50 protein-coding genes, 15 tRNA genes, 2 rRNA genes, 1 pseudogene and 1 riboswitch are annotated in these 47,625 nt (G+C 39.2%); of the genes and pseudogenes, 50 read left to right on the top strand and 18 right to left on the bottom strand.

Going from position 1 to position 47,625, the window contains the following annotated elements:
- From J7J00_RS25455 to J7J00_RS25370, 18 genes are all read left to right on the top strand, one after another.
- Positions 1-115, top strand: a 23S ribosomal RNA gene (locus tag J7J00_RS25455); the annotation flags it as partial.
- Positions 116-233: 118 nt separating this feature from the next.
- Positions 234-349, top strand: a 5S ribosomal RNA gene (gene rrf / locus J7J00_RS25450).
- A 9-nt stretch (positions 350-358) separates the two neighbouring features.
- Positions 359-433 (top strand) — tRNA-Asn (locus J7J00_RS25445).
- 5 nt (positions 434-438) lie between these two features.
- Positions 439-530 (top strand) — tRNA-Ser (locus tag J7J00_RS25440).
- Between the two features lie 9 nt (positions 531-539).
- Positions 540-614, top strand: a tRNA-Glu gene (locus J7J00_RS25435).
- Between the two features lie 15 nt (positions 615-629).
- Positions 630-705, top strand: a tRNA-Val gene (locus J7J00_RS25430).
- Between the two features lie 103 nt (positions 706-808).
- Positions 809-882, top strand: a tRNA-Met gene (locus tag J7J00_RS25425).
- A gap of 5 nt (positions 883-887) precedes the next feature.
- Positions 888-963: transfer RNA gene (locus tag J7J00_RS25420), tRNA-Asp, on the top strand.
- A gap of 11 nt (positions 964-974) precedes the next feature.
- Positions 975-1,050, top strand: a tRNA-Phe gene (locus tag J7J00_RS25415).
- A 7-nt stretch (positions 1,051-1,057) separates the two neighbouring features.
- Positions 1,058-1,133: transfer RNA gene (locus J7J00_RS25410), tRNA-Thr, on the top strand.
- A 16-nt stretch (positions 1,134-1,149) separates the two neighbouring features.
- Positions 1,150-1,233 (top strand) — tRNA-Tyr (locus J7J00_RS25405).
- A 10-nt stretch (positions 1,234-1,243) separates the two neighbouring features.
- A tRNA-Trp gene (locus J7J00_RS25400) sits at positions 1,244-1,317 on the top strand.
- Positions 1,318-1,334: 17 nt separating this feature from the next.
- Positions 1,335-1,410 (top strand) — tRNA-His (locus J7J00_RS25395).
- Positions 1,411-1,447: 37 nt separating this feature from the next.
- Positions 1,448-1,522: transfer RNA gene (locus tag J7J00_RS25390), tRNA-Gln, on the top strand.
- A gap of 3 nt (positions 1,523-1,525) precedes the next feature.
- Positions 1,526-1,600 (top strand) — tRNA-Gly (locus tag J7J00_RS25385).
- Positions 1,601-1,608: 8 nt separating this feature from the next.
- Positions 1,609-1,682, top strand: a tRNA-Cys gene (locus J7J00_RS25380).
- A gap of 8 nt (positions 1,683-1,690) precedes the next feature.
- Positions 1,691-1,771, top strand: a tRNA-Leu gene (locus J7J00_RS25375).
- 971 nt (positions 1,772-2,742) lie between these two features.
- Entirely contained in the window at positions 2,743-2,919 is a 177-nt protein-coding gene (locus J7J00_RS25370; RefSeq protein ID WP_214795703.1) for a hypothetical protein, read from the top strand.
- Positions 2,920-2,932: 13 nt separating this feature from the next.
- Here the strand turns inward: J7J00_RS25370 and J7J00_RS25365 are convergent, their stop codons facing one another.
- Both J7J00_RS25365 and J7J00_RS25360 read right to left on the bottom strand, forming a co-directional pair.
- Positions 2,933-3,187: a hypothetical protein gene (locus tag J7J00_RS25365; RefSeq protein WP_214795702.1), complete on the bottom strand. Its 255-nt coding sequence runs from the start codon at positions 3,185-3,187 to the stop codon at positions 2,933-2,935.
- A 68-nt stretch (positions 3,188-3,255) separates the two neighbouring features.
- The gene (locus tag J7J00_RS25360) at positions 3,256-3,489 is read right to left on the bottom strand and encodes a hypothetical protein (protein WP_214795700.1); all 234 of its coding nucleotides are present in this window, start codon (positions 3,487-3,489) and stop codon (positions 3,256-3,258) included.
- A 773-nt stretch (positions 3,490-4,262) separates the two neighbouring features.
- Between J7J00_RS25360 and J7J00_RS25350 the strand changes: the two genes are divergently transcribed.
- On the top strand, positions 4,263-4,436 hold the full coding sequence (locus tag J7J00_RS25350) for a hypothetical protein (RefSeq protein ID WP_214795698.1): 174 nt from the start codon (positions 4,263-4,265) through the stop codon (positions 4,434-4,436).
- 710 nt (positions 4,437-5,146) lie between these two features.
- Here J7J00_RS25350 and J7J00_RS25345 read toward each other — a convergent pair.
- Together J7J00_RS25345 and J7J00_RS25340 are read right to left on the bottom strand one after the other, a co-directional pair.
- A complete protein-coding gene (locus tag J7J00_RS25345; RefSeq protein WP_214795696.1) occupies positions 5,147-5,437 on the bottom strand; it encodes a hypothetical protein in 291 nt (96 codons plus the stop codon).
- A 441-nt stretch (positions 5,438-5,878) separates the two neighbouring features.
- The gene (locus J7J00_RS25340; RefSeq protein WP_214795694.1) at positions 5,879-6,082 is read right to left on the bottom strand and encodes a hypothetical protein; all 204 of its coding nucleotides are present in this window, start codon (positions 6,080-6,082) and stop codon (positions 5,879-5,881) included.
- Positions 6,083-6,590: 508 nt separating this feature from the next.
- Between J7J00_RS25340 and glsA the strand changes: the two genes are divergently transcribed.
- Positions 6,591-7,532: a glutaminase A gene (glsA, locus tag J7J00_RS25335; RefSeq protein WP_214795711.1), complete on the top strand. Its 942-nt coding sequence runs from the start codon at positions 6,591-6,593 to the stop codon at positions 7,530-7,532.
- 278 nt (positions 7,533-7,810) lie between these two features.
- Here glsA and J7J00_RS25330 read toward each other — a convergent pair whose 3' ends face one another.
- Together J7J00_RS25330 and J7J00_RS25325 are read right to left on the bottom strand one after the other, a co-directional pair.
- Positions 7,811-8,005: a hypothetical protein gene (locus J7J00_RS25330; protein WP_214795692.1), complete on the bottom strand. Its 195-nt coding sequence runs from the start codon at positions 8,003-8,005 to the stop codon at positions 7,811-7,813.
- Positions 7,996-8,508 carry a tyrosine-type recombinase/integrase gene (locus tag J7J00_RS25325; protein ID WP_214795709.1) on the bottom strand — a complete coding sequence of 171 codons (513 nt, stop codon included), beginning with the start codon at positions 8,506-8,508 and terminating at the stop codon, positions 7,996-7,998. The genes J7J00_RS25330 and J7J00_RS25325 overlap by 10 nt, the downstream gene beginning before the upstream one ends.
- A 380-nt stretch (positions 8,509-8,888) precedes the next feature.
- Between J7J00_RS25325 and J7J00_RS25320 the strand changes: the two genes are divergently transcribed.
- The 3 genes from J7J00_RS25320 (at position 8,889) to clpP (ending at position 10,961) form a co-directional block, all read left to right on the top strand.
- Entirely contained in the window at positions 8,889-9,209 is a 321-nt protein-coding gene (locus J7J00_RS25320) for a hypothetical protein (protein WP_214795690.1), read from the top strand.
- A gap of 426 nt (positions 9,210-9,635) precedes the next feature.
- Positions 9,636-10,343 (top strand): sigma factor, encoded by a 708-nt coding sequence (locus J7J00_RS25315; protein ID WP_214795688.1) that lies wholly within the window; start codon positions 9,636-9,638, stop codon positions 10,341-10,343.
- 30 nt (positions 10,344-10,373) lie between these two features.
- Positions 10,374-10,961 (top strand): ATP-dependent Clp endopeptidase proteolytic subunit ClpP, encoded by a 588-nt coding sequence (clpP, locus tag J7J00_RS25310; protein WP_214795686.1) that lies wholly within the window; start codon positions 10,374-10,376, stop codon positions 10,959-10,961.
- A gap of 117 nt (positions 10,962-11,078) precedes the next feature.
- On the opposite strand, the pseudogene J7J00_RS28410 reads toward clpP, so the two are convergent.
- A pseudogene (locus tag J7J00_RS28410) lies at positions 11,079-11,198 on the bottom strand (alpha/beta hydrolase); the annotation flags it as partial.
- A 166-nt stretch (positions 11,199-11,364) separates the two neighbouring features.
- On the opposite strand from J7J00_RS28410, the gene J7J00_RS25300 reads away from it, so the two are divergent.
- On the top strand, positions 11,365-11,952 hold the full coding sequence (locus tag J7J00_RS25300; protein WP_214795682.1) for a DUF6241 domain-containing protein: 588 nt from the start codon (positions 11,365-11,367) through the stop codon (positions 11,950-11,952).
- A 133-nt stretch (positions 11,953-12,085) separates the two neighbouring features.
- On the opposite strand, the gene J7J00_RS25295 is transcribed toward J7J00_RS25300, so the two are convergent.
- Together J7J00_RS25295 and J7J00_RS25290 are read right to left on the bottom strand one after the other, a co-directional pair.
- Positions 12,086-12,979 (bottom strand): TauD/TfdA dioxygenase family protein, encoded by an 894-nt coding sequence (locus J7J00_RS25295; RefSeq protein ID WP_214795680.1) that lies wholly within the window; start codon positions 12,977-12,979, stop codon positions 12,086-12,088.
- 30 nt (positions 12,980-13,009) lie between these two features.
- Complete coding sequence (locus J7J00_RS25290; protein WP_214795678.1) at positions 13,010-13,999, bottom strand: ABC transporter substrate-binding protein; 990 nt, start codon at positions 13,997-13,999, stop codon at positions 13,010-13,012.
- A gap of 378 nt (positions 14,000-14,377) precedes the next feature.
- Between J7J00_RS25290 and J7J00_RS25285 the strand changes: the two genes are divergently transcribed.
- Positions 14,378-15,148, top strand: a complete 771-nt coding sequence (locus tag J7J00_RS25285) for an ABC transporter ATP-binding protein (protein WP_396020611.1) — start codon at positions 14,378-14,380, stop codon at positions 15,146-15,148.
- Positions 15,149-15,179: 31 nt separating this feature from the next.
- Entirely contained in the window at positions 15,180-16,004 is an 825-nt protein-coding gene (locus J7J00_RS25280) for an ABC transporter permease (protein WP_214795674.1), read from the top strand.
- A 59-nt stretch (positions 16,005-16,063) separates the two neighbouring features.
- Here J7J00_RS25280 and J7J00_RS25275 read toward each other — a convergent pair whose 3' ends face one another.
- Positions 16,064-17,290 carry an ATP-binding protein gene (locus J7J00_RS25275; protein ID WP_214795672.1) on the bottom strand — a complete coding sequence of 409 codons (1,227 nt, stop codon included), beginning with the start codon at positions 17,288-17,290 and terminating at the stop codon, positions 16,064-16,066.
- 656 nt (positions 17,291-17,946) lie between these two features.
- Between J7J00_RS25275 and J7J00_RS25270 the strand changes: the two genes are divergently transcribed.
- From J7J00_RS25270 to J7J00_RS25240, 7 genes are all read left to right on the top strand, one after another.
- Positions 17,947-18,873 (top strand): glycerophosphodiester phosphodiesterase, encoded by a 927-nt coding sequence (locus tag J7J00_RS25270; protein ID WP_214795670.1) that lies wholly within the window; start codon positions 17,947-17,949, stop codon positions 18,871-18,873.
- Between the two features lie 146 nt (positions 18,874-19,019).
- Entirely contained in the window at positions 19,020-20,159 is a 1,140-nt protein-coding gene (locus tag J7J00_RS25265) for a zinc-dependent alcohol dehydrogenase (protein WP_214795668.1), read from the top strand.
- 364 nt (positions 20,160-20,523) lie between these two features.
- On the top strand, positions 20,524-20,976 hold the full coding sequence (locus J7J00_RS25260) for a hypothetical protein (protein ID WP_214795666.1): 453 nt from the start codon (positions 20,524-20,526) through the stop codon (positions 20,974-20,976).
- 231 nt (positions 20,977-21,207) lie between these two features.
- A complete protein-coding gene (locus J7J00_RS25255; protein ID WP_214795664.1) occupies positions 21,208-21,741 on the top strand; it encodes a histidine phosphatase family protein in 534 nt (177 codons plus the stop codon).
- Between the two features lie 169 nt (positions 21,742-21,910).
- A complete protein-coding gene (locus J7J00_RS25250) occupies positions 21,911-22,699 on the top strand; it encodes an HAD family hydrolase (protein WP_214795662.1) in 789 nt (262 codons plus the stop codon).
- Between the two features lie 116 nt (positions 22,700-22,815).
- Positions 22,816-22,930: riboswitch (TPP riboswitch) on the top strand.
- Positions 22,931-23,065: 135 nt separating this feature from the next.
- The gene (gene thiC / locus J7J00_RS25245; protein WP_214795660.1) at positions 23,066-24,847 is read left to right on the top strand and encodes a phosphomethylpyrimidine synthase ThiC; all 1,782 of its coding nucleotides are present in this window, start codon (positions 23,066-23,068) and stop codon (positions 24,845-24,847) included.
- Between the two features lie 22 nt (positions 24,848-24,869).
- Positions 24,870-25,040: a hypothetical protein gene (locus tag J7J00_RS25240; RefSeq protein ID WP_214795658.1), complete on the top strand. Its 171-nt coding sequence runs from the start codon at positions 24,870-24,872 to the stop codon at positions 25,038-25,040.
- Positions 25,041-25,141: 101 nt separating this feature from the next.
- Here the strand turns inward: J7J00_RS25240 and J7J00_RS25235 are convergent, their stop codons facing one another.
- Both J7J00_RS25235 and J7J00_RS25230 read right to left on the bottom strand, forming a co-directional pair.
- Positions 25,142-25,651: a DUF3231 family protein gene (locus J7J00_RS25235; protein ID WP_214795656.1), complete on the bottom strand. Its 510-nt coding sequence runs from the start codon at positions 25,649-25,651 to the stop codon at positions 25,142-25,144.
- A 97-nt stretch (positions 25,652-25,748) separates the two neighbouring features.
- The gene (locus J7J00_RS25230) at positions 25,749-25,892 is read right to left on the bottom strand and encodes a hypothetical protein (protein ID WP_214795654.1); all 144 of its coding nucleotides are present in this window, start codon (positions 25,890-25,892) and stop codon (positions 25,749-25,751) included.
- A 179-nt stretch (positions 25,893-26,071) separates the two neighbouring features.
- Here J7J00_RS25230 and J7J00_RS25225 point away from each other — a divergent pair, with 179 nt between their 5' ends.
- Positions 26,072-26,704, top strand: a complete 633-nt coding sequence (locus J7J00_RS25225; RefSeq protein ID WP_214795652.1) for a spore coat protein — start codon at positions 26,072-26,074, stop codon at positions 26,702-26,704.
- Between the two features lie 57 nt (positions 26,705-26,761).
- On the opposite strand, the gene J7J00_RS25220 is transcribed toward J7J00_RS25225, so the two are convergent.
- The 3 genes from J7J00_RS25220 to J7J00_RS25210 all read right to left on the bottom strand — a co-directional run bounded on the left by J7J00_RS25220 (position 26,762) and on the right by J7J00_RS25210 (position 28,531).
- The gene (locus tag J7J00_RS25220) at positions 26,762-27,127 is read right to left on the bottom strand and encodes a carboxymuconolactone decarboxylase family protein (protein WP_214795650.1); all 366 of its coding nucleotides are present in this window, start codon (positions 27,125-27,127) and stop codon (positions 26,762-26,764) included.
- 113 nt (positions 27,128-27,240) lie between these two features.
- Positions 27,241-28,023 (bottom strand): cytochrome c oxidase assembly protein, encoded by a 783-nt coding sequence (locus J7J00_RS25215; protein WP_214795648.1) that lies wholly within the window; start codon positions 28,021-28,023, stop codon positions 27,241-27,243.
- Positions 28,013-28,531, bottom strand: coding sequence for a DUF2243 domain-containing protein (locus J7J00_RS25210; RefSeq protein ID WP_214795646.1), 519 nt, complete (start codon positions 28,529-28,531; stop codon positions 28,013-28,015). Before J7J00_RS25210 ends, J7J00_RS25215 begins: the two co-directional genes overlap by 11 nt.
- A 296-nt stretch (positions 28,532-28,827) precedes the next feature.
- Here J7J00_RS25210 and J7J00_RS25205 point away from each other — a divergent pair, with 296 nt between their 5' ends.
- From J7J00_RS25205 to J7J00_RS25180, 6 genes are all read left to right on the top strand, one after another.
- A complete protein-coding gene (locus J7J00_RS25205) occupies positions 28,828-29,673 on the top strand; it encodes a manganese catalase (RefSeq protein WP_144528520.1) in 846 nt (281 codons plus the stop codon).
- 463 nt (positions 29,674-30,136) lie between these two features.
- Positions 30,137-30,904, top strand: a complete 768-nt coding sequence (locus J7J00_RS25200; RefSeq protein ID WP_214795644.1) for an arylamine N-acetyltransferase family protein — start codon at positions 30,137-30,139, stop codon at positions 30,902-30,904.
- A 222-nt stretch (positions 30,905-31,126) separates the two neighbouring features.
- Complete coding sequence (locus J7J00_RS25195; protein WP_214795642.1) at positions 31,127-31,756, top strand: hypothetical protein; 630 nt, start codon at positions 31,127-31,129, stop codon at positions 31,754-31,756.
- A 360-nt stretch (positions 31,757-32,116) separates the two neighbouring features.
- The gene (locus tag J7J00_RS25190) at positions 32,117-32,260 is read left to right on the top strand and encodes an anti-repressor SinI family protein (protein WP_142323951.1); all 144 of its coding nucleotides are present in this window, start codon (positions 32,117-32,119) and stop codon (positions 32,258-32,260) included.
- A 181-nt stretch (positions 32,261-32,441) separates the two neighbouring features.
- Complete coding sequence (locus tag J7J00_RS25185) at positions 32,442-33,011, top strand: YdhK family protein (protein ID WP_214795640.1); 570 nt, start codon at positions 32,442-32,444, stop codon at positions 33,009-33,011.
- Between the two features lie 271 nt (positions 33,012-33,282).
- Positions 33,283-33,765 carry a GNAT family N-acetyltransferase gene (locus J7J00_RS25180; RefSeq protein ID WP_214795638.1) on the top strand — a complete coding sequence of 161 codons (483 nt, stop codon included), beginning with the start codon at positions 33,283-33,285 and terminating at the stop codon, positions 33,763-33,765.
- Positions 33,766-34,415: 650 nt separating this feature from the next.
- Here the strand turns inward: J7J00_RS25180 and J7J00_RS25175 are convergent.
- Positions 34,416-35,252, bottom strand: a complete 837-nt coding sequence (locus J7J00_RS25175; protein ID WP_214795636.1) for an RMD1 family protein — start codon at positions 35,250-35,252, stop codon at positions 34,416-34,418.
- Positions 35,253-35,725: 473 nt separating this feature from the next.
- Here J7J00_RS25175 and J7J00_RS25170 point away from each other — a divergent pair, with 473 nt between their 5' ends.
- From J7J00_RS25170 to J7J00_RS25145, 6 genes are all read left to right on the top strand, one after another.
- A complete protein-coding gene (locus J7J00_RS25170) occupies positions 35,726-36,910 on the top strand; it encodes a glycosyltransferase family 4 protein (protein ID WP_214795634.1) in 1,185 nt (394 codons plus the stop codon).
- Between the two features lie 20 nt (positions 36,911-36,930).
- A complete protein-coding gene (locus J7J00_RS25165; protein ID WP_214795632.1) occupies positions 36,931-37,254 on the top strand; it encodes a hypothetical protein in 324 nt (107 codons plus the stop codon).
- A 37-nt stretch (positions 37,255-37,291) separates the two neighbouring features.
- The gene (locus tag J7J00_RS25160; protein WP_214795630.1) at positions 37,292-39,082 is read left to right on the top strand and encodes a glycosyltransferase family protein; all 1,791 of its coding nucleotides are present in this window, start codon (positions 37,292-37,294) and stop codon (positions 39,080-39,082) included.
- A gap of 324 nt (positions 39,083-39,406) precedes the next feature.
- On the top strand, positions 39,407-39,898 hold the full coding sequence (locus J7J00_RS25155) for a PaaI family thioesterase (protein ID WP_098370880.1): 492 nt from the start codon (positions 39,407-39,409) through the stop codon (positions 39,896-39,898).
- Between the two features lie 176 nt (positions 39,899-40,074).
- Complete coding sequence (locus tag J7J00_RS25150; RefSeq protein WP_214743187.1) at positions 40,075-40,530, top strand: LytTR family DNA-binding domain-containing protein; 456 nt, start codon at positions 40,075-40,077, stop codon at positions 40,528-40,530.
- Complete coding sequence (locus J7J00_RS25145; protein WP_214795628.1) at positions 40,530-40,946, top strand: DUF3021 domain-containing protein; 417 nt, start codon at positions 40,530-40,532, stop codon at positions 40,944-40,946. The genes J7J00_RS25150 and J7J00_RS25145 overlap by 1 nt, the downstream gene beginning before the upstream one ends.
- A 120-nt stretch (positions 40,947-41,066) precedes the next feature.
- Here the strand turns inward: J7J00_RS25145 and J7J00_RS25140 are convergent, their stop codons facing one another.
- Together J7J00_RS25140 and J7J00_RS25135 are read right to left on the bottom strand one after the other, a co-directional pair.
- Positions 41,067-41,213: a hypothetical protein gene (locus tag J7J00_RS25140; protein ID WP_214795626.1), complete on the bottom strand. Its 147-nt coding sequence runs from the start codon at positions 41,211-41,213 to the stop codon at positions 41,067-41,069.
- A 90-nt stretch (positions 41,214-41,303) separates the two neighbouring features.
- Positions 41,304-43,373, bottom strand: a complete 2,070-nt coding sequence (locus J7J00_RS25135) for a Na+/H+ antiporter (protein ID WP_214795624.1) — start codon at positions 43,371-43,373, stop codon at positions 41,304-41,306.
- 450 nt (positions 43,374-43,823) lie between these two features.
- Here J7J00_RS25135 and J7J00_RS25130 point away from each other — a divergent pair, with 450 nt between their 5' ends.
- From J7J00_RS25130 to J7J00_RS25115, 4 genes are all read left to right on the top strand, one after another.
- A complete protein-coding gene (locus tag J7J00_RS25130) occupies positions 43,824-45,347 on the top strand; it encodes a spore germination protein (protein WP_214795707.1) in 1,524 nt (507 codons plus the stop codon).
- On the top strand, positions 45,344-46,588 hold the full coding sequence (locus tag J7J00_RS25125) for a Ger(x)C family spore germination protein (protein ID WP_309487246.1): 1,245 nt from the start codon (positions 45,344-45,346) through the stop codon (positions 46,586-46,588). The genes J7J00_RS25130 and J7J00_RS25125 overlap by 4 nt, the downstream gene beginning before the upstream one ends.
- Before the next feature lie 26 nt (positions 46,589-46,614).
- The gene (locus tag J7J00_RS25120) at positions 46,615-46,806 is read left to right on the top strand and encodes a hypothetical protein (protein WP_286201571.1); all 192 of its coding nucleotides are present in this window, start codon (positions 46,615-46,617) and stop codon (positions 46,804-46,806) included.
- Between the two features lie 56 nt (positions 46,807-46,862).
- The coding region (locus J7J00_RS25115; RefSeq protein WP_214795622.1) for a GerAB/ArcD/ProY family transporter at positions 46,863-47,625 on the top strand (763 nt) is incomplete at its 3' end.

Below are 47,625 nucleotides of genomic sequence, written 5' to 3'. Positions count from 1 at the left end.
TTCCCATGGCGCAAGCTAGTAAGATCCCTGAAAGATGATCAGGTTGATAGGTCAGAGGTGGAAGCGTGGCGACATGTGGAGCTGACTGATACTAATAGATCGAGGACTTAACCAACGCTTTAAAAAAATGAAATACCTTCTTATTATCTAGTTTTGAAGGAATGAAAATTTCTTCTTGCATTTTCTCAAAAAGACGTTATAATAATATATGTCTTGAAAAAATGTTAACATTGTTTGGTGACGATAGCGAAGAGGTCACACCCGTTCCCATTCCGAACACGGCAGTTAAGCTCTTCAGCGCCGATGGTAGTTGGGGGTTTCCCCCTGTGAGAGTAGGACGTCGCCAAGCTTTTATTGTTCCGCAGTAGCTCAGTGGTAGAGCATTCGGCTGTTAACCGAACGGTCGTAGGTTCGAGTCCTACCTGCGGAGCCATTATTGGAGAGCTGTCCGAGTGGCCGAAGGAGCACGATTGGAAATCGTGTAGACGGGTAACCCTGTCTCAAGGGTTCAAATCCCTTGCTCTCCGCCATTTATACCTGGCCCGTTGGTCAAGCGGTTAAGACACCGCCCTTTCACGGCGGTAACACGGGTTCGAATCCCGTACGGGTCACCATTTAGACAACATATTGGAGGATTAGCTCAGCTGGGAGAGCATCTGCCTTACAAGCAGAGGGTCGGCGGTTCGATCCCGTCATCCTCCACCATTATTCAATAAGATCAGGTTGTTTCTGTATAAAGGATTGATTATTCAGCCCATTGAAACGCTCAACACGAAAACTTGATTCATAATAGCAACATTATTACCGTCGCGGGGTGGAGCAGTCCGGTAGCTCGTCGGGCTCATAACCCGAAGGTCGCAGGTTCAAATCCTGTCCCCGCAATCTATGGTCCCGTGGTGTAGCGGTTAACATGCCTGCCTGTCACGCAGGAGATCGCGGGTTCGATTCCCGTCGGGACCGCCATTTTATTGTTTGGCTCAGTAGCTCAGTCGGTAGAGCAAAGGACTGAAAATCCTTGTGTCGGCGGTTCGATTCCGTCCTGAGCCACCATAGTAGTGCCGGTGTAGCTCAACTGGTAGAGCAACTGACTTGTAATCAGTAGGTTGGGGGTTCAAGTCCTCTTGCCGGCACCATGTTTCATCCATATGCGGAGGGGTAGCGAAGTGGCTAAACGCGGCGGACTGTAAATCCGCTCCTTCGGGTTCGGCAGTTCGAATCTGCCCCCCTCCACCATCTTTCTTACAGGGGTATAGTTTAAAGGTAGAACAGAGGTCTCCAAAACCTCCAGTGTGGGTTCGAGTCCTACTACCCCTGCCAATTTTAATCTTATAATGGCGGTTGTGGCGAAGTGGTTAACGCACCTGATTGTGGTTCAGGCATTCGTGGGTTCGATTCCCATCAGTCGCCCCATTTTTCAATAAATGTGATATAATGAATACAACGTTAATGGGCTATAGCCAAGCGGTAAGGCAACGGATTTTGATTCCGTCATGCGAAGGTTCGATCCCTTCTAGCCCAGCCATATGCGAAAGTAGTTCAGTGGTAGAATACAACCTTGCCAAGGTTGGGGTCGCGGGTTCGAATCCCGTCTTTCGCTCCAAAAACGTTGGCGGCATAGCCAAGCGGTAAGGCAGAGGTCTGCAAAACCTTTACCACCGGTTCGATTCCGGTTGCCGCCTCCAACATACATGCCGGTGTGGCGGAATTGGCAGACGCGCACGACTCAAAATCGTGTTCCTCTGGAGTGCCGGTTCGACCCCGGCCACCGGTATCATGAAGCAGCCAAGAGTGCTGTTGTATCAAGGTCTTACACTTAATTGTGTAAGACCTTTTTTCATTTCGTTGGTATCACTAGGTTTGTGGCTGAAAAAAATATAAAAGTTTCTTCATTTACTCGTATCACTGGACGTTTTTTATGGTCGTTTCAATAGGATTTATCAGAAATATAAAAAACCGCCCACTGAATCAACTAGGCGGTTTTAATGTGGACATAACTGTCCAAGTTTTCTATTTATTAATTTTTTGCTACTTCTGCAATGCAATAAATAGCAGGGAGAAGAAGCAAAAACCATGAACCCAAAATAATATATAATTTATAAGTACAGCGTTAGTCAATTTCTTAAAGGAATTAACCTACTAAACATGGTGAAGGGGTGGTTACTGAAACTGCAAATAGTTACTCATGATGTACCCCTAAAAAAAATTTTGCGGTGGTTATCTGGAAGGATATTTTTGTGAACAGCACTATTACCAGGTAAAAGCTTTCAATGATTACCAGAAGAAAGCGTATGAGGAATATAATAATAAATAAAGACCCAATCATACATATGTACCCATTCATAAGATATGGAAAAAAGGTGTGTTAGAATATGGGCCGCGATTGGCGTCTAAATGAATTTGGTTTCCGTAATCCTCATCCTCATCATGTTTACCTTTACCATTTTAGTCCTTACCTTTACCATGATAATCCTTATCATGGTAATCCTTACTTTTACCAAGTTAATCCTTACTTTTACCAAGTTAATCCTTATTATTAGACGTAAGAGGTAAAGCCATCTTTTTTAAGGTGGCTTTTTATGTGGATTGGTTTAAAAAGTGGAATTAAGCAAAGAAAGTTATTGCTTGTATTGTCAGAGAAGGTTCCCAAAGGTTGAATGGTTAAAACCTCTTTATAGTTGGACTCAGTTAGGGAAGTGTAGTGGTATAATATGGAAAGTTGATTAACAAAAAGAGGTGCTTTTAATGTCCAAATACCGATTAATACATACTCTTATCGTCATTGCGTTCATGGCATGTTTCATCTATAGCCTCATTGTCAGAACTCCACAGGGATTTATCATAACCTTCTTTGCCGGACTTATAGGGATCGGATTGATGTTGCTGAATTTCGCACTCCATAAATACCCCATGAAAAAATAAGCAGGATTGGCGATTAACTTAACCCTGCTGTCTTGTTTCCGTTATGGAAGGTTTCTTTGTAATAAGAAATAATCTGAATATCAACGCCTGTTTTACTCCTTATTTGGCGTGGGTTAAGTCCTTGTTGTATTAGTTCATCCAGTTTCTTAGCTAATTTCACGCCCTCTTTTTCATGAATTTTAGGATCTTTCTTAGCCTTCTTCCTATAGTCGTTTTTAATAATGCCACCACCCGATTTACAATCATGGGGCTGGACACTGTTTACCAACCATCGAGATTTAGCATAAAACTCTTTTTTACAGTCGCTACAATGGTGGATTAAAACAGCATTCTGATTTAAGAACCTTTCGATAGTCGTAACAGTTCCTTTGTACCTAGCGTCAAGTTGTTGCTGATATGCTTGATTCTCTCCTCATATTTACCTTTGTATAAAATGTGTGCCCTGTACTCTTTAGGAGGTTCATTGGATTCCACTATTACAGGATCAAGCCAAGGTTTAAATACTGTACCTGACGTTTGTTTAACCCTTTTCATTAGTTGACGTTTTAGGCGTTTCTTACTATTTGCCATGTTGTTTTCCCCCTTTTGCGAAGATAAGACCCCTGTTTTCGGGGTTTGAATACTAAGGTAGCCACCCCTTAGTTTGACCCCTTAGAAACTTTGACGCTATTCTTTAATAGATGATTTTCTACTTTTACTAGCATATAGACGCTTGTTATTTCTGTTGGATATTCCCTTGCATGTATCACCGCAATACTGCAAACGGTAATTATCAGTCTTGAATACTCTGTTACAACCTTTGCACTTCTTAGAGGAATAACTAGCACCCTGTTTTAATACGTGCACTTGATAGTTTTCTTGCAGCTGTTCGTCATTCGGTAAAACAGATTCTTCAAAGTAAGGACACCGTAATCCTTTACTAATTGAACCGTTAACTACAGGACATCTATGTTCACCTAAACACCTGTCATTCAGGAAATTAGCACAGTTCTTTTCTGCAAGCTTAGAACATGCACAAAAATATTGAAATCAGTACCAACAAACATATCATTAACTTCCCAACCAGCGTAAAGCTTTTTCCCTTTGCCTGCTTGAATATCTGTTGGATGAATTGCACAGGTAGAATGAATTTTTTTAAAAATAATCAAGATCAGTATATCAGTAATACAAGTTTTTATAGGGAAAAGATACAGGTTTTTATGGTGCGATTATGATGATTGGTAAATGATGAGGCTTATCCTAAAAAAATTTTTTGGCAGGTGTCCTAAAACACGTCTGAACTGCAAGTACTTTTATAGGAAGACAAAAAACTTATATGAAGGACGGATGAAAAAATGCTAAACATGCCAAATCAAGTAAAAGAAATGCCACTTTATAAAGAGTTAACTGTAGGGGAATTAAGTAGGGCAGGAATGAAGAAATATTTTTACGTAAAAGACAGTTACACCATATTCCCAATGGATGGAAAGTTTGCAGTTATTGTTTCAGAATTATATGACGGTGAAAGTTTCCCTTAATTGGATGAATTAAGAATAGCCCAACTATTGAACCTAGTAGGAAAAGATGGATGGAACAAATGTTATTTCAAAGAAGAAGCCAAGAAACAATTTAATAACTAAAAGTAGAAGAGTGTTACTGTTAGTTGCAGTAGCACCTTTTTTTGTCCAAACAAAAGTAGAGGATTCATCCAAAATAGCTATATCCTAGATATTTACAAATTATTTGATGTGAGAAAAGATACATTGCTATTGAAGAAAAATCTGTATATAAAGGTATTATAAAATAAAGATACTGGAACTTTCCGACTCAAAATCGTGTTCCTCTGGAGTGCCGGTTCGACCTCGGCCACCGGTATCACTAATAGCGAAGAATCGCTATTACAAAAAGCTTCACACTTAATTGTGAGAAGCTTTTTTGTGTTTATGACGCACTACAACATATGTACAAATAATGTGCGGGATATTGTGCATTAATTTTTCATCACTAAACAATGAAGGAGAATTGAAACCAGGGAGCATACAATATCGAAATTAAACATTATTAAAGGTGTTAGGACCTTATGTCATACACTTAAATGGTGGGTCAGCATTTCACTTGCAAATTGCAATGTGACATACGTCATTTATTTTATCAGCAATCGCATAGAGTACGTTTGTTCTTACGATTAATAATAAAAACGAATGGATCAAAGAGTATTAACTCTACCATTCGTTTTTTAAAAAATAATTTAGATTTCAATATTCATAGCATTTAGGTCCGCTTCCGTATAACCAGAAGAGGATAGTGCGATTTCAATTTTTTCAGCAGCTTTATAATCAAATAATTTAAATTTAGACATTAAAGCGAAAGCATTTTGATTTTCAATTGCCAAGGCAACAGCTTCCACGTCTTGCAATAACTTCAGGTCTTCAATGTAGAATTGAGCGGTTCTCATTGCTAGATACTCATTCATTGTAGTCGAACTATAGAAAAGACTTGTTAATGTGGCGATTGCGTTAGGAACGAAAATCTTATTCATAATTACCCCTCCACTATTCTTAATATTCTGTCATTAAGTCACTTCTAGTATGAGTCACGATAAAAGTGTTGTCAATCTTTATCTTTTGTGCATTTTAACTCACCAGTTGAAAGTAGATCTGTATATAACAGACGACTTTTCCAAAGGCAAAAGTGATTGCCCGAAGCGCACGATGTACGCGAAAGAATGAATATTGCTGAGTTTACAAACCAAATTACATGGGACATGTTGATTAGCTTAAAAAATGACAGCTCATAATCAAGTTGTCTTATTTATTGAGTATCTGGTTGAGCATCCAGTTAATTGCTGCTTAAAAAAGCCAGTGTCAAGAGTGATACGATTTAGACGAATGTTTTAGGATTTTTTTTTGAGATTCTTTCATTGATGAGATCCTTTCTATGTTTGAATATTTCAAAGGGCTTATAAAACAACAGATCCTTATTAACTGTAAAGAAGGCGGGCTTCTACATTACGCAGCTCTCCAGATGAAACACTATCAGCCACAATTATTTGCAATGTTCTCGTAGCTGTCATTCGTTTGTCTGGATGCTTCAATTGTAAATGCTGTTGTATCGCTCGGAAAAGTTCATTATTTTCTGGACGGTTGGCGTTATAGATCTCTTGTAAACTCTTCGATTTTCCCATGGCTTTTCCTACTTTCCATCAAGTGTGAAATATATATGAAAGCTTATGGTCTATATTTCCGTCTGAGGGCGTCTAATTCCTTCTTTTTTCAATTAAATCTTCTTTAAAGAACAGTGAAGTTGTTCCTGATTTTTTTACAAGGCGTTAGCTTACCTGACTTACTGCTTTACCGTTGTCGTATATGTAGTTGTTTTCTTTGTCTTTAACACGACGAAAATAATTCAGAACCTGTGCCTTTAGATTAGACAGGAGGGAAGTATGATAAGTCCTTACAAAGGAGAATTAGAATCAGTAAATAATAGATGAAGAGGCATTTGAAAATTTCTTTAGAGAATTGTTTTTTATGAAATCCAAAACCAAGAAAGTAGCGCCTTTAACCTTACTTCTGTTTATTATCCGCTTCATATTTTTTAAATAATATCGATGAAATATGGTAATAAATAATAAAACCACTGTCTAAGACACTTCAAATAACAAATTTTCTAAGGGGCGGCAAATTGTGAACAATATGGGATGTCAATGCAGGTCCAATGACGAGTTACAGCAACTGGTCGATCAGGCAAAAGAATATACAAATATGGGAACGGTGGCAGACTATATACCGGCTCTTGAAAAGGCAAATCCTAGGGAATTATCAGTTGCTATTTACTATCCTGACGGAAAAGGATATTGTGCGGGGGATGTAAGTGGGAAAATGACCCTGCAGAGCATATCGAAAGTTTTGACACTCGCTCTTGTATTAATGGAAAAAGGGGAGGAATATGTCTTTTCCTATGTAGGTAAAGAACCTACTGGTGACCCTTTTAATTCGATTGCCAAGTTAGAGACAAACAAGCCATCCAAGCCGTTAAACCCGATGATCAATGCAGGAGCATTGACTGTGACCCACATGATTGCAGGTGAGAGTGTGAATGAACGATTCAAGCGTATTTTAGATTTTATCAGGGAATTGACGCAAAATTCCACGATTGGTTTTAATGAAGATGTTGCCCGATCAGAATACAATACGGCAGACTTAAATAGGTCGTTAAGCTATTTTTTAAAGCAGCATAATGTAATAAATGAGGATGTGGAGGACTTAATCGAATTGTACTCGAAGCAGTGTGCCATTGAAATGGACAGTCAGGATTTGGCGAGGATAGGCTGTGTGCTGGCCATGAATGGGAAAGATTTGTTGACGGGAAAGCAAATAATCCCCGGGGACATTGCCCGTATTTGCAAGACATTCATGGTTACCTGCGGCATGTATAACGCATCAGGTGAATTTGCCATCAATGTTGGCATACCGGCTAAAAGCGGTGTATCAGGTGGAATCATGGGGGCCGTCCCCGGAAAATGTGGGATTGGAATTTATGGTGCAGCGCTGGATGAAAAGGGGAATAGCGTTGCCGGGATAAAAATCTTGGAAATGATGGCGAAAAAGTATTCTTTAAGTATGTTTAATTTGTAAACATTGACACCATTAGAGATGAGTCGATGATATTAATCAAGTTATTTTTAATTCGGATGTTGTCTGGCTAAGGAGAGTCAGAGAAGAGAGAGAATGAAGCTTGGAATAAGAGCTTTTTCTTTAGGGTTTGGTGAGGTCTTACAGGAAAAGGCCTATTAGATACGATTGGTACAGTGGCATTATTAAGGGAGGTTCAGTCTAAAGCCTTAAAGAAACGAATCACTCACTTTCACGGCAAAAAAAGGACCTCTGCACATTTGGCAAGGGTCTTAAGGTGATCATAACAAGTTGGAAAAGAGAGAGACCTTTTTATATAATGCATGTACCTCTTTATTCCGATGTTCCCCGATGTCATTTCTTAGGTGGCCTTCCATATCGGTCATTAAATCAGCTAATTTCAATGCCTTTTGCCTATCGGAAATATTGCTTCGAATTATATATTCATATTTTGCATTGTATTCAGTCAGTGACATTTCTTCCGTCCTCCCAAAATATCATTTAAGCTGTCCTCTGTTCCTTCATCAGCAATCCCAATGTACTTTAGTGTAATTTCAGGATGTGAATGATTAAGAATCATTTGTAACTCAGCAAGGTCCTTACTTCGTTTATAGTGCCAGTACCCGAACGTTTTCCGCATGGTATGGGTACCGACGCCCTCGATGTCCACCATGTCCGCTGCTTTATTAAGCTGTCTATAGACTTGTATCTTGCTAATTGGCTTATCGCCCTTGCGTGAGGGGAATAGCCATTCACCATCGATGGTGGCTATATAGGCTGCCAATTCATTACATACATTATTAAGCTGTATTATTCTTGGCTTTTTTGTTTTGCCTTCCTTGATGATGACCTCCATCTTACCTATAATGTCCTTTATCTTCAGTGATAATAAATCAGACACACGCAAGCCGGTATTGATGCCTAACAAGAACAATATGTAGTCTCTCTCGCTGCAATGTCTCTTCAGTGACCATTTCATATCATCTAATTTTTCCAATGATCTGATTGGTTGAACGTCAATTAAATGTTCTTTTGGCAAATGAGATCACCCTTATTTCACGCTAATGGAATCAGTGTTTTGAATGTATACTTTTTTATTAATTTAAGAGTAACACTTGAAAAGGATGGAAGTCAATGTGAGGTGTATATTGATATTTTTTGGACTGTCCACTTTTAAGGGTTCGGAGTATTTTAGTTGTTTATTCGTATTAAGGTTGAATAATGGCATTAAAAACTTCTGGAACTTGATATAATGAATCTATAGGAATATTCTTCTAAACTGGTGTTTTGATGGATATTTAATAGATGAATTAATTCATTCTGAATTTATTATGCTTTAACAGGATAAGGGAAACCACCATGAAGAGAGGTTTAGTTATATTGAAAAAGTTACTGCCTTTAATGTCAAGGTTGTTTACTATGGCAATTCTGGTTGCGGTTTTTTACTGTATGTTCATGTTCGCAGACTTGGAGAATGAAAAGACAGACAGCGGACGTCATAGCGAGCGATCAGTTAATTTTGAAGAGATGAGCAATCAAGAAGAGAAGCCAGCAGGTTCTTTGGTGAACTATTGTAAAGATAGCGCTAATGAGAGTCGCACCTCCAGTTGGTTTGGTATTGAAGAAAACGTTATGGAACCTAGCGAATATACGGTTGAATGCATTGAACACTTGGAATAGCAGCAAAGTTCCTATGGATCAATCGTAAATTTGAAGTTCAGGTCAACAAGGATACCTGGGACGTCAGGGTTTAGCGAAAAGGTAAGGACATATTGCCGAATATTACCGTGAGCGGGGGACATCCAAAGATTTGGCTGGTTGGCGGAGTGGAATTCACGGGGAATATGAAGTGTTTTGGAAAATAAGACTTCGCTGAAATGATTGGTGAAGAACGGGTACACAGTTAGGGAGGCCATATTTGCTGCATATAGAACATTGACACTAGCCTGTTTGGATCTTAACCAAACAGGTTTTTAGTATGAAAGGAAATCCAATGGAAAAAATGGAATAGAATATAAAGAAGAATGAAGGAAAATTTTCCACCCCCATATCTTTTTCTCTTTCTGAAACGTTTATAGGATAGAGGGTGTTGAAGGAGTGAGAAAAATGATAAATAAGTTAAGGGAAGATATTTCTGAAGAAAAGGATAACGGTGCGATTTTGCGTGAAGTCTATCCTGAATTGCTTCGGTTTTGCCGATTCCTGACCCAAAATAATTGGGATGGGGATGATTTGGCACAGGAAACGGTATTGAAGGCAATGCAGGGCTACGGAAAGAAAACCGAGATTACAACGGCTTTATTGAAGACGATAGCCCGCCATTCCTGGATTGATACGATACGAAAAAGAAAAAAAGAATCATTAGACGAACAGTTGGATACCGAACAACAGGGATCAGTTGGGGGAAATGCCTTTGAAACGGTTGAATATATAATAAAGTCACTTACCCCGAAACAAGCTGTTGTGTTTCTGTTAAAGGAAGGATTCCTCTATCGGTCAAAAGAAATCTCAGATTATTTGAACACCACGGAAACGGCTGTAAAGGCAATCCTGAACCGTGTGAAAAAGCGTTTTGACGATGACGTTGAAGAGCGTAAGTTGTCTTGTGTGGAAGATTGGCAGGATGAGGAGGAACAGCGGCTCATGTCCCTGATGACACAGGCTTTAAAAGCCCAGAATCCTGATATCCTCATTAGAAGCATCCCATCTTTCAAATCCCTGAACAGTGAATCGATGATTCCTAAACTGATGAATCGTTCGAATCTTTCCAAATCAAGCTTCACTCCTTCAAACACACTCTCAATGGCCGCATAGCCAATATTATTGTTAGGAGGAAGAAGAGATATGACCACAATTCCATATGTAATTGAGCAATCAGGCAAGGGTGAGCGCTCGTATGATATTTATTCCAGACTTCTAAAAGACCGTATCATCATGATTGGGGAAGAAATCACCGATCATTTAGCCAATAGTGTGGTTGCCCAATTGTTATTCTTGGCAGCAGATGCACCTGAGAAGGAAATTACCATCTTCATAAACAGTCCGGGGGGATCAACCAGTGCCGGTTTCGCCATTTATGATACGATGCAATATATTAAGCCTGATATCCGGACTGTATGTACAGGGATGGCTGCATCATTCGGTGCCATGCTTCTATTGGCGGGCACGAAAGGGAAAAGGTGCGCTTTGCCAAATAGTGAAATCATGCTTCATCAACCGCTTGGTGGGGCGAGGGGGCAAGCCACGGAAATTGAAATTTCTGCCCGAAGGATTTTGAAATTAAAGGATCATATCAATCAAATCATTTCGGAAAGGACTGGGCAGCCTATCGAAAAGGTGGCGAAGGACACAGATCGTGATTATTTCTTAAGCGCAAATGAGGCGAAGGATTACGGTATAATCGATGAAATAATCGTTCAGGACGCCATGTAAGCTCAAAAAAATCTGGACGAAAACGAAAGGAAACTGCCGATATGATATCGGCAGTTTCTTTTTACCCTCTTACATTACTCCATATATTTATCGCAAAACCCATACCTTGTTCCAATACTATTCCGGATCCACTACCTCAGCTTCACAATGCCCGGCACCCGGTATTATCAATTTTTCTTTGTCTACTGTTGCTGCATTATATACGTCATACAGCATGGAATAAGGGACGATTGAATCTTCTTGAAAAAATAGAATGGTACCTTGGGTATATCTGAAACTACTGTAATTAATTCTTATTGAAGGCATTAGAAGGTTGGATGTCTTCCTTTTCTGGATAGTCCATCCATTTAATATGTTAAAATAAATATTATCTTACATTATCAATATCTTGGAGGAAGTTTTTATGAAGAAAGCGCAAAAGGTTTTACTTATTAGTGGAATCTCTGCTGTTGCATTATTCGGGGTGGGGGTTGCTTCCTTTAAAATCATGGAGAACTCCAATGAGTACGAAAAAGCTCAACTGGTAATTGAATCCAGGGAAGCCAAAGAACAAATTGAAAGAGAAAGAGAAGATGAAAAAATCGAAGCCCAAAGGGAAGCGAAAGCTAAAGCTGCGGAACTTGAAGCGAAAACAGCGTTATATGATGGGATCGAATTTGAAACAGGACTTGGTGAAGGCTCAACCGAAACGGAAGTCATGGACGTCATGCATAAAATGACTCATCAAAAGGTTCGCTCGCAAGATAAATGGGGAGCTATACCGATGTCCCCTAAGATTATAGAAGAAGTTTATAAAATAGTGGATTCAAGTGATTTTCAGCATAGAGATAGATTGCTGTCCATCGCTTCCCGGTGGCGAGACTTTGATTTTAGCACGATCATTCAGGACCATAACTTTTTTTGGGAAGACAAAGAAGGCACCGTTGGAAAAGCCCATGGAACATTAAGTCGGGCAGAAGAGGTTGAATTCATTGAAGTTAATTTTAAATGAGGGGAAAGTACTGAAAATGCCAAAGGGCGAGTGGCAAGACTTGTTCAAAAAGAAAACATTCAAACCTCCTGCAATAAGGCCAGTTCCTCAGGAGGTTTGAGTATTTTTGAACCTTACACTTGATACAGTAGTTTTATTTCTTAATAATTAGTTTGCTTGACTCGTTCTCCTTGTTTACGGGAACGTCTTTTCCTACAGTGACCCTGCGAACGACGCGGTGCTGGTCCCCGTAATCGGCAATAGCGTAATGCTGCGTGGCTAGGTTATCCCAAATGACCACGTCCCCTTCACTCCATTGCCAACGCACGGTATTTTCTAAGCGCGTGACGTATGAATCGAAGATACTTAATAATCTTTCAGATTCACTTGTTGTATATCCATCCACTCTTCCAGCAAAGCCACCTAATAACAAATGCTTTTTTCCTGTTTCTGCGTGCACGTGAACGACTGGGTGCCTTGTTTTATAAATGGTAGATTCGAATATATCACGATATTTCTTTTTAACCTCATCATCAATGTTTTCGGCTGGTTTAAATTGTGCATAATCATATTCATTTGTATGGATTGCCCATAGTCCATCCGCTAATTTCTTCAATCCATCAGGCAGGTCCTCATATGCTTTATTGGTATTTGCCCAGACTGTATCGCCGCCAACATCAGGGATGGTTACACCTCTTAAAACAGAGTATTTAGGAACTTCTGGAACAAAAGTGACATCAGTGTGCCAATGGTTTGCTTTAGCACCCCGTTCGGAATCAAGTTCGAAAATATAGTTAGTATTGTCTTTGACCGGTACTGTAGGATGTGCATAAGGCTCACCCAATAGTTTGGCAAATGCTTCTTGGCTGGCATCGTCCAAATGGTTTTGACCTTTGAAGAATACGACTTTATGATCGTTTAACGCTTGTTTGATTTCACTGAAAATAGCTAAATCCAAGTCTCCGCTTAATTGGACTCCTTGAATTTCCGCTCCAATCCTTCCTGCTACGGGTACCACTTTTAATTGTTGTGTTTTAGTTTCCGTCATAATCAATCTCCTCCAGTAAGGTATGTTTTTTTATTTTTTAAAGGCTTCATCAATGTACTCATTGTTGATCTTGTTTTTAAAATTAAATGATTTTTTGATATAACCCACACCAGCTAAAGTATCGATAGATTCTTGTTGTGCCTGGATAGCATCTTCGGTAAAGTAGATATTTGGTTCTTCAGCCGTTATTATTTTCTTGACTGTGCTCACAGGCAATTTAGTTTCTTTAGAATAAATTTCAGGTGCTTCATCTGGATTTTCAATTTGCCAATCGGCAGCTTTTTTATAAACCTTTAAATAGGCCTCGACAATTTCAGGGTGTGCTTTTGCAAATTCGTTACGTGCAATGATTGCACCAGGAGCTAATATTTTTCCTTTTACATTAAGTGCGACTGCATTACCTTTTTCAATATTATTAAGATAATAAGGGTTCCATATCGCCCAGGCGTCCAATTGTTTGGTTTCAAAAGCGGATTGAGCATCATCCGGTTGTAAATTGATGAGTTTAATATCATCAGTTGTTAAACCATGTGCTTTCAATGCCTTGATTAAGTACACATGACCGGTTGTCCCCGAGGCAACACCGACCGTTTTTCCCTTTAAGTCTTCAATCTTCTTTATGTCACCTTCTGGCCGGGCCAGGATCCGGACAGATGACTCACCTCGACCTGTTTGTGCAATCACTTCAAATGGCAGATTCTTATCAATTCCGGCAATTAGTGCACCATCCCCTAGAAAAGATAGGTCAACTCGATTGGAAGCGAGGGATTCCAAAAGCGGGGGACCACTCGGGAATTCACTCCACTCGATTTGGGCATCCAATTTAGAAAACTCTTCGTCGAAGAATCCCTTTTCCTTTGCAATGACCAATGGCCCCATCTTGCCATTTAAGGCAATATGAACTTTAAGTGGATCACTTTTCCCGGAAGCTTTACCGGCATCGGAATTACAACCTGCCAATACAGCAATGCTAATGATGGCAAGTAATACTGCGGTTAGCTTGTTACGATATTCCTTCATAGATTCCCTCCTTTTTATTACACTTACCACATCTGGATAGTCAGATTAATGACAAAAAAGAGATTCAACGAAGAGTATGCCGGGGTTACTCTTCATTGAATCTCCGGTAGTCCAGTTGATTCACATGACCTTTATTTAATTGGTTTTTTGTGAAGCGGATTTGTGTATGAATGCATCTTAACAGGTGTTAGAATAATCTGTCAATTTCTTTTTTGATTAATCCGATAAAATAAATCGGTATTTGGTGTTGATTATAAATAATCGATAAGTTAATATAAAATGAAATATTGAATCGACTAGTTAACTAGAGATTCAGCAAAGGGACAATATGTGCCTTATTGCTGGATCTCTATTTTTTTTATTTGAGAAAGGGTGAGGATATTGGTAGCGACGTTAGAAATTAATCATGTAAGCAAAACATTTAAGAATGATAATGAAAGTGTCCATGTTTTGGATAATTTAAATCTGAGCGTCAAAAATGGTGAGTTCGTCACCATCATTGGTCCGAGCGGCTGTGGGAAAAGCACATTATTAAAGCTGGTCGCAGGACTTGATTCAGACTTTGACGGCTCGATCATAGCAGGGGATCATCCGGTCAGCGCCCCTTCTAAAGACCGTGGTTTCATTTTTCAGGAGCACCGTTTATTTCCATGGCTAAACGTGGAGAAAAATATTGCGGGTAACCTTCCATTAAAAAAAACGGATATTAGAAAAAGGGTGGATGATTTAATTTCACTTGTTAAGCTAAAAGGATTTGAAAAGGCGTATCCACGCCAATTATCAGGTGGAATGTCGCAGCGTGTTGCCATTGCTAGGGCCTTATTACGTAATCCTGAAGTTTTATTGCTGGATGAACCATTCGGTGCATTGGATGCTTTCACGCGAACGCATCTTCAAGAGGCTTTGCTAGAAATATGGGAGAAGAATATGACAACGATGGTGCTTGTCACCCATGATATTGATGAATCCATCTTTTTATCGAGCAAAGTGGTAGTCATGGAGGCAAAGCCTGGACGGATTAAAGCTATCGTTCCAATTGATTTACCATATCCAAGAACTCGAACAAGCAAAGCGTTTCAGGAATTCAGGACCGTCATTTTAACCCAACTTGATCATCATCCTGAAGAAAGGGAAGATTGGAGCATTTAATTAATTTTTGAAAAAAGGAAGGATGAAAAATATGTCTACACAGACCGTTGCGCAAAACAAGTCACTTGTCATAAGGAAAACGAAAAAACAATCCAAACTTGCCAAATCAGCATTGCGGGGTTCGTTCCTTCCCGTTGTCGTGTTGATTGCTTGGCAATCATTAGGTTCGGCTGACATCCTGCCGGCCCAATTATTCTCATCACCTTTATTGATCGTCACGACTTTCATTGATCTCGTTCAGTCAGGGGAAATGGGCATGCATTTACAAATCAGTTTAACGCGGGCTCTTCTTGGCTTTGCATTAGGTAGTTTTTTAGGCTTATTGCTAGGGGTCATCGTTGGCATGCAAAAAAAATCCGAAGAATATCTTAATCCAAGCATTCAAATGTTACGAACAGTTCCTTTACTTGCGATTACCCCTTTATTCATTATGTGGTTCGGGTTTGGTGAACTATCCAAAGTGCTGCTTATTGCTTTAGGTGCTTTTTTTCCTCTATATTTACAAACTTTTTTGGGCCTTCGGAATGTGGATAAAAAACTATACGATGTTGCCCGAATCTTAGAGTTTAGCCGTCTGGAACAAATAACGAAGCTCATGATTCCGGCAGCTTTGCCAAACATATTGCTTGGTATCCGTTTAGCCTTAAGTGCGGCTTGGATGTGCCTGGTCGTAGCTGAATTGTTGGGTGCGGATAGAGGGGTGGGCTTCATGATCCAGGATGCCCGTTCATTCATGCAAACGGACGTCGTATTCGTAGGCATCATCATTTTTGCCCTCGCTGGAAAAATCTCCGATTCGTTTGTCCGTTTTTTAGAAAATCATTTACTGAAATGGCAAGATAGTTTTAAAGCCTAATTGAAAAGGATGACCGCCCTGTTTTGGGTGGTCATCCTTTTCTTGTTTGTATGGTGTTTTTAATTGATTTCTCTATGTAAGGGCAAATAAATGGTGAACGATGTTCCTTTGTTCAATTCGCTCTGCACTACGATTTTCCCTTTGTATTTTTGAACGATGGAATAACAAACGGTCAAGCCGATACCTGTTCCCCTGTCTTTAAGCGAATAAAATGGGGTGCCGAGTTTTGCAAGCTGTTCTTTGGAGAGACCTATTCCTGTATCCGTTATTCGTATTTTTGCCATAGTGCGTTCCTGCTCTGTTTCCACTTTGATGAATCCGGGATTGTTCATTGACTCAATTCCATTTTTCATGATATTGACCAGTATCTGTTTAAGCTCGATGGGATTCATGTTAATGTGCAGGTCGTCACGGAAATCCAAGAGAAAGCCTATGTTGCGATTATTGGCGAAACTCGTTAATAAATCGGAAATCTTTTGGATTTCGTAATTTAAAGGAATGACCTGTACATTATCCGTTTGCGGTTTTGCCAAAGACAAATAGTCATTGATTATGACTTGTGTATATTCAAGTTCTGTAAGCATGGTCTGCACATAAAATTTTTCCGTTTCATTCAGTTCCTTCTCTTGATCTAATAACTGGGCAAATCCTTTTACGACTGTAATCGGATTACGTATCTCATGTGCAATGGTGGCAGCGAGCTGTCCGACTGAGTTCAGTTGTTTGGCCTGCTGTATTTCCTTATGAAATGCATTAGTGGATTCCACCCTATTATTGGTTCCTATGAATACGAATACCAATATGATTTGTATAGCGATGAAATTAAGCGTGTTGCCGAAACTATCCAAAGCGACATATTCATAAGTATATTGAAGATCCGTTTTTGAAATGATCAAGATGGAAGCGGGACCTAATATGAAATTTAAAGTGGCGACAATATAAAATCCGATTTTATCAAAGAGAAAAATGGGAATCAAGGGTGCTAAAGCAAATAAAGCCAACATGATTGCGGTATCTGGGAATATCAAGAATTTTCCATATAAATAAACAGTAATTAAGAAAATGAATAGGGTTTTATAAAAATTGACTTCTGTTTTTAAGTAAAATAACAGAGAAATTATCATCCCCGATATTAAAATGACCTGTAATATCATCTCGTAGGGATTATCTTTCCAACTTATAGGTGATACAGAAATCCCAACTAATAGTAAAAAGGATATCATTGCCATGAATACTTTCAGTATAAATCGGTGTTTGTTTTGATAATATTGATAATTTTTTAACATAATTCCCCTTAATATTAATATTCTGTTTGTTTGTTTAATAGTAATATGATACTAGTTTTTTGTAAATCAGAAAAAGATAGATTTTGCCATCGATAGTCTCTCTATATATAGTACTGGAAGGGGAGGTCAAGGAGTTAGGGAACAATTCTGTCCATGATGCCCCCTTGGTATGTCTCTAATATCTGGAATTTATCGGCTTTAGTATGGTTTATTATGGATATAGGAGACTTGAAGTATTAATGAAACGGTTAAAGGCTCATTAAACAGCGAAGTAAGGAGTTAAGTAACGAGGAGAATGTGTAAATGTTTAGTTGTTGGTATTTGGGTGACTGTTTTTTTCTACTATTTCAATATGTGAATGCCAAGAAACTTTTTATATTTTCTTATTGGATTACCAGTATCCATGTTTAGCACATTTCTCATTTATGATTTTTTTGGATAAAGAGGCTTTTAGTGGGTTTTTAATCATTAATCAAATAATTAAGCCGTCATTCATATTGGGTTAGGTACAACAAACTAATGAATGCACTGTGGGTAATTGTTTGATAGGTTATATTACTCATTTTTACTAAAATATTATTTCTTTACATTATATTATCTGTAGATTCACATTCCCCTTCTAAAATGATGGTAATAATAGGAGGGAGAGAGGGTAAATGAAAACGAATATAAAGAAATTCGGTTTTTGTATGATGAGTGCGGCCTTTATATTGCAAGCTACTTCCATGGGGGCCTCAGCTGCAAATGGAAATCATTCCAATTCATCTATTTATGAGAAGAAAATCGTGAATATTGCACATCGGGGAGCTTCTGGTTATGCACCTGAACATACCATTCCCGCTTATCAATTGGGAGAACAAATGAAAGGTGACTACATAGAAATCGACCTTCAGATGACCAAGGATGGAAGATTGATAGCAATGCATGATGAAAAGGTGGATCGTACGACGAATGGTACAGGTCTGGTGAAGGATTTAACGCTGGCAGAAATCAAGCAACTGGATGCCGGTTCATGGTTTAATGAAAAATATCCGCAATTGGCAAAAGAGGTATATGAAGGGTTAAAGGTTCCCACTCTTGAAGAAGTCTTTAAGAAGTTCGGAAAGCAGGCCAATTACTATATCGAAACAAAGTCCCCTGAAGTATATCCAGGAATGGAAGAAGAACTTCTGCAGGTTCTGGAAGAATATAAAATGGTGGATTCAAAAGGCCGTACCAAGAATATATTAATACAATCGTTCAGTAAAGAAAGCCTTATGAAGGTTCATGACATGAATCCAAAGTTACCGCTTGTGCAACTCTATTCTTATAAGAACCCAGCAACCATTTCAGATGAAGAATTGGAATCCGTTAAGGAATATGCAATTGGCGTGGGCCCGAACTTCAATAAGGTTGATGGACAATATGTGAAGATGGTTCGGAGTCATGACCTTCAATTCCATCCATATACAGTAAATGATAGAGCGGATATGAAAAAGGCTCTTGAATGGGGTGCAACGGGGCTGTTCACTAATTATCCTGATGTATTCAGCGAGGTACTAAGAGAGTACAAGCATGATAATCACAATGACAATGGAAATTAATAAGTAATTATGTGAGTCCCGGTTTTCCGGGGCTTTTTTTTGTAATGAAGGGCATTTAATTATTGGGGAAACTAGGTGGTCTTAGGCTTAGCAGGCTTTTTTGACGGGTATATCAAAAGTATTAAAAATATTTTAGGAGGTTGATTATGAAGGCTGTCACTTTTCAAGGAGCAAAAGAGATACAGGTAAAACAAGTTGAAGATCCGAAACTTCAGCAAAAGGATGATATCATCGTCCGAGTGACTTCAACGGCTATTTGCGGGTCCGATCTCCATATATATCAGGGTGCTTTACCCACGCATAAGGATTATGTCATTGGCCATGAACCGATGGGTATCGTTGAAGAAGTGGGTCCGGAAGTAACGAAGGTGAAAAAAGGGGACAGGGTTGTCCTGCCTTTTAACATTTCTTGTGGGCACTGTTATTATTGTGAACATGATATGGAGAGTCAATGTGATAATTCCAACCCCAATGAAGCGGTGGATACAGGCGGATACTTTGGTTTTACGGAACGATATGGGAACTATCCAGGCGGGCAGGCAGAATATTTAAGGGTCCCATATGGAAACTTCATGCCGTTTGTCATTCCAGAGTCATGTGAACTTGAGGATGAGGCACTATTGTTCATGTCCGATGTGCTGCCAACCGCCTATTGGAGTGTAGAGAACGCTGGCGTCAAGAAAGATGATACGGTAGCGGTACTTGGCTGCGGGCCGATTGGCTTGATGGCTCAGAAGTTCGCTTGGATGAAAGGCGCAAAAAGGGTCATTGCAATCGACAATCTTCCTTATAGGCTTAATAAGGCAAAACAGATGAATAAGGTTGAGGCGTATAACTTCGACGAGTATAACGATATGGGCAGCTACATTAAGGAAATCACTTCAGGCGGGGCCGATGTGGTCATAGATTGTGTGGGTATGGACGGCAAGAAATCAACAATCGAGGCGATTGAGCAAAAGCTGAAACTTCAAGGCGGAACGTTAAGCGCGATCGAGATTGCACTAAACGCCGTACGTAAATTCGGTACGATTCAACTGACTGGCGTATACGGATCCAAATATAACATGTTCCCATTAGGCAATTTATTTGAAAGGAACATTAACCTGAAAATGGGGCAAGCACCAGTCATTCACTACATGCCAAAGCTTTTTGATGAAATCACGGCTGGAAAGTTCGACCCCACGGAAATCATATCCCATAAAGTCCCTCTCGAAAAAGCGAGTGAAGCTTATCAAATCTTTAACGATCACGAAGATGAATGCATTAAAGTGGTGTTAAAGCCATAATCTTAAGCTTATAAAAAGTCCAATGCATGGAGCTGCATTGGACTTTTTGGTTATGTTCACAAATAGTTAATGGTGTATTATGGATAGGCGTATAAAAGAGATGTGAAATATGAATGATAATTATGCCTTTGAACTGAAGAAATCAGGATTACACTAATTTTTTTACTATAATGGGTGGCTTTCGTTTCAGGGGAATCCGAAAATGTGACGACTGACCCTTTAATTGATGAAGGAGCATATGATTTAAAAAGAAGAGTTGATTTAATAATAAGATGCAGTGCCAAGTGAACTTGAACAAGGGTTTTTGGTAATGAGATGGAGTATTTATATTATATAATGATAGTGACAAAAGGAGGATGTATAGATGGTATATAATTCGGCAGCAGAACTTTGTGAAGGGTTTGGGTATCCGCCCGTTCACGTTAAATTGACGATAGAGATCGTCGATAAGAGATTGGGACCTGTAACAGCGGAAGCAGAGATTGCCATCAAGCCTGTTAAGTCAAAGGAATATCTAAAAGTATTGGTGGAAGAATTGGAATCGGAGCATATCTTTGCTGATGAAAATGGCAGTATCTATGGCAGCTTCGGCATCGATCAAAGCATCCAGATATATGATGAAGTCCTGAATACAATTCCGTTCGAAGAGTTAATTGGAAAGGAAAATTGGAAAGAGACAATTGAGGAATCAATCACTGTGGATAAGCTAAAGGAACAACTGGGGAAATCCCTCAATGATTATCAATTCAGTGATTTGAGCGGGAAATATAAATTTAGGAAAAGATGTACGATAACGGAACTTCAATTCATAGAATAAAGCAAACTGGAGAAGGCGAAATGCTTTCTCTTTTTTGATGCTATCATAATCAAATGCTTATAGTGACACAATCCGTAAGATTTTTTTAACATACACAATGTCAGGAGAGATCAGTAAGGCTTTTTATCGTTTCAACATACATTTTTTTATGGTTTTACATAGGGTAATATAGTGATAAGGACTTTTACAAGAAAACGAAATGTATATTTTAAAAGATAAAAAGGAGAATATATGAAAATTGGTTTGGTACGGCATTTTAAGGTGGCACATGAATTTCCCACTGGAAGACCTGTGACGGCGGATGATATGAAGCAATGGTTTGAGGACTATGATGCAGCGGATATCATTTACGGAACGACTTTATTTGGTGTGGAAGAATGGCAGGAATGTTATAGCAGTGATATGTCGAGAGCTGTCAAGACAGCGGAACATATCTATCCAGGTACGGTTCATCGGATGGAGGAGCTGCGGGAAATACCTTCCCCTCCACTAAAAGGAAAAGTTAAGCTGCCGTTCATCCTTTGGGCCATCTGGATTCGCTGCTGCTCGGTAATAAACAAGCAGACAAGGACGGAAATTAAGATCGCAGAGCGAAGGATCAATAAAGTATTGGATGAGGTCTTAGCAAAGGGGGAAAGGGATGTTCTGATCGTGAGTCATGCCGCCCTCATGGTATATATGAGGAAAGAGCTTATACGACGGGGGTTCACTGGTCCAAAGTTCAAGATTGCCAGTAATGGAAAGCTTTATGTATTTGAGAGATGATAAAGGGGAAATATTGGGTTTCCCACCAGAACGGTTAAGTCATTTTTGCTGATTTTAAGAAAGAGGAAGGCATTTTCCGAATAGTTATTCTTTTTTTATTGGTTGTGGTTTATTATTGTAATAGTGTAATTTTTACGAATTCAATAATAGGGAAAGAGGGGTGGACATTTTGCTGAAGGCAGTTTTTTTTGATTTAGATGATACATTACTATGGGATCAGAAAAGTGTTAAAGAGGCTTTTGTGGCCACATGCGAAGTGGCTAAGGAGAAATATGATCTGAATGTCGACGAGTTTGAAGAAGCGGTGCGAAAGGAAGCACGTGAGCTTTATTCTTCTTACGATACATATGCATTCACTCAAATGATCGGAATCAACCCATTTGAGGGATTATGGGGAAATTTTCAGGATGATCATGATGAATTCCGGAAGATGGCCGGGATTGCACCGGCTTATCGGAAAGAAGCGTGGACGAGAGGTTTGAAGGCATTAGGGATTGATGATCCGGAATTTGGGCTTGAACTGGCAGAACGTTTCCCGGCCGAGAGACGCAAAAAGCCATTTATCTATGAAGAATCCTTCCGTGTTCTCGATGAATTAAAAGGGAATTACAAATTGCTATTGCTTACGAATGGATCTCCTGAACTGCAAAATACCAAACTTGAAATTACGCCTGAACTGGTTCCTTATTTTGACCAAATCGTGATTTCAGGCGCATTTGGACGAGGCAAACCAGATGCCTCCATTTTTGAGCATGCTTTGGAAATCATGGAGCTTGATAAGGATGAAGTATTGATGGTCGGCGATAATTTAATGACTGATATCCTTGGAGCATCACGGGTAGGCATAAAGTCGGTTTGGATAAATCGCCATGATAAGGAACGGAATGAAGTGATTCCAACCTATGAAATCAAGCATTTAGAGGAGCTTTACCCAATCCTTGAGAGCCTGGGGAATTAATTGGCAGTACTACTCCAAATAACAAATTTTGGAGAGTTTTAAAGGGGAAATTAGGTCTTTTAAATTATTTACAGAATGAAAAGGGTGATATATAGTTACCCTGTAATCAATTAAATTATTCAGACTAGGGGTGTCCAATAAAAGTTGGGCTGAGAGAGAAGCGCTTAAGCTTCTTAACCCTCAGGACCTGATCTGGTTCATACCAGCGTGGGGAAGTTAGAATCTACTAAACAATGACTTTTCAATTGGTCATTTCTGTAGTCATACTAACGTTAGCCGGGTCTTAAATATGAGATCTGGCTTTTTCGTGCGAAATGGATTGGATTTTGTCCTTTTTAAATGAAATTAAAAAGGAGAAATGAAATCATGATGAGTAATTCTGTAAATGACATGAACGTTTCAATTATGTCCAGTTTTGCCGGGAGTAAAAAAGTGTATGTTGAGGGATCTAGACCTGATATTAAAGTTCCTATGCGTGAAATTAAGCTAAGTCCGACTACAGGGGCATTCGGCGAAGAAGAAAATCCGCCTTTACGAGTTTATGACACAAGCGGTTTTTATACGGATTCAGATTATTCCATTGATATTCGTAAAGGTCTTGCCCCGATTAGACGAAGCTGGGTTCTGGAACGGGAAGATGTTGAAGAGTATGATGGCCGTGAAATAAAGCCCGAAGATAACGGGCATAAAAAAGTTGAGTCACAATCCAACGCCGAAGTTTTTCCGGGATTGAAAAGAAAACCATTGCGTGCAGTGAAAGGGCAAAACATAACCCAGCTCCATTATGCCCGTAAAGGTATCATTACTCCAGAAATGGAGTTCATTTCGATCAGGGAAAATGTAGCCCCTGAGTTTGTAAGAGAAGAGGTAGCTAGCGGGCGGGCTATCATTCCGGCAAATATTAACCATCCTGAAAGTGAGCCCATGATCATCGGACGTAATTTTCATGTGAAAATAAATGCGAATATTGGAAATTCCGCTGTCAGTTCATCGATCGAAGCTGAAGTGGAGAAAATGACTTGGGCTACACGATGGGGTGCAGACAATATAATGGATCTTTCCACCGGAAAGAACATTCACACGACCCGGGAATGGATTATCAGAAATTCACCTGTGCCAGTTGGGACGGTTCCGATATATCAAGCATTGGAAAAAGTGAATGGAGTCGCGGAGGATTTAAATTGGGAAGTTTTCCGGGATACATTAATCGAGCAGGCTGAGCAAGGTGTGGATTACTTCACCATACACGCTGGTGTGCTTTTGCGATACATCCCCATGACAGCAAAGCGAGTTACGGGAATCGTTTCCCGAGGGGGCTCCATCATGGCACAATGGTGCTTGGCCCACCACCAAGAAAGTTTTCTCTATACTCACTTTGAAGAGATTTGTGAAATCATGAAGGCGTATGATGTCTCTTTCTCATTAGGTGACGGCCTCCGTCCGGGATCCATTGCAGATGCAAACGATGAGGCACAATTTGCTGAATTGGAAACACTTGGGGAACTGACGAAGATTGCTTGGAAGCACGATGTCCAAGTCATGGTGGAGGGACCTGGTCACGTACCGATGCATTTAATTAAAGAAAATATGGATAAGCAGCTGGAAGTCTGTCAAGAAGCACCATTCTATACCCTGGGTCCATTGACAACGGATATAGCTCCTGGATACGATCATATCACTTCTGCGATTGGTGCTGCCATGATTGGATGGTTTGGAACTGCCATGCTTTGTTATGTGACACCGAAAGAGCATTTGGGACTTCCGAATAAAGAGGATGTTCGGGTAGGGGTCATAACTTATAAAATTGCGGCCCACGCAGCTGACCTTGCTAAAGGTCATCCGCATGCAAGAAAACGGGATGATGCCCTTTCGAAGGCTAGATTCGAATTTCGTTGGAGAGATCAATTCAATCTTTCCCTCGATCCTGAAAGGGCGGTCGAATATCATGATGAAACTCTTCCGGCCGAAGGTGCCAAAACAGCTCATTTCTGTTCAATGTGCGGCCCGAAATTCTGCAGTATGAGAATCTCTCAGGACATCCGTGATCTGGCGAAGGAAAAGGGTCTGGGTTTTGAGTCGGTAATCGATGAAGGGCTTAAAGAAAAAGCGAATGAATTCAGGAAAACGGACGGGGAAATCTATCAATGATTCCGACGAGAGGGAGAATTCGATGAATCGGGTAATCCAGATAAAAGTTGAAATGAAACAGTTGGAAACTCAATTGGCACAGCTGAAAAGAGAGCTGAACATTTTTCGGGAGAATTGTAATCATGAATTTGTAAAGAATGATTATAGTCAACAATGTACAAAGTGCTACTTAATCGAAAGTCTGCAATGGTAGTGATGCCTTAATTGTCCTTTCATTATCCGAATTAACCCCCTTAATCATGTTGGGGCATTCAATCACAAAGTCAACATGATTAAGGGATATTTCATTACTTTTTACAAACTTGTTTTAGTAATATGAAGAGGAGGAGGGACAAGCCATCCCTTTTCCTTATTCAATCGTAGGAACTCAGTACCCAATGCCGCTTTTTTGGTATGGAATTGTGCGAACATCTGTGCAATATCTTCACGGATGCATTGACCCATGATTTGGCTGCAAGCAACTAATCCTGCACCGATATCGATTGATACTGAAGCACAGATTTCAGGATCTTGAAGTCGTGCCCCAACGGGAATATCCTCTAAATTTGCTTTAGGCCTTTCAGGTGGTGATGGAGGCAGTCCCACGTTATTTTCTTTTAATAATAATTCAATTTGGTCACTTTCCTGTTTCCCTTGATTGATCACTTCTACAAGTAATTTATGCAGGTCCTTATCACCAGTATGATTAAGCATAGTTTGATGACAGGCAATCAAGCCTTTTGTTGTTGTTAGAAATGCCCATGTTCCAAATACCTCACCGTAATGCATAGGCTCTTCTTTCGGATTTCCGCTTAAAATTCCCATATCCATCCTCCTTAGAATTTCACTATTTAACGTAGTTAAGTTACCCTGTACTAATCCATGTATGCATCGTTAATTTTTGGAAAACGTTGGAGTGATTTTAGCCTTTTATTCCTTGTAGCCATTCTTGATAACATTCATCACAAAGCATTTCATTTCTATCCATGTCAGTAACTTGAAACGTTACAACATGGATTTTTTTTTCTTCAGTTTCATCAGTACAATAGAAGCATTTATGTGTCATTAGAAATCCTCCCATTCAAATAAAAGTGTTTATAGTTTAAAACTTTACGTTTTTTTTTATACAGAAAACATGACTGCAGCTTAATAGGTCTTCTTGGAAGAGTTTAGTTTGAATAATTCAGTTGGAGTTTAACATACTAAACTTGTTCACAAGATTGATAAAACGAGGAGGGAAATACAATGCAAAACCAATATCAACAAGGTCAAGTACACCAGAACATGCAAACGGGTGCCATTCCCCCACAAATGAATCACGGTGGTCACGAAGTATTCGATGTACATGAAGTGTTGTCGGGAACGATTGGTACTTTAAACACATATACTCTTTTGCGACAGCATGTAAAGGATCAGGAATTACTTGATATTCTGGATCGTCAATATCAGTTCATCCAAGATGAATATAATATTTCACTGGAGTGCTTCCAATCGGGCCAGGATCCTTCTAAACGGACTCAGAGCTACAAAATGAATCAAGGTAACGATTTTATATATGGATTGACACCAACTCAGCCAAAGAAACCTTTGCAATCCGTCTCGGAAATTACGGATGAATGCATTTCAGGTTTGATGCTTGGAGCTGTTAAGTCTGCAGCATCTATGAAAGCGATGGCAGCGCTTGAAATAACGAATCCGGTGGTTCGCCGAGTATTTGCAGATTCCGTTCCGAACTGCATAGAAATGGCATATGAGATTTCGATATATCAAAACAAACATCATTACTATCAAGTTCCGCAGCTTGCACAGCAGGATATGCAGCAAATGTTGAATTCATATGCACCCGCACAAGGAAATAACAACAACATGAGTCATTAAAAGCATTTGTCAAGAACAGAAAGAAGGGATAGGACTATTTTTCCTATCCCTTCTTTCTTACAGTTTCATCTGATTTATATCTTGGATGCATTCCTGGACGAGGGTAACAGCCTGACTCATGGTGGCTCCTCCGCCAAATGCCGCGGTCACGCCAATGGCTTCAAGAATGTCTTGTTCGGAACAACCTTGATCAAGACATCCTTTTGTATGGTAGATAATACAGTATTCATCTTGTGAATATAAGCTTATTCCTAATGCGATAAGCTGTTTTTCTTTCTGGGATAATTGACCTTCTTTAAAGCACTCTTCCGTAAACGAATTGAATTTCTCTGCGAGATCAGGCATTTTATGCGTAAAGACACCGATTCCAGCTTTATAATCACTAAGAGCATTTTCAGTAGAATTGTTAGCTTCAAATTCCATTTTCCATTCAGCTCCATCCTAAATTTTTTTCATCAAAAATTAGTATGAGCTAAATGTTGGGCGATTAAACAGGAACATAGGAGTTTACCAAAGTAATCATGGAACCCACCTTCCTACAAGGCAAGTGAACCCTTAGGCCGGGTGGCTTTGAACCATTGATAGCAAAGGATGCAAATAAGTGCAACGTCAATGGCATCACCGGCATAGTACATTAACATTCCTCCCTTTTCCGCTTGTTCCTTGGTGACTCCGCTTGGAGGATGGGCAAAAATATATTTAGAAAGGACATCATGGCCGGCCAGTGAAATTGTAAATACGATAGCTCGAAACATGAAGCTGAACCTGTGCGGCGCAGGGTCCATATAAATCATGGACGCAGTGAATAGATAGCCCGCTATGAACACGTGAAAATGCACCAATGCATGTAGAAGGGCATCTTGATGCATCAACCCATATAGCCCAGTCGTATAAAGTATCCAGAGTCCCCCAATATTAAGCGCGGAAGCAGTGATTGGATTACTTAAAATGCGCAGCGGCCAACTTTTCAACAAATTTGAAAGGCGTCTTGCTGATTGTACATCAAGTGTTCGCAGTGCAAGAGTAATAGGTGCAGCAAGCACGAGGAGGATTGGTGCAATCATACCAAGAAGTAAATGACCAACCATGTGCGCCGTGAAGTCCATATGCGCGCGATTGGCTATGGGGCCTATAATTGCAGAGGCTGCACAGATTGTGCCAAGAATCCAAAAGAACGTACGGTATAAGGGCCATTTTTTATAGCGGCAGTTTGAAATTACGACAGCTGCGATATAAATAACTATAACAAGCGAGAAAAGTATCAATAAAATAGGTTCAAAACCAGTTCCATTATCATGAATATGTCCATTACTGTGCATTGCGGCTGTCTTCTTTCATTTTAAGTAAGCTGCTCCTTGTTTGAATGACGAAGGTAATGCCGAACAGTATCATGATTGCGGCTGCAATGTTCCAAATCAAGTCGTATGGGAGAATATCGACATTGTAACGGATTTGATGGAGACGCATTAGCTTGTGCTGGATGGTCCCGTCATATAACTGAAAAGAACCTGCCCCGAGCAAAACTCCTCCTATCCACCTTTTCAGCCATAATCCCTTTCGGCGGCGAAGGTCAGCGAACATGAACAGAGACCCTATCGTTGCGAACCAGCTTAGGGCATGAAATAAACCATCCGAGACAAGTCCGATACTGGATGTGGACTTATCATAGAAATGGTGCCAATGTAATAGCTGATGAAAGATGGCCTCATCGATGAATGCCACCAATCCGATCCCGAATAGAAAACCGGACCATAGATTACGAGCGGAATAAGTATATCGTAATTCTGAAATGGATTGATTTTTTTGATTTCGGGGCCTGAAATCCATTTTCCATCCTCCTTTTAAGTTTCTTTATATGTGGTTGATTTTCCTATATATGGTTCTTTCTACTTTACCCTGTATTGCAAAGTTATAGACAGGTAAATGGATCTTTTATAAATCTTATTAGTGATCCATTCATGGTCCTAAGATAATCCTTGGGATTTTTAGTTCAAGGGTTCATTGTTAATTGCATGTAAATTTTTTCTAATTACTGTTCATTATAACTGGATTCATGTTTCAAGCATGGACAGGCGGGTAATAAAAACCTAGAAAGTCAACTATTAATAAAAGGAGGAGTTAATATGTTTCGTCATCAAAAAGAATTGCAATTTGAAGTTAAGGTAGAGCGGCCAGATCCGATGCTTGCACGTCAAATTCAGGAAGTGTTAGGTGGACAGTTTGGGGAAATGACTGTCATGATGCAATATCTTTTTCAGGGCTTTAACTGCCGTGGGGAAGAAAAATACAAAGATATGCTGATGGATATTGGTACAGAGGAAATTGGACATGTAGAGATGCTTTGTTCGCTCATTAGTCAATTACTTGATGGCGCTTCTCCAGAAGATCAGGCAGAGGCCGCAAAAGATCCAGCTACAGCAGCAATCATGGGTGGAATTAACCCCCAGCATTTGCTCGTAAGCGGACTTGGCGGACTGCCAACCAACTCGAATGGGGTGCCTTGGAACGGATCTTATATTGTAGCGAGCGGAAATCTATTAGCGGACATGCGATCGAATCTGCATGCTGAAAGCCAAGGACGTCTTCAAGTGGCCCGCTTATATCATATGACCAAAGATGAAGGGGTACGTGCAACCTTCCGTAAAATGTTAGCCCGTGATCGTTACCACCAATATCAATGGATGGCGGCCATTGCAGAACTTGAAGAAAAAAATGGCGTTGTCGTTCCCGCGTCATTCCCACCGGAAGCGGAAATGGAATCTCAACCGGAAGCGTACGAATTCTGGAACTTGTCAGAAGGTAATGAATCAGGAGATGGACTGTGGGCAACAGGAAGCGCCCCAGATGGTACGGGGGATTTTGTTTATGTAGCTGAACCAGTTGCAAAAGGGCAGATTCCTAACCCTAAGGTTCCGGCGGCACAATTGCATCATGACCTGGATAGAAGTCAATCGCTTAATAAAAGGTAATGGGAACTTTTCAAGAAAAGCTCGATGGCCCCTAAAGGGACATCGGTTTTTTTATGTTTACTGAATCTGATTATTTGCTTGTGGATATGTTTTGGAGTAGCATAGTTTCCATCTTTAAGACACCATTTTAAAGAATGATCACTAATTTAAATAGTAAGAAGTGGGACAAATGAAAGCAGTAGGTGCGGAACAATTACTATTTAAAGATTTTTCTAAGTCCACCCCGGAATAGGGCGAATATTAATTAAGGTGAAAGCCTCTGCGATAAATAGAACGGATATTGAGGGGAATTCGGTTATATGGCCAATCCAATATTGGTGGATAGGTTTCTGGGGAAGTGGTGGAAAGGGAAAAGGTGGAGCTAATGGCAGATTGATTGAAGAATGAAATGTGGACAAAGTATAATGAATATATACAAAGTCAAGATACTCTTCGTCGGTATCTGTCTAAAGGGGGAATCTTAATGAATGAATTGAATGCATTATTCAGGAAAAGAATAGGGCTCCAGGAAGATGTGAAACTGACATTTGAGAAATTAGAGGAAATTCTGGATAAGACAGCGAAAACCATTCCTTTTGAAAACTTATCGATCATGGCATCCCATCTGAGTGATATCAATAAAACGAATATCATGAATAAAGTCCTCGTGAGGAATGAGGGTGGATTATGCTATGAATTGAATGCAGCCCTTTATTTTTTCCTGAAGGAAAATGACTTTGATGTATTCTTGGTACGGGGTGTCATCTATAATCAGGGGTGGATGACCATAGGAAGGACCCATGTCACCATTCTATTGAACCATGAGGGCCGAACCTATTTGATCGATACGGGTTTTGGAGGGAATCTGCCTTTAAAACCAGTTCCGTTGAACGGAGAAACGGTCGTTTCCCAAAATGGTGAATTCAGGATAAAAAAAGAAAGTACCGACCATGGGGATCATGTCCTTGAATTAAAACTGAAACATAAAGATCGCGATTGGAGAATAGGGTATGCTTTCGATTCTTCAAAACCGGTAGGAAATGTAGCGGAACTTAATGAGGTCCAAACGATCATCAGGGAAAATCCCCAATCGCCATTTAATAAGCATCCATTAATCACCCGTTTGACAAACAGCGGGAACATCACTTTAACTGATACATCCTTTACACAGTGGGAAGATGGGAAAGTGACGAAAGAAGAAATAGATGGAACACGATTTAAGGAGTTAATGAAACAGCACTTCGATAGATAGTGGAAAAAAGGACTGAATATCAAAGGCGTCCATACCGAAAGACTGTCCATTCCCGACAGGTTTTTTATGAATACCGGCGAGGAGGCTGGCGGACAGCCAGCGAATTTCTAAAAAACTGTAGGTAAACTCGCTTTTTTCGAATTTGTCTACAGTCTAAAACATCCAATACGGAAGTTTTTACTATTTATTCAATAGATTCTAATTCAGTGGGGTGAGAAGGGTATGGAGAGGAAGAATCGATTGGTTTTTACTAGATCGAATGCAGCTGCTAAACGAAAATTCGATGAAGCGATCACCATTTTGGAATATAGCGTAATGCTCGTTGAACTCTTTGGTTTAGAAGAGTTCAACAATATAATTGCCGGACAGTTAAGGCTGATTCTATGTGAAACGAAAATTACGCGCATAAAGCGGGAAAAGGTCACGATTGACCAATCATTAATTAAGAAAATCAATCCTAACCCGAAATTGTATCCGATTAAAGACTCCATTCAAATGAGCAATGTTCATATTACGGAAGACCTCTTCGATTATACTAAACAGAGGATTGAGCTAAAGCTTTGGAGAAATCAAATTATCTATAAAACCGATATCGAAGGGAAAATCCAGGAAATTAAAATCATTGATTTTATTAAGGAAACAGCTAATAAGATTGGCGGTGCGCAAGCTGAATCAAGTTTCCCTAATAAGTCCATTATTTCGGATGGACATACCAAAACCATGTTAATAGGTATAGCGAAAGGGTTATTCAAATCCATAGGCAGGGATTATAAAAAACATGCCTCCATGAACCTTTCACATATCATACAAAAAATCGAACAATCAACTTTGGGAGACTCTTTGGGAGACTAGACATAAGAGGGACTTTTGACCAAGTCCTTCTTTCTTGATTTCCAGGCAATATCCGGCAGGATTGTTCACCTCAAATAACCTCTATCAATAAACCATCTCTTTTTACCTCTGTTAAACCACGCTCGAATGCATGCTGTTCACTACTTTTATTATTAAATAATTAAGGTTACTAATATAGAAGAATGGGGAATTTCCTGATTACAAACAAACATTGGGGCCTTATATGTAAATGTAAAGACTTATTAAATTTACACTAAAATGCAGCTATGGATGATTGAGATAATTTATAATGATATTCCGAATATAGTTTTACACATTATTGGAAAAATAGACTGAAAATAAAAAGAAAGAGATGATGATATGAAGGATTTTGATAGAAACCTTCCTGCCGAATGGCTGGAATTAGTCACATTGGCAATGAAATCGGATGTTACAAAAGAGCAATTCAAAAAGTTTCTACAAGAAAAGTCGAATAGCAATAAAAGTAGCGATTGTGGAGGCTAAATAGAATTCTGTTCAACCAAAGAAAGGTGTTTTTTTCTATCTGCGGAGAAAGGTTCTTCTTTTTGCAGACCTTTAATAAAAAAAGTATGAGGACACCATTTCTTTTGCTACAAGTCACTCCATATTTTCTGCATATTTAATTGGTAAGATGGATGCAATCATAAAGGAGGTTTTATTCAATATGAAAAAAAGAACAAAATTGCCTACCATCCTATCATTAATAGCAGCGCTGTTTTTAGTCCTTGGCGCATGTTCCAACAGCGATGATAAAAACAAAGAAGATAAAGAAGAAATGGAACATAGTGAAATGGACATGAACCATTCTAGCTCGGGTGATGTTCCAGAAGGATTAAAAGCTGCAGAAAATCCAACCTATGAAGTTGGAAGTCAAGCGATTATCGAATCAGGTCATATGGAAAGCATGAAGGGGGCGGAAGCAACAATAGTGGGTGCATTTGATACGACTGCTTATGCAATTTCGTATACGCCTGCAACTGGCGGAGAAAAGGTGGAAAATCATAAATGGATCATTCAAGAAGAAATCAAAGATGCAGGTGAGAAGACGTATGAACCCGGAGCGAAGATCACAGTAAATGCTTCTCATATGGAAGGGATGAACGGGACAGTCGCTGAAGTTGAATCTGCTGAAAAAACGACTGTTTATATGGTCGATTTCACACCTACTACAGGGGGTGAAAAAGTAAAGAACCATAAATGGGTAACGGAAAGTGAATTATCAGCGTCTAAATGATTTAACACCATGATTTGCAAAACAGAAGAAGAAAATAAGTCTTGGTTATCCTTCATGGTTACTTTTTTATGGATGAAACCAGCAGGAACGTTTATTTAAAAAGTGTAAACAACTCGCTTTTCTTCGAGTTTGTCTACAGTCTGAAGGAATGGCAAACAAGCCATTCCTTTTTTTGTGAAAACTTTCTTGAAAATTATTGTATGTAGTGGATTGTAAAACTTTAGTATCTGTTAATATGGATTTATCAAAATGTAAAAAATGGGGTGTAAGTATGGTGACTGGATTAACTATTAGACCTTTTATGGAAAATGACTATGAGGCGCTGAGCAACTATTGTTTACCTATAGAACAAGCAATCTATACTTCTTTACCTTTGAAAGTTATCGAAGACTTCAGAAAGGATAAATATAATCTCCCCATGGTCATTTATTTAGATCAGGATTTGATTGGTTGTTTTGCCTTATATACGGATAAAGCGGGAAATCAATATACAAGTAATGAGAATGCGGTTCTTCTTAAATCATTCTCCTTGGATTTGCGCCATCAAAAAAAGGGGCTGGCTTTTAAGACTTTAAAAGTGTTGCCTGAGATGATCAAACTAAGTCATCCAGATAAAAATGAGATTATTCTAACGGTGCATCATTCGAATGTTCCAGCGATAAATTTATATAAAAAAGCTGGATTCGTTGACAAAGGATACAGATTTAACGGGGAAGAAGGGGTGGAATGTATTTTCCACTTTGCTCTGGATTAAGGGAGCTTTAGATATCTTCCGGAATATATAGAGGGCAGTGGAACGTGTTTGCAACCTCGGGGGAGTATGATAGAAGACAAAACGTTCTCCCATGAGAGGTAAACGATAAGGGGATCAATCATATTTGAGGCATAAAGGAAATGGGAATCTCCTATAGTACCTAGTCCCCGGTATGGTTGGAATTTAATTAAACTTCCATACACAGTAACTTAAAAATGAGAGAGTGGTAAAACGCAAAATAAGCATCTTAATAATCCCTTCACTTCAGTTTGTCGACAAAATTGGGTTCGGGATGGTGTTATCCATAATCCCTTTCACGGCATTATCGATGGAATGATTCCCAAGATTTTTCACTCTTTTATATGGGAAGAAACCCATACTAGAATGGAAAGTTGCGACACTCCTGCCGAATAACTGGCTAGCCGAGACACGCTAGATGCTTAGCAGATAGTCTGCGGAAAGGGAGCGGATTTCTGAAATCAATTGGAACGTTTTTCAAAGAAAAAAACTGTAAGCAAACCCGTTTTTCGAATTTGTCTACAGTCTGAAACATCTTAATGATGTTTATTTTTTGGAAAGGTCTCCATCCCCACTTACCATGCAGGAGATTTTTCCCTATAATTTTAATATCGATACGATATATTCAAAATTCAAGGTCTCCACCCTACAATTTCTAAAATCGTCAGAACAATCTCAAAGACAATGAGAATCACAATGATCCATTCAACGAATAGTCCCCTGATCGAATGGCTGATGTTTGAAAACCCATCCATAATGTTATATAAAATTTCAGTTTTACTTTTCAAGATTTTATACCGATCATTCAATTCAAAAAAATCAAGCATTCTGTCATAAAATTCGCCGGCAATACTGCTTGTCCATGTAATATCAGGTTTATCCAGAATCATGATATACGCTAGGGTATTGTACTCGTGACGTACGATTTTTGCCGTCGTCCTCGCTAGTTCCTTGTTGCCGATTCTCAACTTGCCTTTTTCCAGTCGGTCTATCATGGCTTCGAGCTTGTCGTGAATTTTTCCGAGTTGTTCCTCGGTTTTTTCAAGTGCCACCGATTTTGCGAGAATAGTGGAAATTAATTCAGGGTAGAAAAATTCATATTTAGGCACAACTACATATTCGTCTGTCAAATTGATGTTTTCAGTTTCACTGAAGTGAAGGCTGTAATCGTCTGTATATCTATCTACATTAACGAGATCAATATCCGGCTCGAAAGAATGGATAAAGGATGAAAATTCCTTAATCTCATCCGCGTGTGAGTAATTAATGAAAACAATGCTGCCAAAGGAAAAAACCAGCACCTGTTGTGATTCGTCCACATTTTTATTAAGGATGGAACTTAGAATATCGCCTTTAAGGATTAAAGGCTCTTCCCAGGTGAATTTTTTAGGGATGCCGCAATGAATGGCGATTTTGTTCAAATCAATTTCATTAGTGATTGCACATGCTTTAAAGGTAATTGGTTCCATCTATATCACTCTCTTCAGCAAATTGGTCTTTTTTCGATTCTATTCTATTCTTACAAAAACATGCTTGAATAATTCTTGAAGGTAGAAAAAGTTTACTGATTGGTGTATGAACCAATAAATCCCATTAATGATATAAAAGATACTCAAGTCTAAGCCTTTGGTTTTATGCTCTACACTCCCAAGTCCAATTAACAGACTTAAAATACAATAGTTTATATGTAAGAGGGCGATTTTACGAATGCTGATCCTCCCAGTTATGTCATTACTGAAACTTAACAAAAACATATAAAAGTTCATGAAAACTTTACTTTTATTTACAGAATTCTCATATTGATGTCAATATTCAGTAATACATGTTTGTTATAATCGATTGACGGTTTTAAAAGTGATTGGAATAGGGTCTTCTAAAAATCCTTCATTTACAGATAAGTAGCAGGCTGATTGAAGATGACTGAATAGTAGGAGTGACAAAAATGGAGGAATCTATAAATCTATATGAGCTTACATTTAGTGAAAAAGATAGATATGTAATCATTACGAATGCTTATCCACATGAAGATCAGTTATATCGGAATGGGTTCATCCACCGAAGAGTCAAGGCTTATCTGGATCAGGGTTTGAAGGTTGATGTCTTTGTTTTGCATCCTGCCTATAAAAAAGCAGAAAAGTATACGTATGAAGATGTGCCTGTTTATCGAGGAACTGAACAGCATCTGCGCATTTTCTTAAATCATAAAGTACATAAAAAAGCGCTCATTCATTTTGTTAATCCCAAAATGGTACAAGCGATAAAAGAAACGAACACAGATTTACCGATTATCACCTGGATACATGGATTTGAAACGGAAGCATGGCATAGAAGATGGTTTAATTTTCTTGAAAGCCCTGAAAGCTTGAGGAAGATACTTGAAATGTCGGGCGACTATTATGTAGAACAGCTTTCTTTTATGAATTGGTTTTACCAAACGAATGAATTGGATACAACATTTGTTCATATTTCCAAATGGTTCAAAGAACATATTGCGGAATGTGACGCAAGAGCAGAATCGAAAAATTCAGTAATCATTCCTAATGTAATAGATGACAATCTGTTTACCTTTATCGAAAAGCCTGTTGAAAAGCGGACAAAAGTCCTTTCAATCAGGCCATACGCTTCACGAAAATATGCCAATGATTTATCGGTGAAAGCGGTGCTGGAACTATCGAAGAGACCATACTTCGATAAGTTGGAATTTGCATTTTATGGTGATGGGAAATTGTTCGATCAAACCGTTGAGTCAATCCGGGATTTTGAGAATGTGACGATTCATAAAGGTTTCCTATCTCAGGAGCAAATCGCTGCATTACATAAGGAGTATGGAATTTTCCTTTGCCCGACCCGTTTGGATTCTCAAGGAGTTTCTATGTGTGAGGCAATGTCGAGTGGGCTAGTGCCGATTTCAACAGATATTACGGCAATCCCGGAATTCGTAAAACACGACGTTTCTGGCCTTCTAACAAAGCCTGAGTCCCCTATCGAAATTGCCGATGCAATAGAGCGCTTATATTACAACTCGGACGTATTTTTAAGAGTATCAAAACAAGCTTCTCAGTCGATTCGAGAAAAATGCGCGGTAGATGTTGTTATTAAAAGAGAATTGGAGATTATCCAAGGTTAAATGAGGGGAGTTTTTTCAATATGGACGAACGAAACGAATATTGGAAAACTATGTATGAGGAACTTGAATTACAAATGAAAGATATGATGTCCATGACATTGGAGCTCATAGAGGAAAGTGGCGCTGAAAAGCAAAAAATAATTGAGAATATTACAAAAGAAAATAATATGCTGCGGGAAGAATTAGAAAAAAGTAAGATGGCCCAAAAAGAAAATAGTAAACTTAACAAAGAAATACGAAGACTTAAGTTATTAGAACACAAATTCAACGTTACATATGCAGGGAAATTCACGTTAAAATATCTTGCGCTTAAATCATCTATTAAAGAACAAATAAAAAAGTAAAAATTCATATCAGATTTCAGTCATTGGAGTGAAAACTTTGAATTCACATGAACTAGTTGAAAACAGAAAAATGAAGGTGCTTCTATTTGGCTTTATTGACATGAATTCAATGGATGGATCTGCAGTATTTTTATCTTCCTTAGCATCGACCATTGCGTTAGATTCCAACATCGAAGTTGACTTACTTTTAGCTAGTCCGGTCAAACGTGATATCTTAATTCAGCCTCTTGAGAAATTTGATAATATAACCATCCTCAATCCTTTTGTTGATCCTTTTTTTGAAGCCAACGATGATGAATGGGTAAAAAAAGGTGTCATTGATTTTGATATAGCTGAAATGCTCATTTCTCATTATTGGAGTCAAAAGGGATATGATTGGCTATTTGTAAGAAGCATTGAGACTGTTGAAAAAATAGCAAAGCATAAGCATATCATAAAGAATACATTAGTTTATGCTACAGGCTTGACTCACATAGGTCAGGATGTTAATGAAGAAAAATTTGAGAGCATCAAAAATATATATGATCAGTGTGCGTATTTCTTATGTCAAACAGAAGAGATGTGCGAATTTGTCATTGAGATTCTTAATTTGAATAAAGAAAAAAACAAAGTTTCCCTGCTTACCCCGATGATACCGAACGTTGAATCAGCAGAAGGGCAGAACCGGTTAAAAAACAAACTTGTATATACAGGGAAATTCGACCCAGATTGGAAGACCATTCCCATCATTACTGCTTTTAAAGAATTAAAACGCGAGATTCCGAATCTATCACTTGATGTAGCGGGGGATAAATTCAAATGGGTTAAAGAAGATTCTCAGTTTAAGGAAGAAGCGGCATACCTCCTTAAAAATACAGATGGGCTTACATGGTACGGGGCATTGACAAGGGAGAATGCTCAACAATTAATCGTGAACGGTGATATTGGGATAACCTGGAGAAGTGTGGAAATGGACAGCAGTCTGGAACTGTCTACAAAGCTATTGGAGTATGGGATCTTAAGGAAGGCTGTAATAATGAATCCAACCGAAATGCATATAAAGCTTTTTGGCGAAGATTACCCGTTATATGCTGTTACAGAGAAGGATTTCCGTGACGCTGTCAAATTAGCGCTATGTGATAAGGATATATATGAGTTTGCGGCACAACGAATGTATCAAGTTAGCAGACAGTTTTTATTTTCGGAAGCAATAAAAAAACTGCAAGGGCTATTATGGAGCAAACGTATTACAGATTATGTAAATGAAAGTACGGACATGTTTTATATTGATGAAGATGACTTTGATGAACTGAATCAGCATACACCATCAAAAAAAGTGAAAAAATTGCCTGCAGAGTTTAATGTTGACGAAGTTTTCACTTATATTGTCAAAAACATACCTGAAGAAATAAAACGAGTTGAAAAACTGTTTAAACTGTCTGGGTATGGTCAAATCATTTCAGCGGGAAAAGCTGGATGTTATACATTTTTCCACATCCATAAAAGTTATGGAAACTTTGAACAAAATTTTCAAAAAAACATGCCATATTTAAATACGATAGGGTTTGAAACCTATGGCAATCCTAAATTAAAACCAAAAGATGTGGAAATTTCAATGAAAGAACGGGCAATTGTCGATAATAAAAACACTGAAATTAAAGTGAAAAATAAAGAATTGGTTAAAGAAGTAAAGAAATTAAAAAAACTGAACACAGTTCAACTTAAACAAATTACTAAGCTAGAAAAACAAAACCTAGCACTTGGACGTAAATATGATTCACTTTCGAAGTCGAAAATGGGTAAAATGACATTCAAGTATTGGGATATAAGAAAAAGGCTTAACTTCTAATAATGCAATTAGTCAATGCAATGGCAGACACTTCTTAACTATATATTAGTCAAAGGAAAGCTCCTGAATGCTGCACGCTTACAGGGGCCTTTGTCATTTATATCGAGTAAATGAACAGGGCTTTTTGCAAAATTTTTATGTGTGTTGTCGATTTCCACAGTATGTATAAAGCGCGTCAGTTTACCATTCCATGAAAATTAAAACTTGGACGTAAGCTTAATAAAGAATTACGGAATTACAGATAAACTAACCTTTCAGCAATTACCCAAATAGACCGATTGTCCTTTAAAGATGTTATAATATTTTGAAAAAGGGGGAGAGATGATGGAGGAAAATGTGCTAAAAGCGATTCAAGATGATTATCCAGATGAATTTGCATGGTGTTATGGATGTGGTCGCTTAAACAAAGATGGTCATCATTTTCGAACGGGTTGGCAAGGCGAGCAAACAAGGACAATTTATACACCACGACCAGAGCATATCGCAATTCCAGGATTTGTTTATGGCGGCTTGATTGCATCTTTAATTGATTGTCATGGAACAGGTTCCGCTGCTATTGCATTGCACCGTAAAAATGGTCATGAAGTTGGAGATGGAGTGGAGCCTCCAAGGTTCGTGACAGCTTCACTGAAAGTGGAGTTCGTAAAGCCAACCCCAAATGATGTGCCATTAATAGCCGTTGGGACGGTTCATGAAATTCATCCTAAGAAATGGAGAATCGAAACTGAAGTTTTTGCCATCGATAAACTTTGCGCCCGTGGAGAGGTAATCGCTGTTGTGATGCCAAGTACTTTTACAAGCAAAGAGAGATCTTAATCAATATAAACGCATTTTATATCAAAGGGCCGTCCAATTATTTGGGCGGTTATTTAGTGTATCTGAATATCCATTTCAAGCATGTTATCGCTATAAAGTGGCATGTAGATGGAAATCACAATCTAAATATGGAAGATATTAATATACTTACATTATAAGCAAAGGGAGGTCGCAGAATGAAAATAAACGTAGAGATAGATGAGGAGATCAAGGCGATAGAGGTGCTTATCCGCAATCACGAATGGAATGAGGAAGTGCAGGAACTGATGGAGCGCTTGAAGGAGAGGAAAAGACCGTATTTTGTTGGGAGAAAAGAAGAAATGCAGCATGTCTTCCGGGCAGAAGAAATTATCTGTTTGTTTACAGAGCAAGATTCCATAATGGTGCGGACGAAACAGGGTACTTTCGAAATGAAAGAAAGGTTATATGAACTGGAAAGAGACCTTCCCGGTAATCAATTCGTGCGATTGTCCAAGTCAGTGATTGCCAATTTGGATGAGTTAAGCAGATTCGAGGCATCTTTCAACGGGACCTTATGTGTGTATTTCCGATCAGGGGAAAAAGAATATGTTTCTCGCCACTATGTTCAAGGGATCAAGAAAGCATTTCAATGGAAAAGGAAGGGATTATGATGAAAACACTATTATTCCGAAGTTTTGTTGGAATTTGCTTTGGGGCACTCGTGATGGTGCTGACATGTTTTGGGGTGATCGCTTTTGGGGAGGCTACTTCATTGGACAGTGGAATATTTGTAAAAAACGCGATAGGCTGTATATTATGTGGCTGGTTCTTCAGCACGGCAACACTCTTCTTTGAAAATGAAAAATGGAGTTTGTTATCTCAAACCATACTGCACTTCCTGACTGTCAGCATTCTTTACTTCCTATTATCCTTTTTTGTTGGTTGGATTCCATTCAGCTTAAAAGGATTAGCCATAGGAATTGGGATTTTCATACCATTCTATATGATCATTTGGGCCATATTCTATCTCTACTTCCGCTTCCAAATGAAAATATTGAATGATGGACTTGATAAAAGAAGGAATTGAACGTGAGTGATCAGTTAGAGCGGTGTAAAGCTGAACAGCAAGAGTATAAAGGCATTTTCATATAACCCGCCGGCTTCATGATCCTTGCATCTACTGCCGTATGTTCAATTGAAACAACAGTTAAAGCTGCAAAACGATTAACTTACCATTTGACCGAACAAGAACACCAAAAAGGATAATGGTATCAGGTGCCATGAAGATACCGTACCAACTTAAACTGAAATCCCTTATACCTGCTCGATCTATAGCAGGTCTTTGCATTTTCATTTTTCCTGTGGTATTACTCCATTTGTTTGACCCCCTTTGGATTTAAATAAAGAGACACCGCTCCATGTTGAATCGGTGTCTCCTTATATTTTATCGGCTTTCTATCATTAACATTTCATCGTAGATTAAGTTTTGTCTAAGCTCAGTCGCTGTTTGCATGGATATTTGCTTATCTTCAACCATTTGCTGAATGATATCACGTTCGATTTGCATTGCATTCAACTGAAAATGACTCACCATCTCCTTAAAGCGATTTGCTTCTTTTTCACTTAATGTTCCGAATGGATTCAAATAACGATTATATCTTTGAATGACAAGCATGACTTCATGACGGTTTTTAGGTGTAGTTTGTTGTTTGATCAATGAAATAGCTTCCTTTGAAGCTTCTTTTTGTGTTTTACGGAACTCCCGGATCAGGTCAGCATTTTTAACGAAGGAGTCCTCTAATTTCGCTTCCCATTTCTTATCCCATTTGACATTGATCTTTTTCTTGAAAAGAATGGCCTGCAAATTGATCCAAGCCCTTTTCAACGACGATTTTTGCATATAATTTAAGGTTCTTGAAATATACACTTTATAAAGTTCAAAGGCTGTTTCCGATATAGTCCCTTTTTCGACTAATCCGGAAACGACCTCCAATTCCTTGTTGGCACCTAGCTCAACTAAATCTCGTATTGTCCGATTATCCGGTCTATTCGTTATTCCCCGCTCCAAATCTATCAGTTGTTCATTTAAATCTTCCATCACTTGATGGACAGCTTTCTGATTATCGATGGTTGCTTCTTTGTTCAGCTGATTGATCGTTTTATTTAAAACAATTTTATAAGCTTCCTCAGTGGTTAGGCGTTCATCTTTGAATTCAATCGGTGTCTTTACCAGTAATGGCAAGAGAACTGTAGCCAATATGACGCTTAACAATATAACGCAAGCTGCGATAAACAAGACTGTATTACGCATCGGGAATAAAGTGTCATCCGGCATGAAATATGGTATGGATAAAGCTGTAGCTAATGTAATGGTTCCATGAATGCCGCTAACGGATGTCAAAAATGCAAATCGTGATCTTGAAACATTCTCCTCATCGGTGTCATCGCTATCTTCTGAATGGACCCTTGACATGATGAATTGCTCTAATGGATTCACTCTGTTTTTCGTAAACGTATCATGCAGAATGTATACCCAAATAAAACGGATCACCAATAATAAAAGAACAATTAAAACACTTATCCCAAAAAGATTACCCCTATTTAAGCCGGACTCAATTTCCTGATAAATACTCGGCAACATGAATCCTAACAAGGCAAATACAAGTCCATTCAAAACATAACCTAATACAGACCATGTATTAGTTGATACAATTTGCAATTTAGTAGTGGAGCTCTGAAGGCGATCCCGCTCGATGCCATGTATTACACCGGCAGCGACCACTGCCAAGATGCCGGATACATGGAATTCTTCAGCTACCATATATATGGCAAAAGGCGTAATTAGTTCAATAACAATGGACATGGAGATTTCTTCAAGTCCGTGAACCCGTAAAAATAATCGTAATTTAACGATTAAATAGCCCAATAGGATACCTATAAAGATACCGCCTAAAGCTACCAATATAAAATTAAGCGAAGCATCTTTTATAGAAAATACTCCAGTTAATGCAGCTGCCAAGGCAACTTTAAAAGCAACGATTCCAGCAGCATCATTGAAAAGTGATTCACCTTCAAGGATGGGCATCATATTTCCAGGCAATTTCAATCCTTTTGTAATCGTTTGTACCGCTACGGCATCCGTAGGGGTAATCGTGGCTGCTAAAGCAAAAGCGACAGCCATCGGCAAATCGGGTATTAACCAGTGGATGAAAAAACCGCCTGCAAAAACGGTCACAAATACTAACCCAAAGGCCAATAACAGAATAGGCTTACGCAATTCAAGCATTTCTTTACGGGACGTATTTTTTCCTTCTGTAAAGAGCAGCGGAGCAATGACACAGATCATGAATAATTCTGAATGAAAATCCAACGATAATTGTAATGGCAATAATGAAAGCACTGCTCCCATGGATATTTGATATATCGGTAGTGGAATACGAGTCCATATGGCATTTAATATTGTAGCGATTATCGTGGAAACTAATAATCCGAGCAATGTGATTAAGAATGACATAGAATCTCCCTTATCTTCTAATGTTTTAGTCTGTTTGCCCATGAAACTTCTATAAAAAGATAAAAAAGCAGAGGGTATTTTAAAGCGAATATCCATCCTTTAAAAAGTTCCCCTACTTTATCGTCTTGCATATCTTGGTCAAAATCAATATTTAAACAGAGACAGTATTTTCGACTAATATGTAGTCTCGGTTTTTGATATACCCTTTTGTTATTAATCACAAACAGGATATCTCAAAGGATTATGGTTTATTCAATATCAACTTATAACATAGCTTTTCAATTCTGCTAAATATAATTCATGCTGAGCTCATGATTTTCTGTATAAAATACCCTTAATGAAGAAACATAGAAAAATGGAGTTAGAGCGACCTGCAAAAAAATGGGGGTAACCAGCTTGATTCGTAATGTAGGCAAATTGTTAAGAAAAAAGAAAGTAAAAAAATCCCTGATGCAAAATAATTACCTGGATTCTAAGCCTGCAGATTCACTTGATGCGAATTTCAGTCAAAATGTAGAAACACTTCGTACTGTTTATGATAATTGCTCGGATGTCATGTTCCGTTCGTTCTTACTTTTCGGAAAGACGCGGGCGATGCTTATTTACATTGCGGGACTCTCTGACATCGAGGCGATAGAGCAATATGTGCTATCTTCACTCATGCAAGAGGCATCAAAAGAACCACAACCATTAAATGAGTTTATTGAACATAAAATGCCCGTTCCTAAAGTGGTGAAAGTGAATATGTTGGCGGATTGCATTGAATCGATTTCCTCTGGAAACCCGATCCTTCTATATGAAGGGGAAAGCGATGGATTTTCTTTAGGATTGTCCAAATGGGAAAAGCGGGCGATTGAAGAACCTGTGGCAGAGGGGGGAGTTAGAGGGTCACGAGAGGGATTCATTGAATCTCTAGAAGTAAATACGTCCCAATTGCGACGTATTATTAAAAGTCCTGCCCTTAAAATACAATCGATGAAGATCGGAACGTATACCCGGACGAATGTTTCAATTGCTTTTATTGATGGACTTGCGGATAAAACACTGATTGAAGAGATTACAACTCGGTTAGAACGAATTAAAATAGACGGTATTTTAGAAAGCGAGTACATCGAGGAAATGATCGAGGACAATCCGTATTCACCTTTCCCTCAGATCATGTCGACAGAACGGCCGGATGTAGCCTGTGCCAGCTTACTGGAGGGACGGGCTGTCATTCTTGTAGAAGGAACCCCTTTTACATTAATTGCACCAATATCCTTCTTTTCTTTGATTCAATCACAAGAGGATTATGCTCAACGTTTTATGGCAGGCACTTTTATCCGTTGGTTACGATATTTTTTTATGGGATTATCTCTTTTGCTTCCTTCACTTTATGTTGCTATTTTAACGTTCCATCATGAGGCGGTCCCAACCGCACTCCTGCTAAGCGTAGCAGCATCCCGGGAATCGGTCCCTTTTCCTGCAATAGTAGAGGCATTGGCTATGGAAATTACGTTTGAAGCACTAAGAGAGGCAGGGGTTCGATTGCCGAAGCAGGTAGGTTCTGCCGTCAGCATTGTTGGAGCGCTAGTGATTGGTCAAGCCTCCGTACAAGCGGGCTTGGTTTCAGCGCCAATGGTCATTGTGGTTGCAATTACGGGAATCGCTTCTTTTATGATGCCTCGCTATATTGCCGGAATTGCTTTCCGGATGCTGCGTTTTCCAATGATGCTGCTTGCCGGTACCTTAGGACTGCTTGGCATCATGATGGGAATCATCGCCATAGTCATTCACTTATGCAGCTTACGGTCCTTTGGCGTTCCATACTTAGCGCCACTGGCGCCGTTAAAAGGTAAAGAGCTGAAAGATGTGCTGTGGAGAGCCCCTTGGTGGATGATGGATTCACGCCCGCGTCTCACAGGGGATTCTAATGTATACCGTCAAGCCCCGGAACAGAGTCCAAATCCAAAAAGGGGGAGTGAAACGGAGTGAATAATAGCTGGAGGCGAAAAAGGATATTGGAGAAAGGAAAGAAGCGTCATTTCATGAAAAACGTCCTTCTTTTGCTCGTTATTTGTGGAACGACCCCTTTTCTAAGCGGTTGTTGGGATCGAATAGAAATCACTGACTTGGCGATTGTCACAGCAGCCGCCATCGATAAGAAGGGTAATAATCAAATCGAATTATCCGTCCAAGTCTTTATTCCAAGTTCAATTAGCAGTGGAGGCGGTCAAGGAGGGGGCAGTCAAGGGGGAAGTGGGGTTACGACAATGGTGAGATCTGCAAAAGGCTCCAATATTTCAGATGCATTGTCTAAGCTTCAAAGCAAGCTTCCGCGAAAAATATTTTGGGGACATTGTAAAGTATTTGTATTCGGTGAAAAGTTAGCGAAGGAAGGAATTCAAGAACAGATGGACTTTTTGCTGCGCCATCCGCAGCCAAGAGAGAAAGCAAATGTGTATGTCAGCAAAGGGAAAGCAAAACCTATCCTTGAATCTTTGCCACCACTGGAAAACTATTCAGGGGAAGTGCTTAGAGAACTATCTGATTTACATATTGCGATGCTGGTCACACTACAGGATTTAGATGAAATGTTAACGGGTAAGCCTCAAACGGCTGCACTTCCATTCGTTAAAATATTGCCGCCAGCGAAAGGGCAAACGAGATTACAGGGAATTCCTTACATTGTCGGAACAGCCGTTTTTAAAAAAGATAAGATGATCGGGACGATGACGGAAAAAGAAACAAGAGGGCTATTGTGGTTAAGAGATGAAATGGAATCATATACCGTGACCTTACAACCCAAAGGTGTGAAAGGGGAGATTTCTTTAAATCCAGTGACAGCCCAAGTCAAGATCATTCCGCAAATTATCAATGATAAATGGAAATTGTTGGTGAAGGTAAATACAGAAGGAGCTGTTATACAAAATGGAACGAATTTAGACCTTACAAGTCCAAAATCTTTTAATGTTGCAGAACGAGCATATCAAAAAGATATAGAAAATCGCATCAAGTTGGCTTTTCTGCATTCTCAGGATAAGAAAGCGGACATTTTAGGGTTGGGTAAAGATTTCTATAGGAAATATCCTAAACAGTTTAATAAGGTCGAAAACCACTGGGATGATATATTCGCTGAGATGGAAGTGGAAATCGATGTTGCGGCCCATATTCGAAGACAGGGCTATATAAACAAACCGGCAGGTTTGTCTGAAAATGAGGTGAAGGACAAGTGAGATGGGGGGCTTTTTTATGTACAACCGTGATCGTAGCTTTAATCATTTTGTTTGAATGGCCGAAAATGAAAAAGAATCCCAAAAAAGATAAAGTGGCATTTCTTACACTGCTCCTCACTGGCTTGGTTCTGTCCATGTTCAATCTCCCACAGATGTCCGGACCCACTCAATGGGTGGAAACCCTTTTTAGGCCATTTGGAGAGTTTATGGAAAAGTGAATCTATTAGTGGTTGTTGCGGGATTAAATCATTCTATTAAAGAAAGGAGGGAGCCGATGGAGAAAGGAAAAATTTCATCTCTGCAGATGGCATTCATGATGTATCCGACGATTGTGGCAACGGCTATTCTCGGAGTTCCAAGCATCACTGCCAAATATGCCAAAACAGATTTATGGATGTCCCCCATTTTTGCTGCGCTCATAGGGTTTCTGACGGTGTATATCGCTTATAAATTGCACCAAATTTATCCAAAACAAACGGTTTTCCAATTCACTGAAAAAATCATTGGTCGGATTCCGGGGAAAATTTTCGGTTTTTTACTCTTGTTTTTTTATATCCAGAACACGGGGCTAATCCTTAGAGACTACGCAGAATTTGTTGTCGGCTCTTTTCTGGTACGTACCCCGATTAGTGTGATCATGTTATCGATGATACTTCTGTGTGCGTTCATCGTACGCGGGGGAATAGAAGTGTTGGGGCGATCTGCTGAGTTGTTTGTACCGGTTTTTATTTTTCCAGTCTGTATCTTAATCATCTTGCTGATTCCTGACTTCGATTTTAAGAATATATTCCCGGTATTGGAAAATGGCTTAATGCCCCCAATCAAGGGTGCGATTGTACCGGGAGGATGGTTCAGCGAGTTTTTTCTGATCATTTTTCTTCTTCCTTTTTTGGCGGATATGAAAAAAGGGATGAAATCCGGGATGATGACAGTTTTTGCCGTGATGATGACGTTAATAGTGGTGAATCTTTTGGTTCTTTTTGTACTCGGGTCAACAACACCCTCAAAGAATTTTCCCTTGATGAACGTATCTCGAT

This window comes from Bacillus sp. ISL-4 (assembly GCF_018613275.1).
In the GTDB taxonomy this organism is placed as follows: Bacteria; Bacillota; Bacilli; order Bacillales; family DSM-1321; genus Peribacillus; species Peribacillus simplex_E.
This window is presented reverse-complemented; position numbering and strand designations above follow the sequence as displayed.

Bases quoted from the DNA above. Each gene is read 5' to 3' on its own strand.
- J7J00_RS25370 (WP_214795703.1), top strand. From the start codon at position 2,743: ATGTCCAAATACCGATTAATACATACTCTTATCGTCATTGCGTTCATG.
- J7J00_RS25360 (WP_214795700.1), bottom strand. From the start codon at position 3,489: ATGGCAAATAGTAAGAAACGCCTAAAACGTCAACTAATGAAAAGGGTT.
- J7J00_RS25350 (WP_214795698.1), top strand. From the start codon at position 4,263: ATGCCAAATCAAGTAAAAGAAATGCCACTTTATAAAGAGTTAACTGTA.
- J7J00_RS25345 (WP_214795696.1), bottom strand. From the start codon at position 5,437: ATGAATAAGATTTTCGTTCCTAACGCAATCGCCACATTAACAAGTCTT.
- J7J00_RS25340 (WP_214795694.1), bottom strand. From the start codon at position 6,082: ATGGGAAAATCGAAGAGTTTACAAGAGATCTATAACGCCAACCGTCCA.
- glsA (WP_214795711.1), top strand. From the start codon at position 6,591: ATGGGATGTCAATGCAGGTCCAATGACGAGTTACAGCAACTGGTCGAT.
- J7J00_RS25330 (WP_214795692.1), bottom strand. From the start codon at position 8,005: ATGTCACTGACTGAATACAATGCAAAATATGAATATATAATTCGAAGC.
- J7J00_RS25325 (WP_214795709.1), bottom strand. From the start codon at position 8,508: ATGAAATGGTCACTGAAGAGACATTGCAGCGAGAGAGACTACATATTG.
- J7J00_RS25320 (WP_214795690.1), top strand. From the start codon at position 8,889: ATGAAGAGAGGTTTAGTTATATTGAAAAAGTTACTGCCTTTAATGTCA.
- J7J00_RS25315 (WP_214795688.1), top strand. From the start codon at position 9,636: ATGATAAATAAGTTAAGGGAAGATATTTCTGAAGAAAAGGATAACGGT.
- clpP (WP_214795686.1), top strand. From the start codon at position 10,374: ATGACCACAATTCCATATGTAATTGAGCAATCAGGCAAGGGTGAGCGC.
- J7J00_RS25300 (WP_214795682.1), top strand. From the start codon at position 11,365: ATGAAGAAAGCGCAAAAGGTTTTACTTATTAGTGGAATCTCTGCTGTT.
- J7J00_RS25295 (WP_214795680.1), bottom strand. From the start codon at position 12,979: ATGACGGAAACTAAAACACAACAATTAAAAGTGGTACCCGTAGCAGGA.
- J7J00_RS25290 (WP_214795678.1), bottom strand. From the start codon at position 13,999: ATGAAGGAATATCGTAACAAGCTAACCGCAGTATTACTTGCCATCATT.
- J7J00_RS25280 (WP_214795674.1), top strand. From the start codon at position 15,180: ATGTCTACACAGACCGTTGCGCAAAACAAGTCACTTGTCATAAGGAAA.
- J7J00_RS25275 (WP_214795672.1), bottom strand. From the start codon at position 17,290: ATGTTAAAAAATTATCAATATTATCAAAACAAACACCGATTTATACTG.
- J7J00_RS25270 (WP_214795670.1), top strand. From the start codon at position 17,947: ATGAAAACGAATATAAAGAAATTCGGTTTTTGTATGATGAGTGCGGCC.
- J7J00_RS25265 (WP_214795668.1), top strand. From the start codon at position 19,020: ATGAAGGCTGTCACTTTTCAAGGAGCAAAAGAGATACAGGTAAAACAA.
- J7J00_RS25260 (WP_214795666.1), top strand. From the start codon at position 20,524: ATGGTATATAATTCGGCAGCAGAACTTTGTGAAGGGTTTGGGTATCCG.
- J7J00_RS25255 (WP_214795664.1), top strand. From the start codon at position 21,208: ATGAAAATTGGTTTGGTACGGCATTTTAAGGTGGCACATGAATTTCCC.
- thiC (WP_214795660.1), top strand. From the start codon at position 23,066: ATGATGAGTAATTCTGTAAATGACATGAACGTTTCAATTATGTCCAGT.
- J7J00_RS25240 (WP_214795658.1), top strand. From the start codon at position 24,870: ATGAATCGGGTAATCCAGATAAAAGTTGAAATGAAACAGTTGGAAACT.
- J7J00_RS25235 (WP_214795656.1), bottom strand. From the start codon at position 25,651: ATGGGAATTTTAAGCGGAAATCCGAAAGAAGAGCCTATGCATTACGGT.
- J7J00_RS25230 (WP_214795654.1), bottom strand. From the start codon at position 25,892: ATGACACATAAATGCTTCTATTGTACTGATGAAACTGAAGAAAAAAAA.
- J7J00_RS25225 (WP_214795652.1), top strand. From the start codon at position 26,072: ATGCAAAACCAATATCAACAAGGTCAAGTACACCAGAACATGCAAACG.
- J7J00_RS25220 (WP_214795650.1), bottom strand. From the start codon at position 27,127: ATGGAATTTGAAGCTAACAATTCTACTGAAAATGCTCTTAGTGATTAT.
- J7J00_RS25215 (WP_214795648.1), bottom strand. From the start codon at position 28,023: ATGCACAGTAATGGACATATTCATGATAATGGAACTGGTTTTGAACCT.
- J7J00_RS25210 (WP_214795646.1), bottom strand. From the start codon at position 28,531: ATGGATTTCAGGCCCCGAAATCAAAAAAATCAATCCATTTCAGAATTA.
- J7J00_RS25205 (WP_144528520.1), top strand. From the start codon at position 28,828: ATGTTTCGTCATCAAAAAGAATTGCAATTTGAAGTTAAGGTAGAGCGG.
- J7J00_RS25200 (WP_214795644.1), top strand. From the start codon at position 30,137: ATGAATGAATTGAATGCATTATTCAGGAAAAGAATAGGGCTCCAGGAA.
- J7J00_RS25195 (WP_214795642.1), top strand. From the start codon at position 31,127: ATGGAGAGGAAGAATCGATTGGTTTTTACTAGATCGAATGCAGCTGCT.
- J7J00_RS25190 (WP_142323951.1), top strand. From the start codon at position 32,117: ATGAAGGATTTTGATAGAAACCTTCCTGCCGAATGGCTGGAATTAGTC.
- J7J00_RS25185 (WP_214795640.1), top strand. From the start codon at position 32,442: ATGAAAAAAAGAACAAAATTGCCTACCATCCTATCATTAATAGCAGCG.
- J7J00_RS25180 (WP_214795638.1), top strand. From the start codon at position 33,283: ATGGTGACTGGATTAACTATTAGACCTTTTATGGAAAATGACTATGAG.
- J7J00_RS25175 (WP_214795636.1), bottom strand. From the start codon at position 35,252: ATGGAACCAATTACCTTTAAAGCATGTGCAATCACTAATGAAATTGAT.
- J7J00_RS25170 (WP_214795634.1), top strand. From the start codon at position 35,726: ATGGAGGAATCTATAAATCTATATGAGCTTACATTTAGTGAAAAAGAT.
- J7J00_RS25165 (WP_214795632.1), top strand. From the start codon at position 36,931: ATGGACGAACGAAACGAATATTGGAAAACTATGTATGAGGAACTTGAA.
- J7J00_RS25155 (WP_098370880.1), top strand. From the start codon at position 39,407: ATGGAGGAAAATGTGCTAAAAGCGATTCAAGATGATTATCCAGATGAA.
- J7J00_RS25150 (WP_214743187.1), top strand. From the start codon at position 40,075: ATGAAAATAAACGTAGAGATAGATGAGGAGATCAAGGCGATAGAGGTG.
- J7J00_RS25145 (WP_214795628.1), top strand. From the start codon at position 40,530: ATGAAAACACTATTATTCCGAAGTTTTGTTGGAATTTGCTTTGGGGCA.
- J7J00_RS25140 (WP_214795626.1), bottom strand. From the start codon at position 41,213: ATGAAAATGCAAAGACCTGCTATAGATCGAGCAGGTATAAGGGATTTC.
- J7J00_RS25135 (WP_214795624.1), bottom strand. From the start codon at position 43,373: ATGTCATTCTTAATCACATTGCTCGGATTATTAGTTTCCACGATAATC.
- J7J00_RS25130 (WP_214795707.1), top strand. From the start codon at position 43,824: ATGCAAAATAATTACCTGGATTCTAAGCCTGCAGATTCACTTGATGCG.